The organism is Oceanisphaera marina (assembly GCF_014643915.1).
GTDB classification, from domain to species: domain Bacteria; phylum Pseudomonadota; class Gammaproteobacteria; order Enterobacterales; family Aeromonadaceae; genus Oceanimonas; species Oceanimonas marina.
Genome location: NZ_BMKE01000019.1, coordinates 1 through 57,671 on the forward strand (window position 1 = coordinate 1; position 57,671 = coordinate 57,671).

At 56.9% G+C, this 57,671-nt stretch carries 49 protein-coding genes and 2 tRNA genes; 18 read left to right on the forward strand and 33 right to left on the reverse strand.

Translation table 11 applies throughout. The features are described from left to right. Positions 1 to 575 precede the first annotated feature (575 nt). The 8 genes from etfB to IEW52_RS11570 form a co-directional block, all read right to left on the reverse strand. Entirely contained in the window at positions 576 to 1,364 is a 789-nt protein-coding gene (gene etfB / locus IEW52_RS11535; protein ID WP_188630229.1) for an electron transfer flavoprotein subunit beta, read from the reverse strand. Beyond that, complete coding sequence (etfA, locus tag IEW52_RS11540) at positions 1,354 to 2,604, reverse strand: electron transfer flavoprotein subunit alpha (RefSeq protein WP_188630230.1); 1,251 nt, start codon at positions 2,602 to 2,604, stop codon at positions 1,354 to 1,356. Before etfA ends, etfB begins: the two co-directional genes overlap by 11 nt. After that, positions 2,597 to 4,591 carry a (Fe-S)-binding protein gene (locus IEW52_RS11545; RefSeq protein WP_188630231.1) on the reverse strand — a complete coding sequence of 665 codons (1,995 nt, stop codon included), beginning with the start codon at positions 4,589 to 4,591 and terminating at the stop codon, positions 2,597 to 2,599. The genes etfA and IEW52_RS11545 overlap by 8 nt, the downstream gene beginning before the upstream one ends. Positions 4,592 to 4,637: 46 nt before the next feature. Continuing rightward, the gene (dgcA, locus tag IEW52_RS11550) at positions 4,638 to 6,698 is read right to left on the reverse strand and encodes a dimethylglycine demethylation protein DgcA (RefSeq protein WP_188630232.1); all 2,061 of its coding nucleotides are present in this window, start codon (positions 6,696 to 6,698) and stop codon (positions 4,638 to 4,640) included. 90 nt (positions 6,699 to 6,788) lie between these two features. Continuing rightward, positions 6,789 to 7,319 carry a DUF5943 domain-containing protein gene (locus IEW52_RS11555; protein ID WP_188630233.1) on the reverse strand — a complete coding sequence of 177 codons (531 nt, stop codon included), beginning with the start codon at positions 7,317 to 7,319 and terminating at the stop codon, positions 6,789 to 6,791. Between the two features lie 30 nt (positions 7,320 to 7,349). After that, the gene (locus IEW52_RS11560) at positions 7,350 to 8,330 is read right to left on the reverse strand and encodes a dipeptidase (protein WP_188630234.1); all 981 of its coding nucleotides are present in this window, start codon (positions 8,328 to 8,330) and stop codon (positions 7,350 to 7,352) included. 201 nt (positions 8,331 to 8,531) lie between these two features. Then, on the reverse strand, positions 8,532 to 9,578 hold the full coding sequence (gene gbdR, locus IEW52_RS11565; protein WP_188630235.1) for a choline metabolism transcriptional regulator GbdR: 1,047 nt from the start codon (positions 9,576 to 9,578) through the stop codon (positions 8,532 to 8,534). Positions 9,579 to 10,091: 513 nt separating this feature from the next. Further along, positions 10,092 to 11,714: a BCCT family transporter gene (locus tag IEW52_RS11570; protein WP_188630236.1), complete on the reverse strand. Its 1,623-nt coding sequence runs from the start codon at positions 11,712 to 11,714 to the stop codon at positions 10,092 to 10,094. 275 nt (positions 11,715 to 11,989) lie between these two features. On the opposite strand from IEW52_RS11570, the gene IEW52_RS11575 reads away from it, so the two are divergent. After that, positions 11,990 to 12,250, forward strand: coding sequence for a hypothetical protein (locus IEW52_RS11575; protein ID WP_188630237.1), 261 nt, complete (start codon positions 11,990 to 11,992; stop codon positions 12,248 to 12,250). Positions 12,251 to 12,375: 125 nt separating this feature from the next. On the opposite strand, the gene gbca is transcribed toward IEW52_RS11575, so the two are convergent. After that, positions 12,376 to 13,650, reverse strand: coding sequence for a glycine betaine monooxygenase oxygenase subunit (gene gbca, locus IEW52_RS11580; protein ID WP_188630238.1), 1,275 nt, complete (start codon positions 13,648 to 13,650; stop codon positions 12,376 to 12,378). Between the two features lie 287 nt (positions 13,651 to 13,937). On the opposite strand from gbca, the gene gbcB reads away from it, so the two are divergent. Beyond that, on the forward strand, positions 13,938 to 15,044 hold the full coding sequence (gene gbcB / locus IEW52_RS11585; protein WP_188630239.1) for a glycine betaine monooxygenase reductase subunit: 1,107 nt from the start codon (positions 13,938 to 13,940) through the stop codon (positions 15,042 to 15,044). A gap of 63 nt (positions 15,045 to 15,107) precedes the next feature. Here the strand turns inward: gbcB and IEW52_RS11590 are convergent, their stop codons facing one another. The 5 genes from IEW52_RS11590 to fdhA form a co-directional block, all read right to left on the reverse strand. Next, positions 15,108 to 16,313: an MFS transporter gene (locus IEW52_RS11590; protein ID WP_188630240.1), complete on the reverse strand. Its 1,206-nt coding sequence runs from the start codon at positions 16,311 to 16,313 to the stop codon at positions 15,108 to 15,110. A 291-nt stretch (positions 16,314 to 16,604) separates the two neighbouring features. Continuing rightward, on the reverse strand, positions 16,605 to 19,457 hold the full coding sequence (gene fdhF / locus IEW52_RS11595; RefSeq protein ID WP_188630241.1) for a formate dehydrogenase subunit alpha: 2,853 nt from the start codon (positions 19,455 to 19,457) through the stop codon (positions 16,605 to 16,607). Between the two features lie 3 nt (positions 19,458 to 19,460). After that, positions 19,461 to 20,948: a formate dehydrogenase beta subunit gene (locus IEW52_RS11600; RefSeq protein ID WP_229667918.1), complete on the reverse strand. Its 1,488-nt coding sequence runs from the start codon at positions 20,946 to 20,948 to the stop codon at positions 19,461 to 19,463. Positions 20,949 to 21,007: 59 nt separating this feature from the next. Next, a complete protein-coding gene (locus IEW52_RS11605; RefSeq protein ID WP_188630243.1) occupies positions 21,008 to 21,499 on the reverse strand; it encodes a formate dehydrogenase subunit gamma in 492 nt (163 codons plus the stop codon). A 150-nt stretch (positions 21,500 to 21,649) separates the two neighbouring features. After that, the gene (fdhA, locus tag IEW52_RS11610; RefSeq protein WP_188630244.1) at positions 21,650 to 22,849 is read right to left on the reverse strand and encodes a formaldehyde dehydrogenase, glutathione-independent; all 1,200 of its coding nucleotides are present in this window, start codon (positions 22,847 to 22,849) and stop codon (positions 21,650 to 21,652) included. A 432-nt stretch (positions 22,850 to 23,281) separates the two neighbouring features. Between fdhA and IEW52_RS11615 the strand changes: the two genes are divergently transcribed. From IEW52_RS11615 to IEW52_RS11635, 5 genes are all read left to right on the forward strand, one after another. Further along, on the forward strand, positions 23,282 to 24,001 hold the full coding sequence (locus IEW52_RS11615) for a response regulator (RefSeq protein ID WP_188630245.1): 720 nt from the start codon (positions 23,282 to 23,284) through the stop codon (positions 23,999 to 24,001). After that, positions 23,992 to 24,780, forward strand: a complete 789-nt coding sequence (locus IEW52_RS11620) for a substrate-binding periplasmic protein (protein ID WP_188630246.1) — start codon at positions 23,992 to 23,994, stop codon at positions 24,778 to 24,780. The genes IEW52_RS11615 and IEW52_RS11620 overlap by 10 nt, the downstream gene beginning before the upstream one ends. After that, positions 24,781 to 27,048 (forward strand): ATP-binding protein, encoded by a 2,268-nt coding sequence (locus IEW52_RS11625; protein ID WP_188630247.1) that lies wholly within the window; start codon positions 24,781 to 24,783, stop codon positions 27,046 to 27,048. 131 nt (positions 27,049 to 27,179) lie between these two features. Beyond that, positions 27,180 to 28,649 carry a Na+/H+ antiporter NhaC gene (nhaC, locus tag IEW52_RS11630; protein ID WP_188630248.1) on the forward strand — a complete coding sequence of 490 codons (1,470 nt, stop codon included), beginning with the start codon at positions 27,180 to 27,182 and terminating at the stop codon, positions 28,647 to 28,649. A 202-nt stretch (positions 28,650 to 28,851) separates the two neighbouring features. After that, a complete protein-coding gene (locus IEW52_RS11635; protein ID WP_229667919.1) occupies positions 28,852 to 29,496 on the forward strand; it encodes an ankyrin repeat domain-containing protein in 645 nt (214 codons plus the stop codon). A gap of 140 nt (positions 29,497 to 29,636) precedes the next feature. Here the strand turns inward: IEW52_RS11635 and IEW52_RS11640 are convergent, their stop codons facing one another. The 5 genes from IEW52_RS11640 to IEW52_RS11660 all read right to left on the reverse strand — a co-directional run bounded on the left by IEW52_RS11640 (position 29,637) and on the right by IEW52_RS11660 (position 35,349). After that, the gene (locus IEW52_RS11640; protein WP_188630250.1) at positions 29,637 to 30,416 is read right to left on the reverse strand and encodes a 3-hydroxybutyrate dehydrogenase; all 780 of its coding nucleotides are present in this window, start codon (positions 30,414 to 30,416) and stop codon (positions 29,637 to 29,639) included. A 28-nt stretch (positions 30,417 to 30,444) separates the two neighbouring features. Continuing rightward, positions 30,445 to 31,815, reverse strand: coding sequence for a TRAP transporter large permease (locus tag IEW52_RS11645; protein ID WP_188630251.1), 1,371 nt, complete (start codon positions 31,813 to 31,815; stop codon positions 30,445 to 30,447). Between the two features lie 10 nt (positions 31,816 to 31,825). Further along, entirely contained in the window at positions 31,826 to 32,449 is a 624-nt protein-coding gene (locus tag IEW52_RS11650; RefSeq protein WP_188630252.1) for a TRAP transporter small permease subunit, read from the reverse strand. Between the two features lie 73 nt (positions 32,450 to 32,522). After that, positions 32,523 to 33,605 carry a TRAP transporter substrate-binding protein gene (locus tag IEW52_RS11655; protein ID WP_188630253.1) on the reverse strand — a complete coding sequence of 361 codons (1,083 nt, stop codon included), beginning with the start codon at positions 33,603 to 33,605 and terminating at the stop codon, positions 32,523 to 32,525. A 256-nt stretch (positions 33,606 to 33,861) separates the two neighbouring features. Next, complete coding sequence (locus tag IEW52_RS11660) at positions 33,862 to 35,349, reverse strand: sigma-54 interaction domain-containing protein (protein WP_188630254.1); 1,488 nt, start codon at positions 35,347 to 35,349, stop codon at positions 33,862 to 33,864. A 195-nt stretch (positions 35,350 to 35,544) separates the two neighbouring features. Between IEW52_RS11660 and IEW52_RS11665 the strand changes: the two genes are divergently transcribed. The 5 genes from IEW52_RS11665 (at position 35,545) to IEW52_RS11685 (ending at position 39,982) form a co-directional block, all read left to right on the forward strand. Then, entirely contained in the window at positions 35,545 to 36,690 is a 1,146-nt protein-coding gene (locus IEW52_RS11665) for an AI-2E family transporter (protein ID WP_188630255.1), read from the forward strand. 81 nt (positions 36,691 to 36,771) lie between these two features. Then, complete coding sequence (locus IEW52_RS11670; protein ID WP_188630256.1) at positions 36,772 to 37,038, forward strand: DksA/TraR family C4-type zinc finger protein; 267 nt, start codon at positions 36,772 to 36,774, stop codon at positions 37,036 to 37,038. A gap of 145 nt (positions 37,039 to 37,183) precedes the next feature. Then, on the forward strand, positions 37,184 to 38,569 hold the full coding sequence (locus IEW52_RS11675; RefSeq protein ID WP_229667920.1) for a DEAD/DEAH box helicase: 1,386 nt from the start codon (positions 37,184 to 37,186) through the stop codon (positions 38,567 to 38,569). Positions 38,570 to 38,672: 103 nt separating this feature from the next. After that, positions 38,673 to 39,035, forward strand: a complete 363-nt coding sequence (locus IEW52_RS11680) for a hypothetical protein (protein ID WP_188630257.1) — start codon at positions 38,673 to 38,675, stop codon at positions 39,033 to 39,035. Positions 39,036 to 39,124: 89 nt separating this feature from the next. After that, positions 39,125 to 39,982: a LysR substrate-binding domain-containing protein gene (locus IEW52_RS11685; RefSeq protein ID WP_188630258.1), complete on the forward strand. Its 858-nt coding sequence runs from the start codon at positions 39,125 to 39,127 to the stop codon at positions 39,980 to 39,982. 22 nt (positions 39,983 to 40,004) lie between these two features. Here IEW52_RS11685 and IEW52_RS11690 read toward each other — a convergent pair whose 3' ends face one another. From IEW52_RS11690 to IEW52_RS11705, 4 genes are all read right to left on the reverse strand, one after another. Next, on the reverse strand, positions 40,005 to 41,585 hold the full coding sequence (locus tag IEW52_RS11690) for a methyl-accepting chemotaxis protein (RefSeq protein WP_188630259.1): 1,581 nt from the start codon (positions 41,583 to 41,585) through the stop codon (positions 40,005 to 40,007). A gap of 275 nt (positions 41,586 to 41,860) precedes the next feature. Continuing rightward, positions 41,861 to 43,324, reverse strand: coding sequence for a sodium:solute symporter family protein (locus IEW52_RS11695; protein WP_188630260.1), 1,464 nt, complete (start codon positions 43,322 to 43,324; stop codon positions 41,861 to 41,863). A 378-nt stretch (positions 43,325 to 43,702) separates the two neighbouring features. Continuing rightward, positions 43,703 to 44,914: a M24 family metallopeptidase gene (locus tag IEW52_RS11700; protein ID WP_188630261.1), complete on the reverse strand. Its 1,212-nt coding sequence runs from the start codon at positions 44,912 to 44,914 to the stop codon at positions 43,703 to 43,705. A 170-nt stretch (positions 44,915 to 45,084) separates the two neighbouring features. After that, positions 45,085 to 45,462: a diacylglycerol kinase gene (locus IEW52_RS11705; protein ID WP_188630262.1), complete on the reverse strand. Its 378-nt coding sequence runs from the start codon at positions 45,460 to 45,462 to the stop codon at positions 45,085 to 45,087. 205 nt (positions 45,463 to 45,667) lie between these two features. Between IEW52_RS11705 and IEW52_RS11710 the strand changes: the two genes are divergently transcribed. Then, positions 45,668 to 47,389, forward strand: a complete 1,722-nt coding sequence (locus IEW52_RS11710) for a phosphoethanolamine transferase (protein ID WP_229667922.1) — start codon at positions 45,668 to 45,670, stop codon at positions 47,387 to 47,389. Here IEW52_RS11710 and IEW52_RS11715 read toward each other — a convergent pair. From IEW52_RS11715 to IEW52_RS11730, 4 genes are all read right to left on the reverse strand, one after another. Then, a complete protein-coding gene (locus tag IEW52_RS11715) occupies positions 47,371 to 48,624 on the reverse strand; it encodes a sensor histidine kinase (RefSeq protein WP_188630263.1) in 1,254 nt (417 codons plus the stop codon). The genes IEW52_RS11710 and IEW52_RS11715 overlap by 19 nt on opposite strands. Before the next feature lies 1 nt (position 48,625). After that, positions 48,626 to 49,300, reverse strand: coding sequence for a response regulator transcription factor (locus IEW52_RS11720; protein ID WP_188630264.1), 675 nt, complete (start codon positions 49,298 to 49,300; stop codon positions 48,626 to 48,628). A 9-nt stretch (positions 49,301 to 49,309) separates the two neighbouring features. Next, positions 49,310 to 50,047: a UDP-2,3-diacylglucosamine diphosphatase gene (lpxH, locus tag IEW52_RS11725; RefSeq protein WP_188630265.1), complete on the reverse strand. Its 738-nt coding sequence runs from the start codon at positions 50,045 to 50,047 to the stop codon at positions 49,310 to 49,312. An 87-nt stretch (positions 50,048 to 50,134) separates the two neighbouring features. Further along, the gene (locus IEW52_RS11730) at positions 50,135 to 50,632 is read right to left on the reverse strand and encodes a peptidylprolyl isomerase (protein ID WP_188630266.1); all 498 of its coding nucleotides are present in this window, start codon (positions 50,630 to 50,632) and stop codon (positions 50,135 to 50,137) included. A gap of 161 nt (positions 50,633 to 50,793) precedes the next feature. Between IEW52_RS11730 and cysS the strand changes: the two genes are divergently transcribed. From cysS to IEW52_RS11745, 3 genes are all read left to right on the forward strand, one after another. After that, complete coding sequence (gene cysS / locus IEW52_RS11735; RefSeq protein ID WP_188630267.1) at positions 50,794 to 52,173, forward strand: cysteine--tRNA ligase; 1,380 nt, start codon at positions 50,794 to 50,796, stop codon at positions 52,171 to 52,173. Between the two features lie 112 nt (positions 52,174 to 52,285). Continuing rightward, entirely contained in the window at positions 52,286 to 52,588 is a 303-nt protein-coding gene (locus tag IEW52_RS11740; RefSeq protein WP_188630268.1) for a hypothetical protein, read from the forward strand. A 455-nt stretch (positions 52,589 to 53,043) separates the two neighbouring features. Further along, positions 53,044 to 53,388, forward strand: a complete 345-nt coding sequence (locus IEW52_RS11745; protein WP_188630269.1) for a hypothetical protein — start codon at positions 53,044 to 53,046, stop codon at positions 53,386 to 53,388. A 127-nt stretch (positions 53,389 to 53,515) separates the two neighbouring features. Here the strand turns inward: IEW52_RS11745 and IEW52_RS11750 are convergent, their stop codons facing one another. Beyond that, positions 53,516 to 54,340 carry an ion transporter gene (locus tag IEW52_RS11750; RefSeq protein ID WP_188630270.1) on the reverse strand — a complete coding sequence of 275 codons (825 nt, stop codon included), beginning with the start codon at positions 54,338 to 54,340 and terminating at the stop codon, positions 53,516 to 53,518. A 28-nt stretch (positions 54,341 to 54,368) separates the two neighbouring features. Then, positions 54,369 to 55,226, reverse strand: coding sequence for a bifunctional methylenetetrahydrofolate dehydrogenase/methenyltetrahydrofolate cyclohydrolase FolD (gene folD / locus IEW52_RS11755; RefSeq protein ID WP_188630271.1), 858 nt, complete (start codon positions 55,224 to 55,226; stop codon positions 54,369 to 54,371). Between the two features lie 252 nt (positions 55,227 to 55,478). Between folD and IEW52_RS11760 the strand changes: the two genes are divergently transcribed. Then, positions 55,479 to 55,555: transfer RNA gene (locus IEW52_RS11760), tRNA-Arg, on the forward strand. A 6-nt stretch (positions 55,556 to 55,561) separates the two neighbouring features. Further along, a tRNA-His gene (locus IEW52_RS11765) sits at positions 55,562 to 55,637 on the forward strand. A 16-nt stretch (positions 55,638 to 55,653) separates the two neighbouring features. Here the strand turns inward: IEW52_RS11765 and IEW52_RS11770 are convergent. The 4 genes from IEW52_RS11770 to pspA are packed head-to-tail and all read right to left on the reverse strand — an operon-like array spanning position 55,654 to position 57,637. Next, positions 55,654 to 56,334, reverse strand: a complete 681-nt coding sequence (locus IEW52_RS11770) for a tellurite resistance TerB family protein (RefSeq protein WP_188630272.1) — start codon at positions 56,332 to 56,334, stop codon at positions 55,654 to 55,656. Between the two features lie 30 nt (positions 56,335 to 56,364). Further along, positions 56,365 to 56,754, reverse strand: a complete 390-nt coding sequence (gene pspC / locus IEW52_RS11775) for an envelope stress response membrane protein PspC (protein WP_188630273.1) — start codon at positions 56,752 to 56,754, stop codon at positions 56,365 to 56,367. Then, positions 56,739 to 56,972, reverse strand: coding sequence for an envelope stress response membrane protein PspB (gene pspB / locus IEW52_RS11780; protein ID WP_188630274.1), 234 nt, complete (start codon positions 56,970 to 56,972; stop codon positions 56,739 to 56,741). Before pspB ends, pspC begins: the two co-directional genes overlap by 16 nt. Then, on the reverse strand, positions 56,972 to 57,637 hold the full coding sequence (gene pspA, locus IEW52_RS11785; RefSeq protein WP_188630275.1) for a phage shock protein PspA: 666 nt from the start codon (positions 57,635 to 57,637) through the stop codon (positions 56,972 to 56,974). Before pspA ends, pspB begins: the two co-directional genes overlap by 1 nt. Between the last annotated feature and the right edge of the window lie 34 nt (positions 57,638 to 57,671).

The window sequence follows — 57,671 nt, forward strand, 5'->3', positions numbered from 1 at the left end:
CCTCAGGAATGGTTACGCGCCGTGGTCCGCGCCTGCATCGAAAAAACGAATTACCCCATTCCTGAAGAATTGTGTGCGTCAAGCCACTCTGGGTGAACTGTTACGGGTTTGGTGCTGTCTGCTCTGGATTCCCGCCTTCGCGAGAATGACGAGGGTGGTTCGCGAGAATGACGATGGGCAGTCCGCAGGTATAAGCGACGCCAACAGGCCACTCCCTGGCATCAGGGAGGGCAAAGGGATCTGCTCAGCCGACCATCCGCGCCACGGATGGCGCGGCTGAGCCCCCAGGGATGGGTTTACGGCGTGTCGGGGGAGCGGGCCCTTTGTCCGACCTTTGCAGAGATACCAAATTGGCTGTGTGAAAGTCGAGGTTTGGTGGTGGTTTTGGGTCGGCTTTTTTGGGATGACGGTGCACGGGGCCAAGTTCGGTGCCATATGCCCTGGATTCCCGTCCCCGCCTACGCGAGGATGACGTTCCTTCGCGGGAATGACGATGGGGGGTTCACAAGAATAATGACAAAAAAACGCCGGCTTTTGCCGGCGTTTTGCTGTCTTCCCCAAGACAAACTTTAACCCTACTTTCTCAATACCCCCTCCTCTACCAGCAGATCAAAGATGGCCTTGGCGGCGGCCTGGGGATCATCGCGGATGATCTGGCCCTTGCCGCCCTGAGCCTTGGCGGTGGCCTGCTTGAAGCGGTCGGCGGCGGTTTTGGCGGTCGATACCTTGAGCCGTTTGGGCCGGGACTTGGCTGCCGACAGGGTCCACTCGGCCCGGGCCAGATCCGCTTCGGTGGCCGGCGTCAGCCGGGCAATGTTGCCACGTCGGGCCCTGGCAAAGGCAATCTGCCGGGGCTCGGCGGCGGCGCTTTCCACACTGGCGACGAAGGGCAGCTTGACCCTGATGCGCCGGCGCTGACCTCTGGGTAGCGCCTGCAACAGGCTGACTTCGTCGTTCTCGATACTCTCGATGGCCGCTATGCCGGTCACCAGCGGCCAGCCCAGGCGCTCGGCCAGCAGATAGGGCAACAGGCCGGAGCCTTCGCCACACTCGGCCCGTACCCCGGTCAGCAGGATATCCGGCTGCTGCTCGCTCAGGTAGGGGTAAAGCACCGCCAGGGCATCGTCTTCCGCCGTCTGCTTCAGCACCGTCAGGCCGTCGATACCCATACCCAGATAATCGCGCAGGGCATCCTGCTCGGGATCACCGGCGTGAATGGCGCTCACCTTGCCGTTCAGAGACTCACTCAGAGACAAGGCCAGCTCCAGGGCGCAGGCATCCTGATGGGCACGCCGTGCGCGCCCGGATACCGGATGTTGGCCCTCGGAGACCAGCACGGCAATGTTCAGGGTATCAGGCTGCATCACTCACCTCCTGGTTGGATTTGGCTTCGACCAGTTTCATCAGCTCGGCCAGAATTTCGCTGCTGTCACCGATGGTGGTCAGGCTGGCCCGTTTGACCATGTCACAGTCGGCATCCCGGTTGATGGCGACCACCTTTTCACACTTGCCGATGCCCTGCAGATGCTGCACGGCGCCGGAAATGCCGATGGCGATATAGACACGGGCGCTGATCCAAGTACCGGTCGCCCCCACCTGACGGTTGCGGGGCATGAAGCCGTCGTCCACCGCCACCCGGCTGGCCCCTTCCGAGGCGCCGAGCAGGGTGGCGGCCTGATGGAACTGGGGCCAGTCGTGCACACCGTTACCGGCCGAGAGAATAAACTCGGCTTCGGCCAGGGGAATTTCGGCGGGATCCACCGCCACCTGACCCAGGTCTTCGAGCCGGGAGCTGATGGGCGCCGACAGCTCCAGCTTCTGCTCCAGTTCGAGCGGGCCGGCTTCATAGCGGTACTCGCCGCACGGCAGGGCGCATTCTTCCAGCAGCAGCATGACCCGCGACCAGGGCCGGCTGATATCCCGGTTACCGGCGCCGTTTCTGGCCAGCAGATAGTCTGCTTCCAGCTTCCATACGCCGGTGGCCGGGCGCTCGCCCAGGGCCACGCCCAGCCGGCGGCCCAGCTCGGCGGACTCGCCGCTGTCGGGCAGCAGCCAGTACAACGGTTTCAGGGTATTTTCTACCCGAGTACACAGCTGACTCCAGGCCTCGGGCTGATAACCGTCGTACTGGGGCCCCTTTACCTGCAGCAGCCGATCGATACCGGCACCTTCCACGCTTTCCTTCAGTTCGCCACAAAGCACCCCCAGCACCGCCGTCGGCACTTCCCGGGCTACCGCCAGCTGCTGGGCCTGGCCCAGCACGTCTTTGCTGTGACTGTTAAGGCGACCGCCGCTGGTCTGCAGCCAGACGGCGATATAGGCCTGGGGCTCCACCACCTGGTGCAGCGGCAATACCGGCTGCTCGCTGCGTTTCCTGGATGACAGCTGGGTCACTCCGGCAACGCCATTCATGTTCAGGCGGTCCAGCCGGCGCAGGCCGCTGGGGCCGTATTGCCACTGGGGTCTGGGGTTCTTGCGCAGCAAGCCGGTCGGGCCTCGGCTTGGCTGACCATTCAGCTCTGCATTCAGATCATCATGACGAGGATGAAGCCGGTTGCGCAGTATCCAGGTCAGGCGCGGATCACGACGAGTCAATTCAGACATGGGCAGCTTCCTCCTTTGGCTGTTGCTGCACCGCTTGCGGCACTTTTTGCTGCACTATTTGTTGCGGCACTGTTTGCTTCGAGCCGGGCACGATCAGCGCCTCCAGCAGCAGCTCGGCAATCTCCTTCACCTCGGGCCGCGGCTCCACCACCCCTTCCAGCATCTGGGTACATTGCGGGCAGGCCACCGCCATCAGCTCGGCGTTCACCGCTCTGGCGTCGTCCATGCGCATGTCGGCGATACGGCGCTCGCCCGGTATATCGGTGATCGGGGCACCGCCACCGCCGCCACAACAGCGGGAACGAAAACCGCTGCGTTCCATCTCGGTGCGCTCGTACCCAAGCTGATCGATCAGGTAACGGGGCGCGTCATAGACGCCGTTGTACCGGCCCAGATAGCAGGGATCATGATAGGTCATGCGCGCATTGCCGTTGGCAGTGAACTGCAGCAGCCCCTGCTGATGCAGTTCGGCCAGCAACTCGGTGTGGTGCACCACCCGGTAGTCTCCGCCCAGCTCGGCATATTCGGTGCCCAGGCACTGCAAAGCATGGGGATCGGCGGTAACGATGCGGTTGAACTGATACTTGCCCAGGGTACGAATGTTGGCCTTGGCCAGGCGCTGGAAGGTGGCTTCATCGCCCAGACGACGGGCCAGATCACCGGAGTCCAGCTCCTCGTCACCGAGAAAGGCAAAGTTCACGTTGGCGGCCTTGAGCAGCTTGACCAGGGCACGCAGGGTACGCTGGTTGCGCATGTCGAAGGCGCCGTCACCCACCCAGAACAGAATATCGGTCTCTCTGGTCTGCTTGAGCAGGGGAATCGACAGGTCCGCCGCCCAGTGGCTGCGGCTGGCCGGAGACAGACCACCCGGGTTGTCGGTGGCAATCAGGTTTTCCAGCACTTCCTGGCCTTTGCCCGGGGTGTCGCCCCGCTCCATGGTCAGGTAACGGCGCATGTCCACCACCGCATCCACGTGCTCGATCATCATGGGGCACTCTTCCACACAGGCCCGGCAGGTGGTACAGGACCACAGGGTCTGACTGTCCAGCATGCTTTCCACTATCGGCTTGTCGGGGCAACCGGTGCGGGCGGCGCTTTCCTGACCCGGGTGGGCGCTGCCGTGATAGATCACTTCCTCCTGAGCGGCCATGGAGATCACCATGTCCTGGATAAGCTTCTTGGGATTCAACGGCTGCCCGGCGGCAAAGGCGGGACACTTGCTTTCGCAACGACCGCACTGCACACAGGCATCGAAACTCAGCAGCTGGTTCCACTTGAAGTCGGTCACCTTCTCCACGCCCAGCTTGTCGGCGTTCAGATCCAGCGCCTTGAGGCCGGTATCCCGACCGCCGCCGAAACGGGCAGGACGACGATGGAAGGCCAGGTGCAGGGCGCCGGCAAAGGCGTGCTTCATGGGGCCGCCCCAGGTCATGCCGAACACCATTTCACCCAGGCCCCAAATACAGGCGGCCAGCAACAGCAAGGCCAGCAGACCGCTGCCGAATCCTTCGGGCAGTATGCCGGTAGCCGGCAGAGTCGCCAGGAAGAAGCCGACCGAAAAAGCCATCAGGCTCTTGGGCAGGCGCTGCCAGGGCCCTCTGGAAAGACGTGAATTGGGCAGTTCGGCAGCCGGTTTGCGACGGCGCAGCCACACAAAAATCGCGCCTGTCATCATAAGCAGACTCGCCGCCAGCAGCGGCCAGGTCAGCCAGGCAGTCTTCAGACCAAAACCATGTACCAGCACCACCAGCACCAGCGCCAGCACAAAGCCGCCGCCGGTGGCCACATGGGTGTTGGACATGTACTTGTCGCGCGCCACCACATGGTGCAGGTCAACCAGATAGCGCCTCGGCATGGCGGCCAGACCCTGCCAGAACGAAACCGGACTGGGCTGTCCCTGGCGCCACAGGAGTACTCGCCGTACCGCCCCAGCGAGGCCTAAGGCAAAGACGAGCAATAACAGATAGGGGATCACAGGCTCAAACATAGGGGCTTACCTCATGGCGCCGGAGCAGGCTCCGGCGCCTTTCAAATCAGAAGTCCTTGCACAAGCGCAGGGCGTCATAGATGGCGGCATAAGTGTTGCGCTGGGATACGCAGTCACCAAGACGGAACAACAGGTATCCCTGGCCGTCGTGAGACAGGCTCGGCTGGGGCTGGGCCGCATACAGGGCTTCCAGATCGATCTGGCCCTTGTTGACGGAGTCGGCCTTCAGCTCGTAGTAGAGCCGCTCGTCGGGGCGGATACCGTTCTCCAGCACCACCTGATCCACCACCCGCTCTTCTTTCTGGCCGGTGTACTCGTTTTCGAGCACCGCTACCACTTTGTCCCCTTCCCGGTACACCTGCTGCAACGTCAGATCGGAGGTCATGATCACCTCCCGCTCGTACAGTGAACGATAATAGGTGGGGAAGGTGGTACCACCGATGCCCACTCCCGGCTTGATGTCGTCGGTGACCATCTCCACCTGGCTGCCCTTGGACGCCAGATAGTCAGCCGCCGACATGCCGCTGAATTCACAGATGGTGTCATACACCAGCACGTTCTTGCCCGGCTCCACCTTGCCCGACAGAATATCCCAGCTGCTGACCACCAGTCCTTCTTCTGCGCCCCACTCCGAGTTCTGCTCGAGGAAAGGGGTACCGCCTACGGCCAGGATCACCACGTCCGGATTTTCCGCCATCATGGCCGGCATGTCGGCCGCGATATTCAGGCGCAAATCCACCTTCAGACGTGCCAGTTCCAGGGCAAACCAGCGGGTGATACCGGCAATCTGATCGCGCTGCGGCGCCTTGGCCGCCAGGGTGATCTGACCACCCAGCTCGGGCGCCTTCTCGAACAGCACCACCTCATGACCGCGCTCGGCACAAACCCGGGCCGCCTCCATGCCCGCGGGGCCACCGCCAACCACCACTACCTTGCGTTTACGGCCACTGGTGGGCTCTATGATATGTGGCATGGTGGATTCACGGGCGGTGGCCGCGTTCTGGATACAGAGCACGTCCAGCCCCTGGTACTGACGGTCGATACAGTAGTTGGCGCCCACGCACTGGCGAATTTGATCGACCTGGCCCAGCTTGATCTTGGCGATCAGGTGCGGGTCGGCCATGTGTGCCCGGGTCATGCCCACGAAGTCGACATAGCCGCCTTCGATAATACGCTGGGCCTGGGTCGGGTCCTTGATGTTCTGGGCATGGATCACCGGTACCGTCACCACTTCCTTGATGCCTGCCGCCAGGTGCAAGAAGGGCTCGGGCGGGTAGCTCATGTTGGGGATGACGTTGGCCAGGGTGTTGTGGGTGTCACAACCGGAGCCGATCACGCCGAAGAAGTCGAGCAGGCCGGTGTCGTCGTAATACTTGGCAATCTGCTTCATGTCGTCGTGGCTGAGGCCGTCAGGGTGGAATTCGTCACCACAGATGCGGATGCCCACGGCGAAGTCGCGACCAACCTCGGCGCGAATCGCCTTGATCACTTCCAGGCCAAAGCGCATGCGGTTTTCGAAGCTGCCGCCCCACTCGTCGGTGCGCCGGTTGACCCGCGGACTCCAGAACTGATCGATCAGGTGCTGGTGCACGGCGGAAATCTCAACGCCATCCAGTCCGCCTTCTTTCGCACGCCGGGCCGCCTGGGCGTAATCGCCGATGATGCGCTGGATATCTTCCGGCTCTATGGTCTTGCAGGTGGCGCGGTGCACCGGCTCGCGGATGCCGGAAGGCGACAGCAGAGTGCTCCAGTTATAACCGTCCCAGCGGGAGCGACGCCCCATGTGGGTGATCTGAATCATGATCTTGGCGCCATGCTTATGCATGGCTTCAGACAAATCCTGAAAATAGGGAATGATGCGGTCGGTACTCAGGTTGACCGAACTCCACCACTCTTGGGGGCTGTCGATGGACACCACGCTGGAGCCGCCACAGATGGCCAGGCCGAGACCGCCCTTGGCCTTTTCTTCGTAATATTTGACGTAACGTTCTGTGGTCATGCCGCCGTCGGTAGCATGCACCTCGGCATGGGCCGTGCTCACCACCCGGTTACGAATGGTGAGCTTGTTGATATTCATGGGTTGAAACAAGGCGTCGAACTGTCCCATCCTGGATCCCTCTGCTGACTTGTCTGGCGGCCGGTAACCGGCCCGACGATAACTACTATCCTGTCGCGATGACCACGCAGGCGGCGCGCCTTAAATCGGGCTGACCTCGAACAGGCCATAATCACAGCCACTCTGGGCGCCACTCTGGGTCTGGTGGGCCACGGTACGCACCGACAGCCCCTGGCTTTCGGCAATCTGGTCTATTGCGCCGGCAAACCAGCCGGTAAACATGTAATCCACCATGCGATCCACCTTGCCGTACTGATAGACGAAGGCGGAATGATCCAGCCGTATCCGGGCGGTGCCGGCGGCGATGTCCAGATTTTCGATGGAAAACAAACCCCAACCACGCTGAGACAGCCGCTTCATGTAATGCTCAAACACTGCATCACCGCTGAGTCCGTGGCACTCGGCTTCTTTCTCGCACCAGTGCCAGGCAGACTTGTAGCCGGCGGGGTACAGAATTTCGGCATAACGCTCGGGGCCCAGTTCTTCTTCAATCGCCATGTGGTTGTTGACGAAAAAGTGCCGCGGCACATAGAGCATGGGCAGTGCGTCTGTGGTCCAGATGCCGGTCTCGGCGTTCACTTCAATTGGCATTTCCGGTGCATGTACTGACATTGTGATTCTCCTTACTTCCTTGTGTATTGCTTATGCGCCCCAGACGTCTTTCAGCACGCGCATCCAGTTGCCGCCCATGACTTTCTCTACCTGACGCGGCGAAAAACCATGTCGCAGCAGGGCCTCGGTCAGGTTGGGGAATTCACCGATGGTACGGATACCCTCGGGGTTGATGATGTCACCGAAGCGGGTAAGACGACGGGCATAGCCCTTGTCGTGGGTCAGCCATTCGAAGAAGTTCTGGTCATGGCCCTGGGTAAAGTCGGTACCAATGCCGATGGCATCTTCACCGACCCGTTCCATCACGTAGGCGATGGCCTCAACGTAATCGTCGATGGTGGAATTGATGCCGTTCTTCAGGAAGGGTGCAAACATGGTGACGCCGACAAAACCGCCGTGATCGGCGATGAAGCGCAGCTCTTCGTCGGACTTGTTGCGCGGGTGATCTTTCAAACCAGCCGGCAGACAGTGGGAGTAGCACACCGGCTTTTTCGACTCCAGAATCACTTCCTGGGAAGTCTGGGCACCCACGTGGGACAGATCACACATGATGCCGACCCGGTTCATTTCAGCCACCACCTCGCGGCCAAAGCCGGACAGGCCGCCGTCGCGCTCGTAACAGCCGGTGCCCACCAGGTTCTGGGTGTTGTAGGCCATCTGTACTATGCCCACGCCCAGCTGCTTGAAGATTTCCACATAACCCAGCTGGTCTTCGAAGGCATGGGCATTCTGGAAACCGAGGATCACGCCGGTGCGGCCCTCTTCTTTGGCTTTGAGAATATCGGCGGTGGTGCGCACCGGACGGATCAGATCGGCATGCTCCTGGAAGTGGCGGTTGAAGGCGGCGATGTTGTTAACGGTGCCCTGAAAGCCTTCCCATACCGACACGGTACAGTTGGCCGCGGTAAGCCCGCCACGACGCATGTCTTCAAACAGTTCCCGCCCCCAGTTGGCGATGATCAGGCCGTCAATCACGACCGCCTGGTTATGTAGTTCAGCTGCATTTTGCATGGCCAGACCTTCCTTGAATGAATGTGGCTGGTGGCATTGAAGCCACCGGATTCAAGGGCAGTCTAGCCCGAGGCACCCTGGGCACACTGGCTGAAAACGACGAGCACATAGCCAAAAACGTCACGCCTGGCGACAAACTCCAAAAAGTAAAAAGCCCCGCGTCGCGGGGCTTGTCGGATAAGGGGCAATGCAGTCCTGAGGTTACAAGGTCACCGAAGCAAAGGTGGGCTCACCCTTCGCCGAATCCAGCTGAATGTGCATAACCAGACCCGGTAAGACCGGGGTATCTGCTCTGTGAGTGGCACGACTACAACGATCATCTCGCGGTGGTAACCCGAAGTTTTCCCGGTAGCACTTGCTGAAATGGGGCGTCGACACAAAGCCGCAGGCGGTGGCGATATCGATAATCGACAGCGACGTCTGGCGCAACAGTTGACGGGCCCGCTTTAGTCGCAGATTGAGGTAATAACGGGAGGGGGAGCATTTAACATGACGCTGAAACAGCCGTTCAACCTGCCGACGGGACAAATCGACATAACAAGCCAGCTCGTCCAGGGTAATCGGCTCTTCCAGATTGGCTTCCATCAGCGCCACCACTTCGGCCAGTTTGGGCTGGGCCGTGCCCACCATATGACGCAGCGGCACCCGCTGCTCTTCCTGTCCCTCGCGAATACGTTCACACAGAAACATGTCGCAGATGGCGATGCTCAAAGCACTGGAATGTTCTTTCTCGATCAGGTGCAGCATCATGTCCATAGGGACAGTTCCACCGCTGCTGGTCAGACGGTTACGGTCGATACAATAGAGGGCATTGCTGGTTTCCAGCAGAGGAAATGCTTCCTTGAATGAAGCCATATACTCCCAGTGTAAAGTACAGCGATAACCGGTCAGCACACCGGCATCGGCCAGCAAGTAGCTACCTGTACAGACGGCACCGAGTTTGATCCGGCGTTTGGCCAACTGCTGTAACCAAACTCGCAAATTACGACTGCGGGCATTAATTACTCCGACACCGCCGCAGAGGATCATCATGTCCAGATGACCACAGTCCTGAATACTGTGATCCGGGGTCACCAGCATGTGATCGCTGGCCCGCACCGGTGCACCGGTTTCGCTCAGCATCACCCATTCATAGAGAGGTTTCCCCGACAATTGATTGGCCATACGCAGAGGCTCGATGGCCGAGGCCAGAGAAATCATGGTGAAATTATCTATCAGTAGGAAACCGACCCGTTGTGTTTGGCTCATCACTCTTGCTCCTGAATCCGACAGTTGCTGCCGGCTCCCTGTTGATACGATGTCGACTCAACAACCTAGGAAGAACATTTACATTACAAATGTTCACATATGTGAAACATATACCAATGGTGAAATTTAAGAAACCCGAGAACTGCTTATTTTTTGGTATACAGAGCTTATTTGAGATTAACCTGTTTTACTGTCGTGCTTAGCCGTCTCTTCCTTGTATCATTACCAGATAAAATTAAGTATAAATTTCATATGATACAAATACTTGGTGTTATCAACTTGCCCTGCGCGCACTATTTTATTGACCTTGAAAATATAAAGTCATTGCCAAACGAGTGCTTGTTGACGAGCTTGATGAAAATAACTATCTACTGGCATACCCTACTGGCATACCGGCGAGCTAACCAGGCACAGAGAGACCAAAGAAAAAATCGTTGAAAGCACAGAAAAGGAGGCTTTCGCCTCCCTATATTGCCGTCACACTGTATTCAATAATAACGCCATATATGCTTCTCAGGATGTCGGCGGTATCTTCACCGGCGTTTCGATGGTAACAGGTACATCGACCGTTACCGGCTGAGTGACCGGCACTTCTTCATGCAAAGCACGATACAACCCCCACATCATGATCAAGATAACGAACGAAAAGGGAAAGGCCGCAATAATCGCCGCCGTCTGCAGCGCCTTGAGGCCACCGGCCAACATCAGTATGCCAGCCACAGCGGCCACCGCCATACTCCACAATACTCGTTGACTGCGCGGCGGATGCTCGTTGCCCAGCGATAATATAGTGGTCACCACCAGAGTGCCTGAGTCGGCAGAGGTGATAAAATACAACGCGACCAGCAGGGTCGACAATATCGCTGCCAGGGTGCCCATGACGCCCCCATCCAGCTGGGACAAGGTTTCATACAGAGCAGAAGTGACGTTTTCTCCCACCGCCGTCACGATACCGGCCTCCCCTACGGCCGAGACGACTTCACCGGCCGCATTGGTCACCGTATGTGTCAGCTCAAGATACAGAGCAGTACCACCAAACATGGTCAGCCAGAGCATGCCCAGCAGGGTCGGCACCAGCAGCACGCCACAAATGAATTCGCGCACGGTGCGCCCCTTGGAGATGCGGGCAATAAACATACCGACAAAAGGTGACCAGGACATCCACCAGGCCCAGTAGAACACCGTCCACCAGGACTGCCACTGGCTGTCCTTGCTGGCATCGGTCCAGGTGCTGAGTGCAACCACATGGGTCAGATAATCACCTAGCCCCTGCACATAGCTCAGCAACAGATAACGGGTGGGACCGTAGCACAGCAAAAACAGCAGAATAGCGGCGGTAAACCACATATTGATGACCGACAGCCATTTTACCCCCCGCCCCAGGCCGGACAACACCGACAAGGTAGCTATCAGCGAGATTACCACGATCAGGATCAACTGATTGCTGGTGTTGATTTCCAGACCAAAGAGATCGTTCAACCCGGTGTTAATCTGGGCAACTCCCAGCCCAAGCGACGTTGCCACCCCGAAGATGGTGCCGAACACCGCCAGGACATCCACTGTGTGCCCCATCCAGCCGTAGATACGCTGACCAATCAGTGGATAGAGCGCAGAACGAATAGTCAGTGGCAATCCCTTGCGGTAGGAGAAATAGGCCAATGTCAGCCCCACAACCACGTAGATGGCCCAGGGATGCAGCCCCCAGTGAAAGAAGGTCAGCCGCATGGCCACTTCGGCCGCTTCAGGCGTCATGCCCTCACTGATAAAGGGGTTGCTCTGAAAATGATAGATGGGCTCGGCAATAGACCAGAACACCAATCCGATGCCCATACCAGCGCTGAACAACATGGCAAACCAGGAAAACAGGCTGTATTCCGGCCGGGAGTCGTCGGATCCCAGGCGCAGACTGCCAAACCGGCTGAAGGCCAATACCACACAAAACACCAGCATCAACGACAGAATGGCAATGTAATACCATTTGAAATTGTTGATGAGATATCCCGATACACTATCGAACAATCTGGCAGCCGCATCAGGATAGAAGGCGCCTCCCACTACAAACAAGGTAACGATAATCATGGAACTGATCGTCGCCGCCGGGCTCATTCCTTTCAAAAGTCCATTTTTGGCTAACATAGGACAAGGTCTCCGTCGGGTTGATAAATATCTAGCGGCGGCGAGGGCCAGGGGTCCTGAAGGCCGAACGCTTTCCGATTCAGTCTGTGCTCATAACAAGAGCTGGCTGTCGTTATGAGCAAAAACTGACCTCTATAACAACAGGTAAGCTCTGAATGAAGTGTGCCCAATACGACACCGGTTTATGTCTGGGCGTCTTGTTTCAGCGCTGACCATTCTGAAAGCGACGCTAGTGTCGAAGCGCTATTGCAGTAGAAAAAACGACGGAATAGCCTGTGACGATATGCATAGTTAAGGAAGAAAACACCATGATGATTACCGAACTTGTCGATCAGGATGACTTTCGTATCCAGCTGTACGCCTGGGGGCTTGAGGAAGCAAAGCAGCTTTCGCTGGTAGAGTGCACTAACAGACTGGGCGAGGCGTTGGCAGGCCCGGATCAGGCGTTATGGCAAGCGCGACTGGCATCGCTACTGGTCAGGAAAGAATTGCTGCATCCCGAGGTGCAGACGGTGCTGAACGACTGCACCAAGTGAACATCACCTCGGCGAAGGTGGTGTACCACGACCCACAGACTTCCCGCCAGCACGAGAATGACGATAGAAAATCAGCAGGAACAAAGAGGGGGGAGACGATGGCTCCCCCCTCTTTTGAGTCGGCCTTACTCGGGTAACGTGACGGCCAGACTCTGACCGGTAGCATGCCCGATAAAGGTATCCGAATACCAGTCGATGAAATTCACCACACCAAACTCGTAAGTCGGGGAATACGGACCCGGTTCGTAAGCGATGGAATTGATGCCACGCTGATTATTTTCGGCCAGGGTTCTGTCCTGGGCATTGGTGGCATCCCATACCCGGCGCAGTTTTTCCACGTCGTAGTCGATTCCTTCCACCACGTCCTTGTGTACCACCCACTTGGTGATCACTTTGGTTTTCTGCGGGCCGATGGGCACTACCTGAAAGGTAACCAGGTGATCACTCTGGCCATGGTTCCAGGAGTTGGGCAGATGCAGGATACGCAGCGAGCCAAGCTCGCGATTTTTAACCCGGCCCAGAGTCTTCTCGCAGGCATGGCTGCCGTCTATGGTCATGGCCACTTTGCCCTCGGCCAACGGCATGCGCACCATGCGGTTGCGCAGCCCAAACGACACATGGTGATGGGGGATGTTCTCCGCATCCCATTGCTCGCCCATGCGTGCTACGTGCGCCTTGAAGGCATCGGTGGCACGAGGATCCGTGGTGTCATCAAATTCCAGCAGAGTGTTGAGCAACTCGGGATGAGAGCCGTTGCAGTGATAACACTCGCGATTGTTTTCGATAACCAGTTTCCAGTTGGCATCCTCGATAATTTCCGACTGCACCGCCACCTTGGCGTTCTCCAGATCATAAGGTTCGAGGTAACGCTCCAGCTCCGCCAAAAAGTCATCGATGACGGGCGGGTTCTCGGCCAGGCTGATGAAGATGTAACCACCGGCGGTCTTGGTATGTACCTGCTTCAACGGGAAGTCGGCTTTGTTGAAGCTGTCCCCCATATCATTACCGGCATAGAGCAGCTTGCCGTCCAGCTCATACGTCCACTGATGATAAGGGCAGACCAGCTTGGCCACCTTGCCCTGCTTCTCGGTGCAAATTCGCGAACCCCGGTGTCGACAGACATTGTGAAAAGCCTGAATGCCCTGCTTGTTGCGTACTATGGTTACAGGGTTATCACCCACCTCCAGAGTCATGAAGTTGCCCACAGCAGGGATCTCGCAGGTCAGGCCAACAAACAGCCACTCCTTGCAATAAATCTGCTCCATGTCGGCGGCAAACACCTCGGGGCTGTTATAGAACGCCTGGGGAAGTGAATACCCTGAACGACGCTGATGCAGCATCTGTACGGCATCATCCAGACTGAGGGTCGTGCCTAACCATACGCTATTGATCTGCTCCATGTTTGCTGCTTCCTTTGCTGTTGATATTGCGCTATGCCCCTGCCACCAGAGCCGGACATCGGTAACGCTATTCTCACCAAGAGCATGAGATAGAGGTTATCTGAAAACGACCCGGTTACCGTTGTTTTCCGACCTGCCCACCTTAGTTCTACCCAATCAATCTCTGCCTGACAGACAAAAAGGGGCTGGCAGATAACTGCATGTCGTTTTTAAGCATTCAACAACCACCAAAGTACACAAAAATGCTGGCATGAGAATTATCAGGCGATGCCAGACGGAGAACAGCGATGAATCAGGATTTTATCTCACCCATCAATACCCAGACGTGGAGTAACGGACGTCACCCTGTGCGTTGTGTAAGGGTTATCCAGGAAACCTGGGACGTAAGAACCTTCTGTTTTACTGCAGAAAGTCCCCTGCTGTTCTTCTTCAAACCCGGTCAGTTCGTTACCCTGGAGCTGGAAATAGCAGGACAAACGGTGATGCGCAGCTACACCATAGCTTCTGCGCCTTCCGTACCCTACAGCTTCTCCATCACAGTCAAACGGGTACCGGGTGGCGAAGTATCCAACTGGCTGCACGACAACCTGAATGAAGGCGATGCGCTGGCAGTCCATGGTCCGGTCGGCAACTTCAACTGTATCGACTTCCCCAATGACAAGGTGCTGCTGCTCTCCGGCGGTGTTGGCATTACTCCTGTGATGTCCATGGCGCGCTGGTGGTTCGACACCAATGCCGACGTCGACATCCACTTCGTGCACAGTGCCCGCACGCCCAAGGATCTGGTGTTCTACCGGGAGCTGCAGCATATGGATTCCCGACTGAAAAACATCCACCTCAGCCTCATTTGTGAACGTACCGATATCGGGGAGACCTGGAGTGGCTTCAAGGGATATCTGAACGGTTCCATACTCGCGCTGATAGCACCGGACTTCATGGAGCGGGAAGTGTTCTGTTGTGGCCCCAACCCTTACATGCGGGCGGTGCGCACCTTGCTGGAAAACAGTGGTTTTCCAATGGAGCACTATCATGAGGAAAGCTTCGGCGCCACGCCGGTCGAAGTAGCCGAAGATGTCGAAGAACATGCCCGCGAGGCCGTCGAGCTGGCCGAAGAGCTGGAACGTACCGAAGACAGATTGACCGTATCCTTCCAGAACAGCGATCTGCAGGTTGAGATATTACCGGGCGAAACCCTGCACAGCGCCGCAGCCCAGGTAGGACTGCACATACCCAAGGCCTGTGGCATGGGCATCTGCGGTACCTGCAAGGTGCAGCTGGTAAGAGGCGACGTCACCATGGATCATAACGGCGGTATTACGGACGAAGATATCGCCGAGGGTTATGTGCTGAGCTGCTGCAGCGTGCCTCAGGGAAATGTAGAAGTGGCGTTCTAGGTCGAGGGGATAGACGACCGCTCCTCTCGTTTTGCCTGAGCCAGTAACCCGGCTCGGGCTTTTTTAGCCGACAGAGATGCCGACCCGCATCCGCTGGCGCCGTTCCTGATATAGCACGATGAGGGTCGTGAACACCATAAACCCGACGGCCGACCACAGCACACCGCTGGCCAGGCCCCGATCGAGCAGAAAACCGAACAGCACCGGGCCGATGACACCACCAAAGTTGAAGCCGGTAGACACGATGCCGAAGGTGCGCCCTTCCGCTCCCTCGGGAGAGGCCGCACGCACCAGCATGTCACGCGAGGGGGCCACCATGCCGGTCAGGAAACCGGTTAACCCCAGTACCATGGCCAACACCAGTGGCGGCAGCGGCATCATGATGACTATTACTACGAGCATCGCCGCCAAGGCAAATGCCACCGCCGCCACATCGCCGTGCCGCTCCGTTCTGTCGGCCAGCACACCGCCTGCCAGCACACCGAAGGCACTGGCAAACAGAAAGCAGGTTAACGCCAGGTTCGCCACGGGTAATGCAACATCGAAGCCCTGAACCAATGCCGAAACGGAAAATCGTTCTATTGCACCGGTACTCAGACTGAGCAGGGTAAACAGCAGCGTCAACAACGCTAAAGTGGTCATGGCCGTGGAGCTGGGCCGGCCCGTAGCACCGGTTAGCCTGGGGCTGTCGGCGGACATCGTTTTTTCAGGAGCCAACAAGGCGGAACCGGAGGCGACAAACCCCAGGGCCAGTAGCCCGGCCAGAGCGGCAATCGCAAAGGACCAGCGCGGATCGAAGGCCAGCGCGATCCCTACCATCAGGGGTGGCGCCAGTGCCCCCCCGAAAAACCCCGCAAAGGTATGCACCGAAAAAGCCCGCCCCATCCTGCCGGACGGCATGCCACGCGACAGCAATGAATAGTCGGCGGGATGATAGACGCCGTTGGCCAGCCCCGCCAGCCCCATGGCAAGCAACAACCAGGAATAGGTGGGCAGCAGTGCGACCAGTCCGAAGCTGGCAGAGCCCAGCGTCAACGCCGCCATCAGCATTCGCCGGGCACCCAGCCGGTCGACCAGAAAACCCAGTGGCACCTGTACCAGCGCCGATACGATGTTGAATATGCCAATAGCCAGTCCCAGCTCGAAAAAACTGACCTGCATGGTGTCGGGCAGCAATGGCAGCATGGCGGGAACCGTCATGATATGCAGATGGCTGATCAGATGGGCGACGGAAACCCGGGCCAGTAACTTGTTGGGTGATGCTGTCATACACGCCTCCAGAACGATGCCAACCGGGTATCATCGCAAGCGACGGCCCCCCTCAGAACATTGCACCATGAAACACGCCGGCGGCCAGACGAAATGGCACAGGAAGCGAAAAGTCGGGACCACCGCCACGAGAGGCTGACGGTGGTAGCCGGGACGCACGCCGGGCAACGTCGACGTGCAAAGGGGATAATGTAAAGGGTTCTTGCCTGCGGGTCGAGCGCGATGCGCTGGTACCGCATGTCGTAACTGGTCCGACGGCTCATGCTTGCCTTGCTGAGCCATTACCTCTCCTCAGCCGGAATCCTGCCCGGCATGCTCCAGCTGTTCACGGGTGAAATCATGAAACTTCCGCTGCCAGTCAGACAAAGCATGCTCATCCGTACCCGACACCTGCACCGCCGTTACCTTGTATTCCGGACAGTTGGTCGCCCAGTCGGAATTGTCGGTGGTGATGACGTTGGCACCACTATGCGGAAAGTGGAAGGTGGTATACACCACCCCCGGCTGCATGCGCTTGCTCAACCGGGCCTTCAGCACCGTCGCACCGGTACGGCTGGCAATGGCAACCGGCTGGCCGTCCGCAATGTTGCGCAGCTGGGCGTCATGGGGATGGATTTCCAACACGTCCTCGCTGTGCCAGACGTTGTTGTCGGTGCGCCGGGTCTGGGCACCCACGTTGTACTGGCTGAGAATACGTCCGGTGGTCAGCAGCAACGGATAGCGTTCCGACACCCTCTCGGTGGTGGGAATGAACTCGGTCACCACCATGCGCCCCAGACCGATGGGGAAACTGTCGCCGTGCATGATGGGCATGCCCTGCGGATACTCGTCGTTACACGGCCACTGTATGCTGCCCAGTTCTTCCAGCAGCGCATAACCGACCCTGGCAAACGACGGCGTCACCGCGGCAATTTCATCCATGATCTCGGAAGGATGCTCATAATGCATCGGATAGCCGAGCGCGTTGGACAATGCCATGGTGACTTCCCAGTCCTCCTTGCCCGCCAGCGGCGGCATCACCTTGCGCACCCGGTTGATCCGGCGCTCCGCATTGGTGAAGGTGCCGTTCTTCTCCAGGAAGGTGGAGCCGGGCAGGATCACATGGGCAAACTTGGCGGTCTCGTTGAGGAAGATATCCTGCACGATCAGCAGGTCCAGCGCGCGCAGCGCCGCTTCCACATGCTGGGTATTGGGGTCCGACTGGGCGATGTCTTCGCCCTGCACATACATGGCCTTGAACTGGCCGGCGATGGCCGCATCGAACATGTGTGGAATACGCAAGCCCGGCTCGCCGTCGAGGCTGACGCCCCAGGCCGCTTCAAACCGGCTGCGCACCTGTTCATTGTTGACCGGCTGATAGCCCGGCAACTCATGAGGGAAAGACCCCATGTCGCAGGAACCCTGCACGTTGTTCTGGCCACGCAGCGGGTTGACCCCGACCCCGGGTCGGCCGATGTTACCGGTGGCCATCGCCAGGTTGGCAATGCCCATCACCATGGTCGAGCCCTGGCTGTGCTCGGTGACGCCCAGGCCGTAATAGATGGCGCCATTAGCGGCGCTGGCATACTGGCGGGCAGCCCGGCGAAGGGTGTCGGCCGGCACGCCGAGCACCGCCGCCATTTGCTCGGGAGCATGACGCTGTTCGGCCACAAAGGCCCGCCAGGCGCGGTAATCTTCCGGATCGCAGCGCTCGGCAATAAAGGCCTGCTCTTCCAGCCCTTCGGTCACCACCACATGCGCCAGCGCATTGATTAAGGCCACGTTGGTACCGGGGCGTATCGGCAGATGGATGCCCTCGCCCGCGTGGGGCGTTGCCAGCAGATCGATTTGGCGCGGATCGGCCACAATCAGGCTGGCCCCCTCGCGCAGGCGCTTGCGCATCATGGAGCCGAACACCGGGTGGGCATCGGTCGGGTTAGCGCCGATCACCAGAATGCAGTCGGCCTGCATCACCGAATCGAAATCCTGGGTGCCCGCCGACTCGCCCAGGGTCATCTTCAGGCCATAGCCGGTGGGGCTGTGGCAGACCCGGGCACAGGTATCGGTGTTATTGTTGCCCAGTGCCGCCCGCACCAGTTTCTGCACCAGATAGGTTTCTTCGTTGGTACAGCGGGACGAAGTAATGCCGCCCACGCTTTTCTGGCCATATTGTTGCTGCACTTCGCGCAACCGGCGGGCGGCAAAATCGATGGCCTCTTCCCAGCTGACCTCGTTCCAGTCATCGTCAATCGACTCCCGGATCATCGGCTTGGTCAGCCGGTCCTTGTGGGTGGCGTAGCCGAAGGCGAAACGTCCCTTGACGCAGGAGTGACCATGATTGGCACTGCCGTTCTTCCAGGGCGTCATGCGGATCAACTGATCGCCTTTCATTTCCGCCTTGAACGCGCAACCAACGCCGCAATAGGCACAGGTGGTCACCACGCTGTGCTCGGGCTGGCCCTGATCGATCACCGATTTTTCCATCAGCGTCGAGGTCGGACAGGCCTGAACACAGGCTCCGCAAGATACGCAGGCCGAGTCGACAAAATTGCTGTCCTTGCCGGTCGACACCTTGGAGTCGAAGCCCCGACCTGCAATGGTCAGCGCAAAGGTGCCCTGCACCTCGCCGCAGGCCCGCACACAACGGGAGCAGACGATGCACTTGCTGGGATCGAAGCTGAAATAGGGGTTGGATTCGTCCTTGACCGCCGCCAGATGGTTGTCGCCGTCAAAGCCGTAGCGCACTTCGCGCAGACCCACCGCGCCCGCCATGTCCTGCAGCTCGCAGTCGCCGTTGGCCGGACAGGTCAGGCAGTCGAGCGGGTGATCGGAGATATACAGCTCCATCACGTTGCGGCGCAGTTTGGCCAGCGCCCGGGTCTGGCTGAGTACCACCATGCCCGGCTCGGCTGGCGTGGTGCAGGACGCGGGATAGCCACGCCGCCCTTCAATTTCTACCGTGCACAAACGGCAGGAGCCGAAGGCTTCCATGCTGTCGGTGGCACACAGTTTGGGAATATTGATGTCGATCCGGGCCGCAGCATGCATCACAGAGGTGCCTTCGGGTACGGTCACCTCGACGCCATCGATGGTCAGGGTGATCAGGTTTTCCGACAGCCGGGCCGGCGTCCCGTAATCCTTCTCGGGATAAAAATGTTCAACCATCTTTCACGCCCCCTTCGAGTCGTTGAAATCTTCGGGAAAATACTGGAGTGCGCTCTTCACCGGGAACGGCGTCATGCCGCCCATGGCGCACAGGGAGCCCTGAATCATGGTGTCGCACAGGTCTTCCAGCAATTCGATGTTGGCGGCTCTGTCGTCGCCAGCAATGATTTTGTCGATCACTTCCACTCCGCGCACCGAGCCGATTCGGCACGGCGTGCACTTGCCGCAGGACTCTTCGACGCAGAATTCCATCGAAAAGCGGGCCTGCTGGGCCATGTTGACCGACTCGTCGAACACCACCACGCCGCCGTGCCCCAGCACGGCGCCGATGTGGCCGAAAGACTCGTAGTCGAGCAGCACATCGAACTGCTCCGGCGAAAGATAGGCCCCCAGCGGCCCGCCCACCTGCACGGCGCGCACCGGGCGTCCGCTGTGAGTACCACCACCGAATTCGTGGATCAGTTCCCGCAAGCGTCGGCCGAAGGCCAGCTCCACCAGCCCCCCCTGCCTGAGGTTACCGGCCAGCTGGAATGGCAGCGTGCCCTTCGAACGCTCAAAGCCATAATCGGCGTAATGTGCGCCCCCCTCGGCAAGAATGGCGGGAATGGCGGCAAAGGTAAGCACGTTGTTGACCACGGTCGGCTGACCGAACAGGCCGACGATGGCCGGCAGCGGCGGCTTGGCGCGCACCATGCCGCGCTTGCCTTCCAGGCTTTCCAGCAACGAGGTTTCTTCACCGCAGATATAGGCACCGGCACCGAGTCGCACTTCCAGCTCGAAGGTACGGCCGCTGTCGGCGGCATTGGCGCCCAAATAACCGGCGGCAGTGGCGCGATCAATGGCTTCGTTCAATACCTTGTGGGCCAGCGGATATTCTTCCCGCAGGTAGATGTACCCCTGGGTGGCGCCCACCGCCAGGCCGCTGATAATCATGCCCTCGATCAGCATGTAGGGATCGCACTCCATCACCATGCGGTCGGCAAAGGTGCCCGAGTCCCCTTCATCGGCATTGCAGACGATATACTTCTGCTCGGCTGGCGTATCCAGCACCGTTTGCCACTTGATGCCGGTAGGAAAGGCCGCCCCGCCCCGGCCGCGCAGGCCGGAGACCTTGACCTCGTCCACCAGATGCTGACTGGAACGGCTGACCGCCCGGGTAAGACCCTTGAAACCGTCCAGCGCCCGGTAATCGTCCAGCGACAGCGGATCCGTGATGCCGACGCGGGCAAAGGTGACCCGCTGCTGCTGCTTGAGATAGGAAATGTCTTCGGTGAGGCCCAGGGCCAGTGGATGTTCAACCGCACCGCGCTCGAAGCAGGCGTCGAACAGCGAAGCCACATCGTCCAGTTCGACCGGACCGAAGCCATAACGGCCTTCGGCGGTGTCCACTTCAATCAGCGGCTCCAGCCAGAACAGGCCCCGCGAGCCGTTGCGAACCAGATCGATATCCATGCCGCGCCGTTTGGCTTCACGCCGAATAAGGGTGGCCACATCCTCCGCTCCCAGCGACAGGGCGGTAGTTTCATGGGGAACATAGACGCGCAGGGTCATTATTTCAGCTCCAGTTTGAAGGTGGTCAGCTCATCCACCAGCCGATCGAATTTGGCCGGGCTCATCCGTCCCTTGATCTGATCCCCGACACGAATGGAAGGGCCGGTGGCGCAGTTGCCCAGGCAATACACCGCCTTCAGGCTGATGTCCTGATTCGGGGTGGTCTGGTCGAGACCGATGTTCAGCTTTTCCCGCACATGGCGTTCAAACTCCCGCCCGCCCTGCGCCTGACAGGCTTCGGCGCGGCAAATTTCGATCACATGCCGACCCGGTCGCTCACTGCGGAAATAATGATAAAAACTGATCACACCGTGCACGTCGGCGGCGGTGTAACGTAAATGAGAGGCAATGATCTCGATGGCGGGATCGGGAATGTACCCGAAATGATCCTGAATACCATGCAGAATAGGTAACAACGCGCCGGGTTTGTGTTTCATCGACGCCACCAGCTCTTCGATAGTATTGAGCACGCCCGCTTGAGTATCATCCATAGCATCAACCTTTATGAAAACGGTCATGGCGGCACAGGGAAATACGCCGCCGTGAATTGTTCTGTTCGACCGGCCGCTCCTGGCCAGACGTATTTCATCGCGCAAGATGCCCTCCATCGACAGAGGGCATCGGGTTATCCAACCTATCCTTTACGCTGGCACCATACCATGGGGGTCTATCACAAATTTCTTCGCTACCCCGCCGTCGAACTCGGCATAGCCCTGTGCCGCCTTATCCAGGCTTATCACCTGCACGTTGACCGCGTCGGCGATTTTCACCTTGTCGAACAGAATCGCCTGCATCAGGGGTCTGTGGTATTTCATCACCGGACACTGGCCGGTATGGAAAGAGTGAGACTTGGCCCAGCCCAGGCCAAAGCGCATGCTCAGCGCACCCTGTCTGGCGGCTTCATCGACCGCGCCCGGATCTTCGGTCACATACAGGCCGGGAATACCAATCTGGCCGCCGGCTCGGGTCAGGGCCATCGCCGAGTTCAGCACGGTCGCCGGCTGCTCCTTGCCATGATCGCAGCCGCAACCATGGGCTTCGAAGCCGACACAGTCGACGAAGGCATCCACTTCGCGTTCGCCCAGAATCTGTTCAATCTTGTCTTCCATCGACCCTTCTTCGCGCAGATCGATGGTTTCGCAACCAAAGCTGCGCGCCTGGGCCAGACGATCCGGAATCATGTCGCCGACGATAACGCAGGCGGCCCCCAGCAACTGGGCCGAGGCGGCGGCGGCCAGACCAACAGGGCCGGCACCGGCAATATAAACGGTAGAGCCGGGGCCGACGCCGGCGGTCACACAACCGTGGAAACCGGTGGGAAAGATGTCGGACAGCAACGTCAGGTCGCGGATTTTCTCCATCGCCTGGTTGGGATCCGGAAACTTGAGCAGGTTGAAGTCCGCATAGGGCACCATCACATACTCGGACTGGCCGCCGACCCAGCCGCCCATGTCCACATAACCGTAGGCGGCGCCGGGGCGAGCCGGGTTCACGTTCAGGCAGATGCCGGTTTTGCCTTCCTTGCAGTTGCGGCAACGGCCACAGGCGATGTTGAACGGCACGGAAACAATGTCGCCCACCTTCAAAAACTCGACATCACGGCCGCATTCGATGATCTGGCCGGTGATTTCATGGCCCAGTACCAGGCCTGCCTGGGCTGTAGTTCGCCCACGCACCATGTGCTGGTCACTGCCGCAGATATTGGTCGCCACCACCTTGAGGAGCACCCCGTGGTGACAGGCGCGCTTGCCGATGGACAGCTCGGGAAAAGCGATGGATTGCACCTCGACCTTGCCCGGACCGGTATAGACAACGCCTCTGTTTCCGTGAATTGCGCACATAATCAACGTCCTTTTGCTTAACGGGAGTCAACGCCGGCATCAGCCCGCGCGTCACAAACCGCAACAGGCAGTCTCTTCGCCTGTCAACGTAGCCGACAGTAAACCGCCGAACCCCGTTCATCACATTGCTGATTAAGACACCGACATGCCAAAACGAGACATAACGGGCTACCGTATTCGCATACCTCATCCGGCAAGAGCACTGTTATCCTGGTACTGCGCTCTATCCCCATGAACATGTACCTTCCGACTGAAGGCCGTTAAACTAACAAGCCACAAGCAGGTTTTTATCAGAAGTCGACGAACACAGCCCTGGCGAAGCGGGTGATAACATTGACAACTTTACGATGGTGGTGTTAGAAGTTGCCCCGCGAACCCCGACGTTCGCTACTTTATTTATTGCTTCTTCCCGAACAGATGAGAACACACGATATGGATATCCGCATCTTGATTGTGGAAGACGACGACACCACGCGAGAGTGCCTGGTGGAGTACTTCAAGGTTGAGCAGCATCAGGTATTTTCCGCACAAAGCGCCGAAGCGGCAGAGCAGATATTGAGCGAGCAGAACATTGACCTCGTGCTGCTCGACATCAGATTACCGGGCAAAGATGGCCTGACGCTCACCCGGGAACTGCGCGCCAACTCGGAACTAGGCATCATACTGGTGACCGGACGTCAGGACGAAATAGAGCGTATTGTTGGCCTGGAATGCGGCGCCGATGATTATGTGTGCAAACCCTTTAATCCCCGAGAACTACTGGCCCGAGCCAAAAATCTGACCCGCAGGGTGCGCGCCACCACCCCCAGGGTGGCCACGACAACCACGACCAACATTCATCAATTTGACGATTGGCGGGTAGATCTGGACCGCCGGATATTGCTTGATGCACACGACCAGCAAACTCCGCTGACTCACGGTGAATATCAGTTGCTGGGCGCCTTCTTGCGCCATTCAGGGCAGACCCTGTCGCGAGATCAGCTGCTGGATCAGATAAAAAACCGCGAATGGGCTCCCAACGACAGAACCATAGACGTGCTGGTGGGCCGGTTACGCCGCAAGCTGCAAGACGATCCAGCCAACCCCAGGATCATCCTTACCGTACATGGTGCCGGTTACGTGTTTACCCCCAGGTCGGTGCCATGCCATTGATTGTTGCCTTGCTACTGACTCTGCTATCGGCGGCGCTGTCGGCTCACGCTCAAGCGCCAGCCTCTGCTCCCGCTGCAAACCCGAGCAGCATTTTGACCGCCTGCGGACACCCCATGTATCCGCCGCTGTCGTGGGAGCAGGATGGGGAGCTGACCGGCATTGCCCCGCACTTGGTGCGCAAGCTGCTGGCCGAGCACGGTTATACCGTCAATATGCAGGTATTCGGCAACTGGGAGCGCTGCCAGCTGGCGGCGCGTCAGGGCAAGGTAGACTTGATTGTGGCCGCCTACAAGACCCGCCAGCGTGAACAGAACTTTCTGTTCAGCGACACTCCCATTATCGCGGATCCCGTGGTGCTGTTTACCCACTTCGGCAATGCCAGCCAATCGCCCTGGAGCCTGACCGATCACACCCTGGGGCTGTTGTTTGGCGACAGCTTCGGTGATAAATTCGACCGCGCCGCCGCGCAGCGGCTTGATGTGGAACGAGTCTCTAGTGGCAAGCAGAATTTTCAAAAGCTGGCACTGGGGCGCATCGACTATATGCCCATCGGCCTGACCACCGGCAAGCTGCAGGCACAAAAGCTCGGACTGACCGAGCAGGTATTTCCCCTGCCCGACTTGCTCACCCTGGAATATTACCACCTGGCCGTGCCCAAGGGTTCTCGACTGGCGCCGCTGTTACCGACCTTGTCGGCTCGGTTGCAAGCCCTTGCCGACGACCATTATATTCGACGTATCACCTTCTTTTTTGAACGCCATTATCTGGACGCCCCCTGAATGAATTCCCTGTTAACCCTGCTGCCTCGCTACCGGCGGCGGCATCCTTTGAGTTTTCGCCTATTCTGGCTGGTGCTGGCCGTTAGCCTGACTCTGTCGCTGTTGTCTACCGCGCTTCAGCTCTGGCTGGACCATCGCCAGATAAAGCAGAACCTGAACGATCGTCTTACCCTTATCGAACAGAGTTATCTCGACAGCCTGACTCAAAGCCTGTGGGATCTGAATCTGCCCCAGGCCCGCTTGCAGCTGGAAAGCATGCTCGATATGCCGCACATGGCTCGCCTCACGTTAACCGGCGATGCCCTTGGCGAACCCTTGCTGCTGACTCACACCCCCGATGACCAGGGCGTGCATGAGCACGGCTTCAATTTAATCTACCCCAGCTCGGCACTGGGGCCCCAGCAAGTAGGCCGACTGGAGGTTGCCTTTAGTCAGCAGAGCATCAACCGGCAACTAATTGAACGGGCCAAAACCATACTGCTGGGCCAGACCCTGACCATACTGGCCATTGCCCTCTGCCTGATGCTGGTGTTTCAGCGCCGGGTTACCCGACATCTGGAACGCATGGCCGGCCATGTGGCACAGATTGGTGAAGGACAACCCGGCAGCCCGCCGCTGACTCTGGCCCGCGCCCCCGGGCACCTGCCCGACGAACTGGATACCCTGGTGGGCGCCATCAATACCATGCGCCGCTCGGTCGAGCGCCGCCAAAGCGAGTTGCAACACGACAAGGACCGACTGGAGGCGCTGGTCGACAGACGCACCCGTCACCTGCGCCAGGCCAAGGAATCGGCGGAAGCCGCCGATATGGCAAAAAGCCGCTTTATCGCCAATATGACCCACGAGCTGCGTACCCCCATGAACGGTATTATGGGGACCCTGACGCTGCTCAAACCCGCCCTGAAAGACAGCCCCGAACAAGGCAAGCTCGACATACTGCAACACTCGGCCGAGCACCTGCTGATGCTGCTCAACGACGTGCTCGATTATGCGGCGCTGGAGCAAGGCCCGCTGCCCGAAGAGCCCGCCCCCTTCGCCTTGAATGAGTTACTGGAAAACAGCGTCGCCATGATGCAGGGCTACGCCGATGCCAAGCAGATCCAGCTGCAGCTTAACGCCCCGGGCTCCGGGCTCTGGCTGCTGGGCCACGCCGGACGCGTGCGACAAGTGCTGATCAATCTGTTGTCTAACGCCACCAAGTTCACCGATACCGGCGGCCAGGTGACGCTGGAAGCCTGCGCGATCAACGGCGGCTGGCAGTTCACCATTGAAGATAACGGCATCGGCATTGCACCCGAACAGCAGGATCGCATTTTTCAGCGCTTTACCCAGGCGGATGAAAGTATAGGTCGCCGTTATGGCGGCACCGGACTGGGGCTGGCCATCTCCAAGCGGCTGATTGAAGCCATGGGCGGCAGCATGACGCTGCAAAGTACCCCGGGACAGGGCAGTCGTTTTGGGTTTTTTCTGCCATTGACGGCCGTCAATACGCCGGCTCAGGAGCAAGAAACCGAGCTTGCCGCCCTGCCCACTCTCAGTCTACTGCTGGTAGAGGACGTCGGCATCAACCGGGCCATTCTTGCCGCCATGCTGGAACAGCACGGCCACTTGGTCAGCCAGGCAGAAAGCGGCGAGCAAGCGCTTGAAATGGCGCGGCATCAGGCCTTTGATCTTGTGTTGATGGACATGCATCTGCCTGGCATAGACGGTCTGGAAACCAGCCGCAGCATTCGCCACCAAACCCAGGGACTGAATCGGGATACCCCGGTCATTGCCCTCACTGCCAGCGTGGCCCCCGACGATATTCGCCGCTATCTGGCCGCCGGGCTCATGGCCGTGGTGGCCAAACCGGTGCAATGGCCCAGGCTGACTCTGGCACTGAGTCAAGCATTGGGCATTCGCATACAGCCGGAGCTGGAACTGGAGCAACCTTTACTGCAGGAGCATCTGCGGGTGCTGGGTCGCCCTCGGCTGCAGGCCATGCTGAGTCGTTTTACCGACGAGCTGCCGGCCGGACAGGCCGCCATTGAACAGGCGCTGGCAGATGAAGATCATATCGAGCTGGGCCAATTGGCACACAAGCTGGGCGGTACCGCTCGCATGCTGGCTCAAACCCGGCTGGCCGGCGTGCTGGAAAAACTGGAGCAGGCGGCCAATGCCCAGTCTTTGCTCACTCACAGCCTGGCCCTGGAACTGACTCAGGCGGTAATAGAAACGCAAGAAGGGATATTGGCGCTGACGGCACGCCTCGAAAACAACACACCATAAGTTGTTACATCTTTTTACATTTAACACGTAATTAACATACATGATTCCCTTAGTCTGACAATGTCCCCCGGGATATATGGCACAGACCGGTTGTACTAACCGGTCCGCCTCACAGGCTCAAGGAGAGAACCATGGTTACAGTACCTCGCAAGCCCGGCTTCTGGCTGGCCTGCCTGCCCATCGCACTGACCTTTGTGGTGCTGGGCGTGCAGCTGTTTTACTTCGGCAACTTCACCCCCCATATTCCGCTCGCCATCGGCGTAGCCATCACCGCCCTTATCGGTTGGTTGCGTGGTTACCGCTGGCCCGAGATGGAAGACGGCATCATGCATGTGGTGCGACTGGGTCTGCAGTCGGTGGGCATTCTGATTATCGTGGGCATGATTGTTGGCATCTGGATTGCCAGCGGTACCGTGCCTTATTTGATAAAGCTGGGTTTAAGCCTGATCTCTCCCGAGCTGTTTCTGGCCGCCAGTGTACTGATTTGCGCCGTGGTCTCGGTGTCACTGGGTACCTCGTGGGGCACCACCGGCACCGTCGGCCTGGCGCTGATGGGCATCGGCAACGGGTTCGACATTCCCATGTACTGGACCGCCGGCGCCGTAGTGTCGGGCGCCTTCTTCGGTGACAAGATGTCGCCGCTGTCAGATACCACCAACCTGGCCCCGGCGGTGACCGGCGTGAATCTGTTCGACCATATCCGCAATATGCTGCCCACCACGGTTCCGGCCATGTTGATTGCGCTGGTTATCTACCTGTTCGCCGGCTTCAGCCTGATTGGCGATCAACAAGTGGATTTCACTCGTATCGAGAACATCATCAGCGGTCTGGATCAGCACTTTGCGCTGTCGTGGCCGCTGCTGCTGCCCCTCGGCGTGACCGTGCTGCTGGCGCTGAAAAAAATGCCCGCCCTGCCTACCCTGTTTGCCGGTGCCATGCTGGGTCTGGCCACCGCTATGCTGACCCAGGATGTGGGCCTGCAGCAGGCTTTTAATTTCATGTTCAGTGGATATCAGATTGATACCGGCGTCAGCGAAATCGATGCCCTGCTCAACCGTGGTGGCATACAGAGCATGACCTGGGTGATCACCCTGATGCTGGTCGCCCTGGCCTTTGGCGGCGTGCTGGAGCGTACCGGTTGCCTGGAAGTGATCATGGAAAAAATTCTGACCCGCGCCAACAGCTTCGGCGCTATCCAGTCTTCTGCCATCGCGACCTCGGCCATGACCAACGTGATTGGCGGCGACCCCTACCTGTCCATCGCTCTGCCCGGGCGCATGTTCGCCCCCGCCTACCGTGCCAAGGGCTATTCGGCACTGAACCTCTCGCGGGCCGTTGAAGAAGGCGGCACCTTGATATCGCCGCTTATTCCCTGGAACGCCGGTGGCGCCGTGGTCATCACGGCCCTTGGGTTAGGCATTGCCGAAGGACAGACCGAGAACCTGCTGTATATTCCGCTGGCCTTCGCCTGCTGGCTGTCGCCACTGATCGGCATGGCTTATGCCCATCTAGGCTGGTTCTCACCCAGACTTAGCGCCGAAGAAGCCGCCCGGCATCAGGCCGAGCAGGCGCCAGCCGTCACACCGGTTATGGCCAAATAATCACCAACAGTCCGAAAAAATTCTGACTGACAACATCAATACCAGGGGCCCCTAGCGGGGCCCTTTTTTGTTCGCGGCACTCGTCACCCTCGCAAAGGCGCGGGCATGATTTATGGCCGAGCTCTGCTATTCTGTTCATTCTGTGGTTTATCACCAAATAGGAGACAAGTGCATGTACATCAAAAGAATTTCTACAGGATTCATGGCCATATGGGCTCTGCTCACGTCTCTTACCCTCTGCGCTGCGGGGAATGATATCGAACAAAAATTACAGTCCGCCGCGAAGCAAGGTGACGCTCAGCAGATCCGACAGTTACTCGAACAAGGGACGGATATGGAAGCGCGCAACAAGATGGGGCGCACCCCGCTGCTGATCGCCACCCGTCATAATCAGGTAGCCGCCGCCAAGGTGCTGATCGAGGCCGGCGCCGATGTGAATGCCAAGGATAACATTCAAGACAGCCCCTACCTTTATGCTGGCGCTAGTGGCCACAACGAGATTCTGGCCATGACCCTCGATCACGGAGCCGATTTAAACAGCACCAACCGCTATGGCGGCACCGCGCTGATCCCTGCCGCCGAGCGCGGCCACGTAGAAACGGTGCGCATGCTGATTGCGGCCGGCGTCGATGTGGATCATGTGAATCGCCTGCACTGGACCGCCCTGCTGGAAGCCATCATGCTGGGTAACGGCGGCCCACAACACACAGACATCGTGCGGCTACTGGTGAATGCCGGCGCCGATGTGAATATCAAAGATGGCCAGGGTGTGTCCCCTCTGCAACATGCACAACAGCGTGGTTACACCGAAATAGAGCAGATATTGATCGCAGCGGACGCCCGTTAATGGGGGAGAAAGGTAGCTTTTAGCTAGCAAACAAAACAGCACCAAACTAAAAGACAAATACCGTTTTTTAGCTTGGTGCTGGCCGTTGTTCTTTATTTACCGCTGACAGCTTAAAGCTGACAGCTGAAGGCTTTGCTTTCTTATTGCATGTGCCAGCCGTGGCTGACCACCACCGCCTGTCCGGTGAGCGCCGCCGAGGGAAACGCCGCCAGGTGAACGGCCACCTCGGATACATCGGCCAGAGTGGTGAACTCGCCATCCACGGTATGCTTGAGCATCACATTGCGAATCACCTCTTCTTCACTGATGCCCAGCTCTTTGGCCTGCTCGGGAATCTGCTTGTCGACCAGTGGCGTGCGCACAAAGCCCGGACAGATAATATTGCTGCGCACCCCGTGCTCCGCTCCTTCGCGGGCCACCGAACGGCATAAGCCCAGCATGCCGTGCTTGGCGGTCACATAAGGTGCCTTGAGCGGAGAAGCCTCCATGGAATGCACCGAGCCCATAAACAACATGCTGCCGCCGCCATTTTTATACATTTGCTGCAGGGCGGCGCGAGTCAGCAAAAACGCCCCGCCCAGATGCACATTGAGCACCCGGTTCCAGTCGGCAAAAGCCAGCTTGTGCAAAGGCGCTATGTGCTGAATACCGGCATTGGCCAGCGCAATATCCAGTCTGCCCCAATGGCGAACCAGCTGCGCCATGCCCTGCTCTACCGCCGCTTCGTCGGTCACGTCCATTTCCAGGGCAATGGCACTGCCCCCCGCCGCCACTATGGCCAGCGCCACTTGTTCGGCGCGGCCCAGATCCAGATCGGCCACCGCCACCCTGGCACCTTCTTTGGCATAATGTTCGGCAATGGCCCGGCCTATTCCCTGGCCGGCCCCGGTGATCAAAGCCACTTTGTCTGTTAGGCGCATCTGTGATTCTCCTTTAATAAATGCATCATTACTGGCCGCCATAGAGTCGATTGGGCAGCCAGGTGGCCAGAGGCTCAAAATAGAACACCAGTACCAGCCCCAGTAATTGCAGGGCAATAAAGGGCAATACGCCCAGATAGATATGGCGGGTGGTAATGCCCGGCGGACACACGCCTTTAATGTAAAACAGCGCAAATCCGACCGGTGGCGTTAAAAACGAGGTTTGCAGGCACAAAGCAAACAGCACCGCAAACCACACCGGCTCTACCCCCAGCGAAAACACCACTGGGGCCACCAGCGGCAGGATGATCAGGGTGATCTCCACCCAGTCGAGAAAAAAGCCCAGCAAGAAGGTAATGAACAGGATGGTGATCATGATGCCGGTAGTACCGAACGGCAGCCCGGTAATGGCATCGCGGATCACATCGTCTCCCCCCAGCCCGCGCAACACGGCGGCGAACACGGTAGCACCGATGAAAATGCCAAAGATAAAGGCCGTGGTGCGACTGGTTTGATACAGCGAGTCTTTAAGTACCTCGGTATTCAGCCGTTTGCTCAGCAGCGCCATTAACAGCGCCCCAGCCGCCCCTACCGCCGAGGCTTCGGTGGTGGTCGCAATGCCCATGAAGATGGAGCCCAGTACCGCTACTATCAGCACCATGGGCGGCACTACCGAGCAAAACACGTCCAGCCAGGCCTTGGCATCCATGCGCTCGCTGTAGGTGGGCGCAGGTGCCGCGTCCTTCTTCCACCAGGCCAGCAACACGATATACAACACATACATCAGCCCCAGCATCACCCCGGGGATCAGTGCGCCCATAAACAGCTTGCCCACCGAGGCCGCCGGCGTACCCAAACGATCGGCCATCAACACCAGCATAATGCTCGGCGGCACCAGAATGCCCAAAGTACCCACAGAACAGGCCGTGCCCACCGCCAGGCTCTTGCTGTAGTTGGCCTGCATCATGGGGCCCAGCGACAACATGCCCAACAACACCACGGACGCCCCCACAATGCCGGTGGACGCCGCCAGCAACATGCCGACGATAACCACGGTAATGGCATACCCGCCGCGCAACGGACCCAGTAATCGCACCAGGCTGTGCATCAGTTTCTCGGCAATGCCGGAGCGGTCGAGCATAATGCCCATGAAGATAAACAGCGGCAGCGCTACCATCAGCTCGTTGGCCACAATGCCAAAGATGCGGGCATCCAGTACCCCTATGGTGCCGTTCCAGGTAAACCAGAGGTTAGCGTCAAACTGCTCTACCAGTACCTGCCCCACCATGGCGAACAACAAGCCGGTGCCGGCCAGTACCCAGGCCACGGGAAAACCCAGTAACAAGAGCCCCATAAAAGAGGCGAACATGGCGATCACCAATACGGTTTCCAGCTCCATAGCAACCCCTTTATGTTATGTCGGAAGACGAGTTCGCCCCGGGCGTCAACGCCCTGGGAAAGGCAAACAACAAGGTCATGCAGCGCAAGCCGCGCGAGAACAGCGCCGTGGCTACCAGCAGCAGGCCGATGGGCAGCACACTCTTGAAAATAAATCGATAAGGCAGCCCACTGGGAGCCTGAGAGCGCTCGTTATACACATAGGCCTTCCAGGCATAAGGCAAGAGCGCATCTATCATCAGAATGATGATCGGCAGCGCCAGCAGCACTATGCCCAGCAATTCGATAATGGCCCGGGTACGCAGCGAGAACGTTTCGCGCAGCACATCCACCCGCACGTGATCGTCTTTTACCACCGCAAACCCCAGGGTCAGCATCATGGCGATGCCAAACAAGTGCCAGGATAATTCTTCCAGGGCGATGGAGCCCGCCGACAACACGAAGCGGCTGAATACATTACTCAGCACCACCACCAATACCGCCAGCCACAACCAGGAACTCAGCCGCCCCACTGCCAGCACAAAGGCGTCCAGCCGTTGTGACAGCCTGTTACTGGGCAATTCTGCCGTTTGCGCGTGCAGCGCGGGCGGGGGTGGCGTGTTGGACGAACCCGGTTGAGTAGAGCTTTGAGACATACGACCTCCTGATGAAACGGTTACCAAGATGGCGGGCGCTCGGCCCGCCGCCATTAGTTACATTCAGTTACATTCAGTCGTATTGGTAGAAGTCGCGCGGCAGGTAACCCTTGCCGTGCCAGATGGAGTGATGCTTCATGAAATCACGCTGGCTGGTGAGTACCCGCTTGAACATCTCGTCTTCCGCGGCCATGTCATCCATCACCTTGTTGGTCACCTTTTCCAGCTCACGCAATACCGGCTCGGGCAGTACCTGAGCGGTGACGCCTTCTTTTTCATAGTCGCGCAACGCCGTGGGTTGCGCCCATTCGCTTTGGGCAAAGCCCTTCAGCGTGGCCGACTCGCAGCCCATTTCGATTAAGGCGCGGGTTTGCGGCTGCAGCTTCTGCCACACGTCCTGGTTCACCAGCAGGTGCGAGGTGGTCAGGGTTTGGTGCCAGCCGGGCATGATGTAGTTTTTTACTATCTGATCCAGGCCCAGCATCTTGTCGATGGCCGGTTGAGAGAACTCGGTGGCATCTATGGTGTTACGTTCCAGCGCCTGAAAGATTTCGGCACCGGGTACCATGGTGACCGAGGCGCCGAGGTTTTCCAGCACCTTGCCGCCAATACCGGCGAAACGAATGCGCAACCCTTCAAAATCATCCAGGCTGGTGATCTGCTTTTTAAACCAGCCGGCGCCTTCCGGGCCGATAATGCTGCACAGCATGGGGTGAATATTGCGCTCGGCATAAATTTCTTCCAGCAGTGCCTTGCCATCCCCTTCGTAATACCAGGCCAGATAGGCCGGTGGCTCCATGTTGAAGGGCGCGCCCGAATACAGCGGCAGTGCGGGAATGGTGCCCTGATCGTATCCTACCCAGGTATACCCGGCCGGATACTTGCCGGAACTGACCGCATCCATGATTTCAAAGGGCGGCACCAGCTCGCCGGGCTCGTAATAACGCAGCTTGACGTCACCACCCGACACCGCCGACAAGGATTCAGACAAGTGCTTGACTGGCGTGGTCAGTCCGACTAAATGCGATGGAAACGCCAGCGGAACCTGCCAGCGTACTTTTTCACTGGCCGCCACGGGGGCACTGACAACGGTGGCACACAGGGCCACACCGGCCATGGCGCGGGTTAACACGGACAACTGATGCTTGATGGTCATAGAGGTTTCCTTTTGCTTGATGCAGTCCTTTGGCATCGCCAATGATGGCAATGCACGCTATTCATCTTCACTCGTTGTTACCAAGTGCTTGCCTGTCTAACCAAGCACTAAATGTGCCAACTATGTAAACACCATGTTGCGCGTGAGTTTACCGAACAACTCAGATGAGACTGCATTGCGAATTGTCCGGATTTTCGGACAACAAAAGGAGATGGAGTAAAAAGGACATCCTGAATACCGGACACCTGTATGGTATTCAGGACAGGCAGCTCAGCTTGGCCAATTTCTCGTAAAACACCGAACGGGAAACACCTAACAGCCGCGCCGCCTGGCTGCGATTATTGTTACATTGCGCCAAGGCCGCTGTAATCGCCTCGGCTTCAGCCTCGGCCAACACCACAGCCAAGGGGCGAACCGTGCCCAGCTCTGTTGGGGGCTCATGGCCGGGCAAGATTACCGCTGGGGCATTGGCTGCAACGCTATCCGGCTTATCGGCTTGTGCTATCGGCACGGCCGCGTCAGGCAAGACGCGCTGCAAGGTAGCCACATCCAGCACCTCGGCACCTTCGCTCAGGGTAAAAGCCCGCTCCAGCACATTGCGCAGCTCTCGTACGTTACCGGGCCAGTGATGTTGCGCAAGCAGTGCCACCGCCTGGTCGGTAATTTCGGTGCGCGCCTGTCCGCTGCAAATATCCTCCAGCAAGAACTCGCACAGAATACCGATATCGGCGGGGCGCTCGCGCAGCGGCGGTATCTGAATTTCCAGCACGTTAAGGCGATAATACAAATCCGAGCGAAAACGCCCGTCCGCCACCATGGCCGTTAAATCGCGACTGGTGGCGGCAATCACCCGCACATCTATGGGGATTATCTGGTTAGAGCCCAGCGGCTCTATTTCCCGCTCCTGCAAGGCACGCAGCAACTTGGCCTGCAGGCCCAGCGGCATGTCTCCCACTTCATCCAGAAACAGGGTACCGCCCTGGGCGCGCTGAAACTTGCCTTCGCGCATGCGCTTGTCGGCACCGGTAAAGGCACCAGGGGCCACGCCAAAAAACTCCGCCTCCAGCAGGTTTTCGGGAATGGCCGCCACATTCACTCCGACGAAGGGACCTTCCATGCGCGCCGATAACGCATGCAGCGACTGGGCCAGCACCTCTTTGCCGGTGCCGGTTTCGCCTAACATTAATACCGGAATATCTCGTCCTGCCGCCAAACGGGTGCGACGTTTAACCTCCAGCACGGCAGGGCTGGCGCCAATAAAGTCACCCAGTTGATAGCGGGTACTGCGTCCGGTTTTGGCCAGGGCACGCCGGGCGGCCAGCAAGTCTTTATGCAGGCTGCGATACTTGCTGACCAGAGGCGTGAGGGGCTGTAAGTCATCAAACAACACGAACGCCACCGCGCCGCTGATCTGCCCGTCATCATTAAAAAAGGGCAAGCGGGTCACCACCAACTGCTGGGTGTGATATTCCATGATATCCAGCAACAAGGGCCGACCGCTGTCGACCACCTCGGGCATGCGGCTATTGGGGATCACGCTCAATACCGAGCGCCCGATCACGCCATGGGTATCCGCCAACCCCAGCAACCTGGCATAACGGCTGTTAATCCAGGTAATACGACTGTTTTTGTCCACCGCAATCGCGCCGGCACTCGCCTGCTCGAACATGGGGAATACAATTTCAATCAGCTCTCGAGTCAGGCCGCGAGCCGAGCCGGAGTGAGATTCAAACGGTGTAGTCATTTAATGCCTCCCTGGCACGCCATGCTAGGATGTTAGCGAAATGCCGTTTTAGATTCGAGCGAATACTACCTTCACCCCAGTGACGGTTTTGTTCGCCGTTCGTGTTTGGGTTATGGTCGGCCATTATTAGCTTGTTGGGCGCACCGACCATAATCAGATTACACTGAATGAACCCATACTCTGGACCAGACATTAATGACAGAAGAACAACAGGACGTCGCATTTAACCGCAGAAAAACGGACCAACAGCCGCCTTTGATCGACGCCTTTAACGCTCGCAATGCTTCACTCATCATATTGGCGTCACTGGCCGGTATTTTCTTTATCGACTGGGCACAGTCGGTACTGTTACCGCTGATAGTGGCGGTGTTTATCAGCTATGCGCTGGATCCCCTGCTCTCGCCATTCGACAAGATACACATACCCCGCCCCATCAGTGCCGCGGTTATGGTCACTGTGTTACTGGCCATCATGGTCAGCGCCAGCATTCCGCTGCAGCGAGAAGCCATTGCCATGCTCGACAAGGTGCCGGTGGCCATCAGCAAGTTTCAGCGCACCGCCGCGCGAGCCCCTGCCACGGAAGCCGGAATAATTGAAAAAGCACAAGAAGCCGCCAAACAGATTGAAGACAGCACCAGCGAGAAAAAAGTCCGCACGCCGGGCGTAACTTTGGTACGTGTGGTAGAAAAGCCCTTTAACGTACAGGAGTTTTTAATGGGTGGTGCCTCTGCCGTCCTGGTAATGGTGTCGCAAAGTCTCTCGGCTCTGTTGCTGGTGTATTTTTTATTGGCGGTGGGAAAATTGTATCGTCGCAAGGTGATCCGTATTTCGGGCCCGTCCTTTGAGCGCATGCGCAAGGCCGCCCAGATCATGGATGACTTTCACCATCAGGTACGGCGTTTTTTATTCGTGATGCTGTTAAGTGCAATATTTGTAGGGGGATTTACCTGGTTGGCCTTCTGGTTTATGGGAGTGGAGCAAGCCGGTCTGTGGGGCGTGTTGGCCGGAGTGGCCAGCGCCATCCCCTATCTGGGCCCGATACTGATTTTTATCGGCACCGGTGTGACGGCGTTTATACAGTTTGGCACCCTGGACATGGCCTTTCTGGTGGCGGGGGTGTCTTTGGTCATCACCAGTATTCAGGGTAACGTACTGACTCCCTGGCTCACCAGCCACTTATCCAGCCTTAATCCGGTCGCCATCTTCGTCGGCCTGCTGTTCTGGGGCTGGATCTGGGGCCCGGTAGGGCTGATTATCGCCACGCCCTTACTGATGGTCATCAAGTCGCTCTGTGATCATGTGACCAACCTGCGGCCTTTGGGTGAACTATTGGGTAAGTAAGTGCGCGTCAAGGGTGAGAGGGGAAGCGCAAAGAGTGAAGAGGACAAGATAAAAGCAGCTAACAGCACAGGAGGAAAGATCATGGCCGGAGGTTGGTCACGAGACGGAGCCGTACAGGATCAGATTGATGCCAGTGTGGAAGATGCGGTGAAAGATGCCCGCAGCCATCTAAATACCGGCGACAGCCTGACCCACTGCGAAGAATGCGATGCCCCCATTCCCGACGCTCGCCGCAAGGCCATTGCAGGTGTTCGGCTATGTATCGAATGTCAGGCCGAGCAGGAAAAACAGCGCAAGGGAGCCGAAGGCATCAATCGACGCGCCAGTAAAGACAGCCAGTTAAGATAATTCGAAGCTGCAAGCTTTTAGCTTGTTTACCTGCTCCTTACGCTTCACATGCTCTTTTCAATACATACGGGCAAAAGTCTTATACAATAGCGGCTGTTTCTTCTTCATTTTTACCTTACGTTTTATCTTCAATCGGAGCAGTACTTTGGCGCAACAACCCGAACAGTTTAAAGATCTTGGTCTGGATACCCGTCTGATGGCCGCCCTGGATCATCTGGGATTACACACCCCTACCGAGATCCAGGAAAAAGCCATTCCCGTCATCTTGACTGGCTACGATCTCATAGCATCATCCAAAACCGGATCGGGCAAAACCCTGGCTTTCTTGCTGCCGTCACTGCAACGATTGATTAAAACCAAGGCGCTGAGCAAGCGCGATCCGCGAGCGCTGATCCTGGCGCCCACCCGCGAGCTGGCCAAACAGGTATATGAACAACTGCGCTCGCTCACCAGTGGCAGCTCGTTCAATATTGCGCTATTGCTGGGCGGTGAAAACTTCAACGACCAAATCAAACTGCTGCGCAGACAACCCCATGTGATTGTCGCCACCCCGGGGCGCCTGGCCAACCACCTCAATGAGCGCTCGCTCATGCTTAACGGCCTTGAGCTGCTGATCATGGATGAAGCGGATCGCATGCTGGACCTGGGCTTTGCCAAAGAGCTTAATCAGATTAATGACGCCGCCGATCATCGCCGTCGCCAGACCCTGATGTTTTCGGCCACCCTGGACCATGCCGAAGTCAACGAGATGGCCGACAAGCTGCTGAAAGCGCCCAAACGCATTGCCGTGGGTGCCGCCAATGCCGAGCATACCGATATTGAAAAGCGCTTTTATCTGTGTGATCACCTGGATCATAAACAGGCGTTGCTGCAGCATATTCTGACTACCGAGAGCTACCAGCAGGCGATTATTTTTACCGCCACTCGTCCCGATACCGATCGCCTGGCCGCCTTGCTGAAGGAACAGGGGCTTACCACGGCGGCGCTGAGTGGTGACATGAGCCAATCGGAACGTAACCGCATCATGGACAGCTTCAGTCGCGGCCAGCAAAAGGTACTGATTACCACGGATGTGGCCTCCCGCGGCCTGGATTTGCTGCAGGTGTCTCTGGTCGTGAACTTCGATATGCCAAAGCAGGCCGAAGAATATGTACACCGCATAGGCCGTACCGGTCGTGCCGGTGCCAAAGGCGTGGCCATGTCGCTGGTGGGCCCCAAAGACTGGGATGCCTTCAAGCGGGTTGAACGCTTCTTGCAGCAAGACATAGGCTTTGCGACTTTTGAAGGGCTGGAAGGCAAATTCAAAGGCATACGCCCCGCCGCCAACAAGACTCATGCCAAGGGCAGACCGGCCCCCAAAGGCAACGGTTATAAAGGCAAAGGTGGGCCAAATGCCTACAAGCCGGCGAAGAAGCCGGAGAAAGCCTTTAAAGACCGCAGTGATCGACTGGTGACGGGAACCGGCCTGGGCTCGAATGACGGCCGAGCGCCGCTCAAGCGTAAAAAGCCGACCGATAATACATCTGAATAACAGACGCTGAAGACAGCGGTACGCCGTGCGTAAAGATAAGCGCCGTATTGTCACTTACAGCGTATGGCGTAAAGCGTATGACGTCGTTAACCAGGAGCACCCAATGCACAAGAAGCACGCCTTTGTAGTCTATGCCGGTGAACAGGAGCAGGGCCGCGTCTTTCATGCGCTGACCCATGCGTTGCAAGCCCATGAACGCGGCAATACCAGTGAGCTGTATTTTGCCGCAGAAGGTGCCGCCTGGCCGGGATTACTGGCCAGCAGCAAGCATCAACTAAACCCCTTGTTCAGCAAACTGCTGGACCTGGGCGTAATACAGGGTGCCTGCGAAAGCTGTGTGATTGCCTTTGGCCATGAACAGAGTACCGGGCAGATAGTGCCCATGATCAAAGGGCCGGAATGCAGTTATGGCCAGATTGATATTCTGGGGCTGGAAGACGACGGTTATCGGGTTTGGCTGTTCTAACCGCCATTCCTGACCATCATTGATGTCTTCCCCATTTATTAAATTAATGTTAATACTGAAGCCATAAGCTTAACCGGTATTAATAGACGATGAAAAACCTGCCTACGGATCTACTCCGCACCTTTGTTACCATCAACCAGCTGGGGGGCTTTACCCCGGCGGGTGAACGCTTGGGACGCTCACAACCCGCTGTCAGCCTGCAAGTGAAGCGACTGGAAGAGCTGCTGGGTATTCAGCTGTTTCATCGCAGCAGTGGCCTGCAACTAACCGAAGAAGGCCAGTTGCTGTTGAGCTATGCGCAAAAGATGCTGGATTTGAACGATACCGTGGTGTCGCGACTCGGCACTCCCAGGGTCACCGGCTCGGTGCGCCTGGGAATTCCCAACGATTTTGAAGTGTCTTTTTTAGCCACCACCCTGGGGCGTTTTTCTCAGGCCTACCCTAATGTGACCCTGGATGTCAGCAGCGACATCAGCAGCACCCTGTTGCAGGATTACCACAAGGGCCAGTACGATTTGGTGATGGCCATTGAAGAAAGCAACCTGCTCCAGCCCCGCCTTGTCGACTATATACTGGAGCCACTGGTATGGGTACGCAGCAATACGCTGACGCTGGATCCCGGCGAACCGTTACCGCTGATTCTGTATCCCAAAGGATGCTTGTATCGCAAATCGATTCTTGATGCCCTGACCAAAGCCAATTTACCCTGGCGCATCGTATACAGCAGCGCCAGTCTGCTGGGCATACAGTCGGCCATCAAGGCCGGTTTGGGTATCAGCGTGTTGGCCAAAAGCACGGTGCCAGAAGGGCTGCTGGCCTCTGTTACCTATGAGCCCTGCCCCACTCTTGGCAGCGTATCGGTCGGCTTTTGTTATAACAACAACGACCTTTCCTCTGCCGCACGCATGCTGCTCGATTACCTGAAAAGCGGGCTCAACACACTGTAAGCCCAATAACAGCACTGAATATTCAGGCGTTCAGTCGCTGAGTCCAGAACTGGCGGAACAGCTCTCTCAGGCCCCCCGTCAGCTTGACCACCTCATTGCAGCGTTCGCGGTTGTCCCGTCCGCTGTCGACATGGCTGTTGGCCGCTACCCGTATATTGCTGATACTGCTGTTGATTTCTTCGCTGACGCTTCTTTGCTGATCTGCCGCCGTGGCAATCTGATGATTCATCTCGGTGATGTCTTTTACCCGCAGACCTATTCCCTCCAGTGCTCCGGCCGCCTGCTGGGCATGTAATACACTGTTCTGGGCCTGTTCACGACTTGTTGCCATCGCGGCCACCGCATCCTGAGTGCCCTGCTGCAGCGCCGAAATCATTTGCTGAATATTGGCGGTAGACTGCTGGGTTCGTCCGGCCAGATTGCGCACCTCGTCGGCCACCACCGCAAAACCGCGGCCTTGCTCGCCGGCTCGGGCCGCTTCAATAGCTGCATTAAGTGCCAGCAAGTTGGTTTGTTCGGCTATTTCACCGATCACATCCAACACCACGGAAATATCACGGCCATGATCTTCCAACTGATGAATCACCCCGGCTGCCTGCTCGATTTTCTGCTCCAGTACATGAATAGAAGCACTGGTTTCTGCCACCAGTTGCCGCCCGGTCTCGGTGTCCTGGTCGGCCTGTGCAGCGGCGGCTGCCGCCTGTTGGGCACTATCGGCCACGTTTTGAATGCTGTGCACCATCTCGTTGATGGCGGTGGCAATCTGTTCGGTATCGGCCTGCTGGTTCAGCGTCAGGCCATCACTGCTGATCAATTCATCCTGCAAGTCACGAGTGTGGCTACCCAGTCGTTCGGCCGCGTCTGACAAACGGCCCAGTACGGCGCCGGCTTCGGCCTGGGCCATTTGCAAGGCAAAGTCAATCTGGCCCAGCTCATCCTGACGACCGGTATAAGCCTGCTGACTCAGCGGGTTATTGGCATAGTGTCGGGCACGGTCAGCCAGACGACGCAACGGCCTCAATAATGCCATATTCAGCAGCATTGACGCCGCGCCACCCACCGATGCCATCGCCAGCCCCACCTCCAGGGTGCCCCCCGTCAAGACTGTTAGCGCCAGCACCACCCCGGCGAGCAAAGCACCATTGGCCATTGCCAACCAGCCACTCAACCCCGGCCGTGAAGAAAAACGCATTTTTCCTGTGCGCAGCCGACCATATAGCTGTTCGGCGGCCTGTATCTGCTCTGGCTCGGCACGGGTGCGCACCGATTGAAATTCCACTATTTTTCCATCACGCTGAATGGGCGTGACGTACGCATTTACCCAATAGTGATCACCGTTCTTGCAACGGTTCTTGACCAGCCCCATCCAGGAGCTTCCTCCCTTCAAGGTGGCCCACATATGTTCGAAAGTAGCCGCTGGCATATCCGGGTGGCGAATAATATTGTGGGGGTGGTTTTGCAATTCGTGCGCTTCATAGCCACTGAAATCAATAAATGACTGATTCATATAAGTAATATGACTACTTGGAGAGGTGGTAGACAATATGTTTACTCCCTCGGGTAACTCAACATTCCTACCGCTCACAGACCTTTTACTGCGCATTATTTATCTTCCTTGTGGTTTTATTCCCGTACTTGGTCTGTCACGCTTTAATATCGGCCCAAGCAAGGGCTGACGCTGACTTAAAACGTAAACATTATCCATTTTAAAATGACGTTTTTATGACCAAGCAAAATGATATCCATCCAGAGCTCACCAGTATACAAAACAAACAAGAAACGGCAGTTTATTCACCAAAACAATGATACATATCAATTGTTTTCACCCATAAAAAAACCCAGCCAGGCTGGGTTTTTACTTACAACGTAATTAACAGATTAATAACTGCGAGCCATGGCGGTATTGCCCACGTTTTGCGTTATTTTGCTGACAGCAACATAGATCACACTGGATGCCAGACACCCATAGAGCGGCCCTTCTACCCAGCCCACGTCGGTAAACAACAGGAAGCTGCCACTGGTCACCAGGCCGGTAAACATGGCTGCCAGGGCGCCGTAGGCATTTCCCTGCCAAAAAGAAGAAATAAACACAGGACCAATCATCACCGCCAGCAAGGTACCCGAGCCAAGAATACCCAGCCAGGACAACATGAAGGGCGGTGCAAACAGCATCATCAGGAAGCCGACGAAACCGAGAATCGCCACCCAGCTGCGGTTGATCCACAGGATACGTTCGTTGCTAGCCTTGCTATCGGGAAACAGTGCGGTGCGCAAATCGTGGGACGCAGCACTAGAGACCGTATGCAACAACGAGTTGGCGGTCGACTTCATGGCAAACAGAATGAACAGCGTGATGATCCCCGCCAATGCCGGGTGCAGGAAGTTGGCCAGATAGACCGGCATTGCCTGATCAGAGTCCGCCAGTTCGGGATGCGCGATGCGTACATACATACCGATAATGGGCACCAGACTCAGCAAACAGCCCATGGGGGCAACCCAAATCGCCACCTGATGCATCTTGACCGTGGGCTTGAATGCCAGAAAACGCACCGCCATATAGGGCAGAACGGCGGTAAACAAGAAGGCATAAGGCAATACCAGAAATACCGAGCTCTTGCTTTCACCGTAAGGCGCAGCGGTGGACGGATTGAGCAACTCGGGATCCACCGCATTCAGGCGCTCTATAAACTCCATCAGATTCACATCGCTGAACACCTGCACCATCATCACAATGGCTCCCAGCCCCATCCCCATCACCATCAGGGTATCGGTCCAGGCTACGGCGGCCAGCCCGCCCAGCATGGTGTAAAGAATAATCACCGATATCATCAGCAGTGCACTTTCACTCAGGCTGATCCCCAGCCAGGAGGCACCCAGCAGCCCCACCGCCTTGATCTGGCTGGTTAAAAACACCAGCAGCAGCACTATGGTGATCACGGCGGCCACGCCTTTTACCCAGCGCTCCATTCCCGAACCGCCGCCATGCACCTGAGAGACATACTCGGGTATGGTACAGCTGCCCAGCTCTTCGGCGCGACGACGCAAAAAATGCGCAAAATACAACACCGCGATCACCATGGCCGGCGCAAAAAAGAAATTACCCAGCACTTCTACCGAGCCAAACTCGTAGGCTACGCCAGGAGAGCCCATGAACCCCCAACCACTAAAGCCGGTGGCCACTATGGTACCGGCCCCCACAAACGGGCCCAGACTGCGCCCGGCCACCAGAAAGCCGGAAGCATCACTGTCTTTGATAGCTCGGCTGGACAGATAGCCGATCAAGATCAGGACGGCAAAAGATCCCAGTAACAGACCCCAGTTCAACCATTGATAATTATCCATCATACATTCCCTTTAACTCAGATTATTGAGTGGCAAACCCTGCTGTTCAGTCATCATGACCGGGCTTGCGGATGAACTGTCGATAGCCATAAGCCAATACGGCCCATACCAGAATGGCGGCATTCAAATAAACAAAGCTGCCCATAGTCCAGGAGTGAGACAACATAATTTCTACCTCTTTGAGCGACGTGTATTCACGCTGGTTGCACAATCCCTGATTCCACCGGTAGTCACCGGCCTCACCAGAAGTAGTTCGGCAATAACGAGTCTCGGTTATTGCCGATGACTGCAGATAATGATTAACAAGCCGACGTCATCAATCGTGCGGATTGATCCTTGCAGGCAAAAAAGGCCCGCCTGATTGGCGAGCCTTTTTCATTAACCCTTGATGATGTTGTATTCTGGTCCGAATGGGAAACGGGTGATGTTTTCAACTCCGCTGTCGCTGATCACCAGAATATCGTGTTCACGATAACCACCGGCACCCGGCATGCCTTCCGGCAGCATGATCATCGGCTCCATCGATACCACCATGCCCGGCTCCAGTACCGTTTCAATATCTTCGCGCAGCTCCAGTCCGGCTTCACGACCGTAATAGTGGCTCAGGGTACCGAAAGAGTGACCATAACCGAAGGTGCGATACTGCAACGCATCCTGCTCGGCGAAAATCTCGTTCAGCTCATGGGCGATGTCACAGCAGCGTGTACCGGCTTTAATCAATTCCAGACCACGGCGATGTACTTTACAGTTCAGCTCCCACAGCTCCAGGTGACGGTCGGACACATGCTCGCTGAACAGGGTCCGTTCCAGGGCGGTGTAGTAACCGCCAATCATCGGGAAGGTGTTCAGGCTGAGAATATCACCGGCTTCAATCTTGCGGCTGGTTACCGGGTTGTGGGCACCGTCGGTATTGATACCGGACTGGAACCACACCCAGGTGTCCATCAGCTCGCCATGGGGGAAGGTTTTGGCAATTTCGCGCACCATGGCCTGAGTACCCGCCAGTGCCACTTCGTATTCCGGCACGCCCACGCCAATGGCGTCACGAATGGCGGCGCCGCCCACATCGGCCACCCGCGCACCCTGCTTGATCAGGGCGATTTCTTCTGCCGACTTGATCATGCGCATCTTCATGGTGGGGACACCGATATCGACGAATTCGGCTTCCGGCAGCGCCGCCTTGAGCTTGTCCAGATTTTGCAGATTGATGTGGTCAAATTCCACACCCACACGACGCGCGCCGCCAATCAGCGACTTGACCGCATAAAAGAAGTTGTCTTTCTGCCAGTCGGTGTACACCAGGTTGTCACCCAGGGCGTTGCGACGGTAAGGCTGGCCGCCGTCTATGTTGGCGGTAATGGTAGTATGAATATCCTGGGTCACGGCCAGACCATAGTCACGGCCAAAGCGGCAGTACACGAAGTCACTGAAATAGTTGATGTTGTGATAAGAGGTAAACAGCACGGCGTCTACGTCGTTGCTGGCCATGTAGCCGCGCAGTTTAGCCTGGCGTGACGCCATTTCCTGCTTGGAAAACATACCCTGGACTTTTTCGCCGTTGGGAATATTCAAGGTGTTTGGCATTTTCATGTTAAGGCATCCTTCCTGTATGACAGTAACTAAGGGTTAGTTGCGCCGCTCTTCTAACCGGACCAAGCGCATACCCAGATACTAGATTCGCTCTTGTCATAACAGAAATGAATACTTTAAATCAGATCATAAAAATTGTTAATACAGTGTTAATTTTATTAACTCTTCAGTCAGGATGCTGGCTCTAGCGAATCCCACAAAATCAAACCCCAGGTGATGGCGGCCAGCAACAGCGTCAGCAACACCGCCGCCGAGCCGATGTCTTTGGCCCGGCCCGACAGTTCATGGTATTCAGGACCGATTCGATCCACCACAGATTCTATCGCCGAGTTGAGCAGCTCCACTATCGGCACCAGCATCAGGCTGCCGATCAGCAACACTTTTTCTACCGGCCCCACATTCCAGACCAGGGCGACGGGCAACAATATTGCCAGCAACCAGCATTCCTGACGAAAGGCCGCCTCGTGCCGATAGGCCGCCTTCAGACCCTGCATTGAGTAGCCACCGGCAGCCACAATGCGCGCCACTCCTGTTTTTCCTGGTTTCATAACAAGCGATTCCATTTTTACTGTGTGAGTTTACCAGGCTGCAAGCCGGTAATGATGTTCGACGCAAGGCGCACGATTATATCCAGTTTGCACAACGGCAAGTGAAAAAAAGGTCGAAGCAGACCGCTCTCTTTGACCTTTTTTTTACCTCTTGGGCCTTAGCATGAAATACGTACCCTCATTTACCTCTGACTGGAGTTTGCTCATGGCCCTATTATCTTCCGCGTCGGCGCCGACATCGCCACCAGGTTCAACCCCCGATAACACGCCCACCAGGCCCATGTTTTCGCTAACACCGGCGCGACTGGTATTAGTCAGCGCCTGTTATTTTTTTCTGGTGCTCAATGTGGCCCTGCTGGCCAAGCTGCTCGGCATCATCAACGGGCTGGAGCAGGTCAGTGTTGGCTTTGTATTGACCATACCGCTGTTTTTTATCGCCTGCTTCAACGCTATCTTCAGTCTGTTTACCGCTTTTCGCTGCGAAAAACCGGTGTTGATATTTTTTATTCTGCTCTCGTCACTGCTCAGCTATGCCATGTACAACTACGGCACCATAGTCGATAGAGACATGATAGTGAACGTACTGGAAACCAACTCCGGTGAGGCCAAATCTTACCTGAACCTGCCCGCCGTGCTCTGGTTTGTATTTACCGGCGTACTGCCCGCGGCGCTGATTATGAAACTGCACATCAAACGCAGCACCGTACTGCGCGAACTGTTGATGAAGCTGACCTCCATTATCGCCTCGGCGCTGGTGATTGTGCTCATCGCCACCTTTTACTACAAAGACTACGCCTCGGTGGGCAGAAACAACGCCTACCTCAACAAGATGATCATTCCCACCCACTTCACCCACAGCCTGTATGGCTATGTGCGCGATACCTATTTCAAGGAAGAGATTCCCTATCGTCCACTGGGTGAAGATGCTGCGCTCACGCAGCAGGCACCCGCCGACCGCAAGCAGCTACTGGTGTTGATGGTGGGTGAAACCGCCCGGGCCGACAACTTCCAGTACGGTGGCTATGAACGAGACACCAATGCCTTTACCCAGCCGCTGGGGGTGACCTATTTTCAGCAGGTATCGTCCTGTGGCACCGCCACCGCAGTGTCGGTACCCTGCATGTTTTCGCGTCTGTCCAAGCCGGACTTTTCCGATAGTCAGGCCAGCAATCAAGACAACCTGATGGACATAGTACAAAGAGCCGGCATTAATACCGTGTGGCTGGAGAACGACGGCGGCTGCAAAGGCGTGTGCGAGCGCATCAAGACCATTGAATTCAAGCCCGATGCCAACAATCCGGTGTGTGACGGGGACTATTGCCAGGATCAGGTGCTGCTGGATGGCTTAACTGCCCAGCTCGACCAGCTTGATGCGCAACACAACATCATAGTGCTGCACATGGTGGGCAGCCACGGGCCGACCTATTACAAGCGTTATCCGAAGGAATTCTCTCACTTTCAGCCCGATTGTCAGCGCAGCGATATCCAGAATTGCGACGCTCGCCAGCTGAACAATACCTATGACAATACCTTGTATTATTCCGATTACATTATGAGCGAAGTAATCAAGCGGTTGCAGCAACGCCAGGATCTGAGCACCGGCATGTTGTATGTCTCGGATCACGGGGAATCACTGGGTGAATCCGGGCTGTATCTGCACGGTATGCCCTATTCGCTGGCGCCCACAGAGCAGACCCATGTGCCTATGCTGACCTGGTTCTCCGACGCCTTTGTGGCCGACAAGCAACTGGATACCCGCTGTTTGCAGCAAGCCGCCACCAGCAACGCCTATTCACACGACAACCTGTTTGACTCTATTCTGGGCTTGATGGATGTGTCGACCGGGCTTTATCAGGCCAAACTGGATGTATTCAATCGCTGTCGTGGCCAGGGCAAGCTGGCGCTGAATCAGGCCTCGTCAAAGTAAACCGTTACCTGAGTGCCTCTGCCATCAGGGCTGGATAATGCCAACCGCCAGCCCTGATGCTCGCAAATACGCTCCACAATCGCCAACCCCAGCCCAAAGCCGGCGGGATTGGCGGCACTCACTCCCCGCTTACGCACTTGCTGTTGTGCATCCATGGCAATACCACTACCGGTATCCCTGACCCGCAGCGTATGCGCATCCAATTGCACCCGAATTTCTCCCTGCAGAGTGTGCTGCACAGCATTGCGTAACAGGTTATTCAGCACCGCAACCATCATGGTGGCGGGTCGCTGCCCTGCCTCACCCTTCACTTCCAGCTTCAGCGTAAGTCCTCGGGCATCGGCCAGCGGCTGCCAGTGTGCCAATTGCCGAGCGACAATATCCGCCAGCGGTTGCTCGTCGTTTTTGCCCGACAGGGAGTCGGGAGTACGGGAAAGCTGTAAAAACAGCTCGGTCTGTTGCTGCATTTGCAGCAAGGCGCCGTCGATTCGCTGTAACTGACGCAGTTCGGCGGCACTGGGGTCTCCTTCCTTGAGCATATCCACCGCGCCACGAATCACCATCATGGGCGTGCGCAGTTCATGACTGGCGTTGGCAGAAAACTGCTGCTCCCTTAACAGCAACTCGTTGACCCGCAACACATAGTGATCGAAGCTGCGCGCCAACTGCCCGGTTTCATCACTGGGATAATTCATTTCCAACCGGCTGCCGGGCTGTTGCGGCAAACGGCCCACTTCTGCAGCCAGTCGCGATACCGGCTGCAATATCTGCCGGCTCAAACGCCGAGACAGCACAAAGCCCAGCCCCCACACCAGCAAGACACCAAACCCGACCCCGATAAACACCAGCAATTCGTAGCGTTCAAACTCGCTCTGATCCTGTACCAGCACATGTACCCAGGCCCCGTCGTGGCGCACCAGCAGGTTATAGGCCTTGTTGGCAGACAGCACTTCGTGCCCGCCCTGAGGGTAGCCACGAAACATCTCTGGCAACAGTTGCTGATCGGAGCGAGGTAACTTGTAGTAGGTGGTATCCGTCATCGGCAGCACCAGCGGCGTGGTCACGTCTTGATGGTTATGGATTTGATCAGTCAAATCACTTTGCAGGTGGTTGTAAAACAAGGTGTCTTCAAACCAGAAGATCAGCAACACCATGCCTAGCGCCGCCAGCGAGCTGATGGCCACTATTACCAGATTCAACGCCAGTTGCAGCCGTGATTTAATGGTCATCGACATGTTATTTATCCTCGACGGCCAGCCGATATCCCTGGCCGTGCACCGTGTGCAGCAAGGCGCGCTCGAAGGGCTTGTCGAGCTGGCTGCGCAGTAAATAAATATGCGACTTGAGGCCGTCGCTGTCCGGTGGGTCATCGGCCCACAGCTGATCGATCAGGGTTTCCCGGCTCACCACATGGGGCGAATGGCGCATCAGGATCTCCAGCAACTTCAAACATTTGGGATTCAGGCTAACGGCCTGCCCGTCACGACAGGCCTGGCGCAGATCGAGATCCAGGGTGACATCGGCCACCTTGAGCTGCCTGACTTGCTGTTTTTGGCTGCGTTTAAGCACCGCCTGAATACGCGACCACAACTCGGGCAGGGCAAAAGGTTTGACCAGATAATCATCGGCGCCCACCTCAAAGCCACCCAGCTTGTCGTCCAGGGTATCGCGGGCGGTCAGCATCACCACCGGCAGCGGGTTTTGCTCGGCGCGCAGCTGCGCGCACAGCGCCAGGCCATCCAGCCCCGGCAAAGACAAATCCAGCACCAGCAAATCATACTCCTGTTGCCGGATCTGGTTCAGGGCCGCGGTGCCGTTATACAGGGCATCCACCACGCAGTGTTTCAAGGTAAGGTAATCAACGATATTCACCAGAATATCCGGATTGTCTTCCACAACCAGTATCCGCATGGGGGCTCCTCAGCTTGCGGGCAAATCTCGATTTTGCAACTCAACCCCTTGAGGGCTGACCACCAGCACGCTGCCCTGGGTATACCAGTCGCCGAGTACGATGCGCCGCGCCGGTTGCTGTTTTATATATAGTTGATGAATGGCGGGCCTGTGGGTGTGGCCATGGATCAGCGAATGTACCTGGTAGCGCTGCATTTGCCGCTCTACTTCGGCCTGATTCACATCCATCACCTGCATCACCTTTACTTCTTTTGACTGGGCGCTTTTACTGCGAATACCGTCGGCAATGTTCATGCGAAAGGTCAGCGGCAGCCGTAAAAACAACCATTGCAGCCAGCCCCAGCGAGTAATGCGCCGGTAACGCTGATAACCCGCATCATCAATACACAGAGTATCACCGTGCATAATCAGGGTGCGCTCACCATACAGGTCAATCACCTTGTGTTCCGGCAACAGGGTCACACCGGCTTGTCGGGCAAAGCGCCGCCCCACCATGAAGTCGCGGTTGCCATGAATAAAATACACAGGCGTACCCTGCTCGACACAGGCTTTAAAGGCGGCCGCCACTTCGTCGTTCAAGGGGCTGGGCTCATCATCGCCAATAGAGAATTCGAACAAGTCCCCCAGCACATAGAGCGCATCGGCGTGCACCGCTTCCTGTTGCATAAAGCGTAAAAACGCCGCGGTAATATCCGGGCGCCCGGCGCTCAGATGCAAGTCGGCAATAAACAGAGTGGTCTGATTCAAGGGCTGGCTCGTGGTTGAAAAAGGGTTAAAAAAGCCCGCTCGAGGCGGGCATGTTTTATGGGTATGCAGCGTATTCGGCAAGCTGCCTTATTCGCTAACGGTCACATTGGTGATCACGACATCTTCTACCGGTACGTCCTGGTGTACATAGCCGCGAGTGCCGGTGGCCACGTCTTTGATCTTGTTGACCACGTCCATGCCTTCAACCACTTCACCGAATACGCAGTAGCCGTAGCCCTGGCTGGTAGCAGATTTGAAGTTCAGAAAATCGTTGTCGTTGACGTTGATAAAGAACTGGGCAGTGGCGGAGTGCGGTTCCATGGTACGGGCCATCGCCACCGTGCCTACCTTGTTGGACAAGCCGTTGTCGGCTTCGTTTTTAACGGGCTTGCGTGTTTCTTTTTCTTCGAAGCCCGGGCCAAAGCCGCCGCCCTGAACCATGAAACCGTCGATAACGCGGTGAAACAGGGTGTTGTCGTAATGACCATCGCGGCAATATTGCAGGAAGTTGGCTACCGTTTCCGGAGCCTTGTCGGCAAACAGGTTCAAAGTGATGTCGCCGTGATTAGTATGCAGTGTGACCATAATAGTTATCCAGTATCCAGATTAAGTCGATTCAGAGCTCGATTTTAACGCAAGCAGTCCCGTTAGCGAACCCCCAAGAGTCGCAAGGCTTGCACCAAATTGCCATTAAAGGTTCAATAGTGGCGTAATTACCCCTCACAACCTGACCAAGATGCGGAATCATGCTGAAAATCTATAACTCCCTGACCCGACAAAAAGAAGAATTTATCCCTTTGGTGCCCGGCAAGGTCGGCATGTACGTCTGTGGTGTCACCATCTACGACCTGTGTCACATTGGTCATGGTCGTACCTTCGTGGCGTTTGATGTGGTTACCCGTTATTTGCGCTATCTGGGTCTGGATTTGACCTTTGTGCGCAATATCACCGACATTGACGACAAAATCATCAAACGAGCCGCCGAAAATGGCGAAAGTTGTGATGCACTGACCGAACGACTCACCGCCGACATGCATCAGGATTTTGATGCCCTGCACATTGCCCGCCCTGATATCGAGCCCAAGGCCACGCAGCATATTCCCGAAATCATTGCCATGGTGCAGCGCCTGATTGCAGACGGCCACGCCTATGTCGCCGGCAATGGCGATGTGTTGTTTGAAGTCAGCAGTTTTGCCGATTACGGCAAGCTGTCGGGCCAGGATCTGGAACAACTGCAGGCCGGATCCCGGGTAGAGGTAGAACAAAGCAAACGCAGCCCCCTGGACTTTGTGTTGTGGAAACAGTCCAAGCCCGGCGAGCCCAGCTGGGAATCCCCCTGGGGTTTGGGTCGCCCTGGCTGGCACATTGAATGCTCCGCCATGAACGGCAAGCATCTGGGCAAGCATTTTGATATTCACGGTGGTGGCTCTGATCTGCAGTTTCCCCATCATGAAAACGAAATTGCCCAAAGCTGCTGCGCCAACCACAGCCCCTATGTAAACACCTGGATGCACTCGGGTATGGTGATGGTGGATCAGGAGAAGATGTCCAAATCTCTGGGCAACTTCTTTACCATTCGCGATGTGCTGCAGCACTTTGACGGTGAAACCGTGCGTTATTTTCTGCTGTCTGGCCACTATCGCAGCCAGCTCAATTACTCGGACGACAACCTGAACAAGGCGCACAGCGCCCTGGAGCGTTTCTACACTGCGCTGCGCGATCTGCCGATAGTAGCAGCCAAGGGTGGCGAAGAATTCGTGACCCGTTTTCAGGCCGCCATGAATGACGACTTCAATACGCCGGAAGCCTATTCGGTGTTGTTTGACCTCACTCGTGAAATCAATCGCCTGAAGGGTAAAGACGACGCGACCGCCGCCGGTCTGGCCGCTCGTCTGCGTGAGCTGGCCGGGGTGCTGGGCTTGCTCAGCCAGGATCCGGAAACCTTTTTGCGCGGCAATGCCGGTGCCGATGACGAGGTAGCGGAAATAGAGCGACTGATCCAGGCGCGTCTGGACGCCCGCCAAAGCAAAGACTGGGCAGCCGCCGATGCCGCTCGCGACCAGCTGACCGCCATGGGGATAGTGCTGGAAGACGGTGCCGAGGGCACTCGCTGGCGCCGCAAGTAAGTCTGATACGCACCCAGACCTCGTTTGCAGCCGTATTGAAAAAAAACCTCAGGGCACCATAATTGGTGCCCTGTTTTTTTAAATCGTTTATCCATTAACAAGGAGACCTGCCATGCGCACTTTATTGTCTACCGTTTTGCTGACCGCCCTACTGGGTCTGACCGCCTGCGAGCCTAAAGGCCCTGCCGCCGATATTGGCGATAATATCGATCAGGTATTGGAAAATCAGGCCGCAGCAGATAGCCAGCTCAGAGATGAAGCCGCTGCGGCAACCCAATCCGAAACGGTCAGTGCTCCCGAGCCTGAAGTGATAGAGCAACAAAAAGAAGAGATCGCCATCGTCACCGAGGAAGCTTCTCAGGAGGCAGAGCAGCGTCTCAATGAAATTCTGGAAAACACCATAGAGCAGCCTTGATCGCCGCCATCAGCTTTATGCAATAAGCCGTAAGTCAAAGCAGGACGATGTTCGGCTTGGCGTACGGCGTATAACCTAAGGCTTTAACTGACGTTTACCGCTCGCCGAAAGGGGGCTTAATTTTTCCGTGCGTTCCGTGTTCTTCCGTTGCAAAAAATCGTTAGCCCTTTGTTTGGTCGGGGTTGGCTTGTTCGCTTCCCCCTTCACTTATCACTGTATTTACCTGTGGCAAATGACAGAGTTCGTCATATCCCGAGGCTGTTTTTAAGCATCCATCACGACAGCAGGCTTCGCAACTTAATATTACCCTTTGATTAATATGAATATTTATAGAAACACAAGACATTTAAATCAATTAAAACACTTGTTGTTGTGCTCATTTGTGCGCTATTAATAACAGGGTACAAAGCACATACGGCCCTGGGTCGTAATAACTATTCAGCGAGGAGCAGAAAATGAAGAAGACATGGATTAATGTATTGCTATTGGCCTCTGTGACCGCTTTTGGTCTTGCTGCCTGTGATAATAAAGGCCCTGCAGAACAAGCCGGCGAAAACCTGGACGAGTCTATTGAGCAGGTACAGGAACAAAGCCGGGAAGCGGCTGACGACACCAAAGAAGCGCTGGGCCTGGAAGAAAAAGGCACCATGGAGAAAATGGGTGAAAGCCTGGATGAAACCGCTCAGGATATTAAAGAAGGCACCAGCGAGCAGGTAGACAAAGCCACCAAGGCAATGGACGACGCAGCCGATGCGGCCGACCGCAAAATTGACGAGCTGATGGCAGAAGATAATCAGTAAACCCAACCCTGTGAAGCGCGAAGGGAACAGGGTGAAGAGAAAAACATAAACTTCATCACGACAAAAGCACCGACCTTGTGGGGTCGGTGCTTTATTTGGTCAGAGCGTATTCCCTTTACTCTTCACTCTACCCCTCTTCACTTTTGGGCTCCATTCCACCACCGCAATATTTGCAGTATTTGGCATCCTGATCGTGCCCGGTCTTGTCACATTGCGGGCAATGGCGCATATCGTACTCGCGGCGCATTTCTCGCCCCAGCTCGGCACTTAAAATACCAGTGGGTACCGCAATAATGGCGTAGCCCATCAACATGGTAACCGCAGCAATCCCCTGCCCCAGCGGCGTTTGTGGCGTAATATCACCAAACCCCACCGTGGTAATGGTCACAATGGCCCAGTAAATACTGATGGGAATACTGGTAAAGCCGTTTTCCGGCCCTTCCACCACATACAATAAAGAACCGAACAGCGTCACCAGAATAAAAAGACTGCTGAAAAAAACCATGATCTTGCGCCGGCTCTGGTTCAGCGAGCGCAACAGTACATTGGCTTCGTTGGCATAGCGAAACAGCTTCAGAATGCGAAATACCCGCAACACACGCAGCAAGCGCACCATCAGCAGAAAGTTGGCGCCAGGAATAAAGACCGCCAGATAAGACGGCATGACCGCCAATACATCGATAATGCCGTAAAAACTGCGAATATAGCCCAGTCGATTCTGCGCGCAGTAAATTCGCACCCCGTATTCCAGGGTAAATAACAGGGTAAAGGCCCATTCCAGAGCATACAGGGTATCGCCGATATGAACGCGTACCGAACTCATGGAGTCCAGCAGCAGTACTGCTATCGACAACAGAATAACGACAATCAGCGCCAGATCGAAACGGCGGCCCGCCGGGGTTTCGGTGCCAAAAATTACCGTATAAAGCACATCCTTGCTGGGCCACTGCATCCATTGTCCTTATTGGCGGAGCGCCAAATTACAGGTCGTGATATCGCTCGCAGGCGATCAGGGTATTTTCCATTAACGACGCCACCGTCATGGGGCCAACGCCACCGGGCACTGGGGTAATATAGGCGGCTCGCTCGGCAGCCACCGCATATTCCACATCACCCACCAGGCGGCCATCATCCAGCCGGTTGATGCCCACATCGATCACTACGGCACCGGGCTTGATCCAGTCACCGGGAATAAAACCGGGCTTGCCCACCGCCACAACCAGCAGATCGGCGCCCTCTACCTTGGCCTTGAGATCTTCGGTAAATCGGTGACAGGTAGTGGTGGTACAACCGGCCAGCAGCAGCTCCAGCGTCATGGGGCGCCCGACGATGTTGGACGCGCCCACCACCACGGCATTAAGACCGTGGGTCTTGATGTGGCTGCGTTCAATCAGGGTAATAATGCCCTTGGGAGTACAGGGGCGCAGCGCGGGAATACGCTGGGCCAGACGACCTATGTTGTAAGGATGAAAGCCGTCTACATCTTTGTGGGGGTGAATACGTTCAATGATCGGGGTGCTGTCTATATGATTGGGCAGGGGTAACTGCACCAGAATGCCGTCTATGGTGCTGTCCTGGTTCAGCTCGTCGATCAGCTCCAGCAATTGCTGTTCTGTGGCCTCTTTGGGCAGATCGTAAGACTTGGAAATAAACCCTACTTCTTCACAGGCTCGCCGCTTGCTGCCGACATAGACCTGAGAGGCAGGATTGGCTCCCACCAGAACAACCGCCAGTCCCGGTGCGCGTTTTCCCGCACGGGTTCGTTCGGCCACACGTTCGGCCACCTGGTTACGTACCGCCTGTGCAATCGCTTTTCCATCGATTATTTGAGCTGACATCTGCGTTGATTCTCACCTTTATAAACCTGGGGTGATTGTCGCATTTTTTCACGGCTTTGATAAGCGAGCTCCCACGGCTTTCGTCGTTGAAAATGCCCAATATTTACCCACAATGAGCAATTGGTCGCCTCAGGTGTACGAGGCAGGATAAAGCCGTTGACCCCTGTGGGGCAAATGGGTATTATGCCGCCCCGTTAGCGCAAAGTATTACCTGTCATAAGGTTAGGTTGTGCAACGAGAAAAGTAACAAAAGCGCCCTTAGCTCAGCTGGATAGAGCACCCGCCTTCTAAGCGGGTGGTCGCAGGTTCGAGTCCTGCAGGGCGCGCCATCTTTGGTGACCGTAGCTCAGTTGGTAGAGTCCCGGATTGTGATTCCGGTTGTCGCGGGTTCGAGCCCCGTCGGTCACCCCATTATTGTGCTACTCTCTTATTGCTCCATTCCCTGTACTGCCTGTTGCTCAAGATGTGCCACCAGTTCGCTTGGCAGATTCAACTTGTGCGCCAATGCCTCAAGATATGCCCGCTCTACCGCCTGATCCGGATCTATCACCAGTCGCGATGCCAGATACAGCTCCGCTGCCTGCTCTGTGCCCGACGCCGATGCGGCAATATCGTGCAACGACGATGGCGCCGACAGCATATCGAATACCAGTGCCTTTTCTGCCGCCGATAGCGACATCTCTTCTACCTGTTCAAAAATAGCCGCCTGCTCGGTAGCATCTATGTGTCCATCCGCCTTGGCCGCCCCTATCATGGCGCGCATTAACGCCAGTTGAAACGACTCGCCGTTGGCTCCCGATTGATTCGGTGAAAAACGCGCATCCAGCTCTTGCACATCGGCGGCAGTAGCAGGTTGCGCCTGGGCCGGACTCTGATTTTGTTGCCAGTTCTGGTAGGCTTTCCACGCCATGGCACCCGCGGCGGCCAGCCCGGCATATTTAAGCGTGCCGCCGGCCATCTTGCGCCCTTTCTTGCTGCCCATCAGTAACCCCAGAATGCCGCCGGTGGCCGCTCCCTTGCCAAAACCGGCGCCCTTGGCCAACCCTTTCACTTTATCCAGCCCCTGACCACTGCCCAGAAACTGGCTGATCAATTTATCTACTTGCATGGACACTCCTTGAATTGTTCGTCATTACGTTTATTTATGTTTATCCAGATCCCTGAACTCTCGACGCACCCGAAATTCCTGCGAGGTGAGCAGCCGCTCCATTTTAGCCACCCGTCCGTTCAGCCCCTGCAAACGAGTCTCGAGTTTAGTCAGCGCATCATTGGGCGACAGGCCCGACTGCCAGCCGGTGCTTTTTACATGGGCCGGCCCGGCTTCTTCCGTTTGCGGCCGATCGTCAAGCAACAGCCAGGCGGCAATATAGAGCACCAGAGTCAAAAAACTGGTAAACACCAACCCGGTGACCGCCAGTACCCGCACCAGCCAGGGCTCGACGCCGACCTTGCGCGCAATACCGGCACACACGCCACCCAACTTGCCGTTGCGTTTGTCACGATACAAATTAATCAAGGTTGACGCCATCCGGGAACCTCCTGATCCAATAGCCGCTCAAGGGTGTTCACTCGCTCGGCCAATTGTTCGGTTTGAGTCAGACTTTGCTCCAGTCGCACACGAGCGGTTTCGCCCAGCCCTTCATCCAACCGACGCTTGCTGCGATAATGCAGCACCAGCCAGATGGGCACCACCAGAAACAAAAAGATATTCAATGGGGCCACCAGGGCCCAGGCCAGCTCAGACATTAGCCCTCCTCGCTGTTATTCATCTTAGCCTTTAATTTACTCAGCTCCTGGCTGATGGCATCGTCCACTTCCAGCTCGGCAAATGATTGATCCAGCCCCTTGCTCTGGCTGTAAAGGTCAGCCTTGGCTTCCAACTCGTCTATTTTGCGCTCCATGCGATCAAACTTGTCTACCGATGAGGCAGTTTCGCTGTAGCGCACCCGCTCTTGTACCTTGATGCGGCTTTGAGCACTGCGCTCGCGCAACTGCATGGCCTGCTGCCGAGCTCTGGCATCCACCAGCTTGTCTTCCAGCGCGCTTATCGCCTGGGACAATTTATCGATGCCTTCACCCACTACCTGTTGCTCGTGATCCAGCGCCTTCAGCAGGTCGGCCTGTTTGCTTTTTTCCAGCAAGGCGGCTCGCGCCAGGTCTTCACGATCCCGACTGAGCGCCAGCTCGGCCTTGCCTTGCCATTCACTCACCCGTTCCTGATGACGATCAACCTGGCGCAACAAGTCTTTTTGCTCTGCCAGAAAACGCGCCAGGTTGGAACGCTCACGCACCAGCTCGTCTTCCATTTCCTGAATAATCAGCCGCACCATTTTGGCCGGGTCTTCGGCCTTATCCAGCAGCGAATTCAGATTGGCATTAACGATGTCTGCCAGACGAGAAAAAATACTCATGTTGATACTCCTTGATATAAAGTGACAGATGATG

Excerpts from the sequence above, each read along its gene's own strand:
- IEW52_RS11590 (WP_188630240.1), bottom strand. The coding sequence starts at position 16,313 with ATGACAGCATCACCCAACAAGTTACTGGCCCGGGTTTCCGTCGCCCAT.
- IEW52_RS11545 (WP_188630231.1), bottom strand. The coding sequence starts at position 4,591 with ATGTTTGAGCCTGTGATCCCCTATCTGTTATTGCTCGTCTTTGCCTTA.
- IEW52_RS11645 (WP_188630251.1), bottom strand. The coding sequence starts at position 31,815 with ATGGAGCTGGAAACCGTATTGGTGATCGCCATGTTCGCCTCTTTTATG.
- IEW52_RS11655 (WP_188630253.1), bottom strand. The coding sequence starts at position 33,605 with ATGACCATCAAGCATCAGTTGTCCGTGTTAACCCGCGCCATGGCCGGT.
- fdhF (WP_188630241.1), bottom strand. The coding sequence starts at position 19,457 with ATGGTTGAACATTTTTATCCCGAGAAGGATTACGGGACGCCGGCCCGG.
- nhaC (WP_188630248.1), top strand. The coding sequence starts at position 27,180 with ATGGTTACAGTACCTCGCAAGCCCGGCTTCTGGCTGGCCTGCCTGCCC.
- etfA (WP_188630230.1), bottom strand. The coding sequence starts at position 2,604 with ATGTCTGAATTGACTCGTCGTGATCCGCGCCTGACCTGGATACTGCGC.
- IEW52_RS11640 (WP_188630250.1), bottom strand. The coding sequence starts at position 30,416 with ATGCGCCTAACAGACAAAGTGGCTTTGATCACCGGGGCCGGCCAGGGA.
- pspB (WP_188630274.1), bottom strand. The coding sequence starts at position 56,972 with ATGTCTGAGCTGGCCTGGGCCCTGGTGGCCCCATTGAATATCTTTTTG.
- IEW52_RS11685 (WP_188630258.1), top strand. The coding sequence starts at position 39,125 with ATGAAAAACCTGCCTACGGATCTACTCCGCACCTTTGTTACCATCAAC.
- IEW52_RS11715 (WP_188630263.1), bottom strand. The coding sequence starts at position 48,624 with ATGTCGATGACCATTAAATCACGGCTGCAACTGGCGTTGAATCTGGTA.
- IEW52_RS11720 (WP_188630264.1), bottom strand. The coding sequence starts at position 49,300 with ATGCGGATACTGGTTGTGGAAGACAATCCGGATATTCTGGTGAATATC.
- cysS (WP_188630267.1), top strand. The coding sequence starts at position 50,794 with ATGCTGAAAATCTATAACTCCCTGACCCGACAAAAAGAAGAATTTATC.
- IEW52_RS11730 (WP_188630266.1), bottom strand. The coding sequence starts at position 50,632 with ATGGTCACACTGCATACTAATCACGGCGACATCACTTTGAACCTGTTT.
- IEW52_RS11615 (WP_188630245.1), top strand. The coding sequence starts at position 23,282 with ATGGATATCCGCATCTTGATTGTGGAAGACGACGACACCACGCGAGAG.
- gbdR (WP_188630235.1), bottom strand. The coding sequence starts at position 9,578 with ATGAGCCAAACACAACGGGTCGGTTTCCTACTGATAGATAATTTCACC.
- IEW52_RS11670 (WP_188630256.1), top strand. The coding sequence starts at position 36,772 with ATGGCCGGAGGTTGGTCACGAGACGGAGCCGTACAGGATCAGATTGAT.
- IEW52_RS11555 (WP_188630233.1), bottom strand. The coding sequence starts at position 7,319 with ATGTCAGTACATGCACCGGAAATGCCAATTGAAGTGAACGCCGAGACC.
- IEW52_RS11625 (WP_188630247.1), top strand. The coding sequence starts at position 24,781 with ATGAATTCCCTGTTAACCCTGCTGCCTCGCTACCGGCGGCGGCATCCT.
- IEW52_RS11665 (WP_188630255.1), top strand. The coding sequence starts at position 35,545 with ATGACAGAAGAACAACAGGACGTCGCATTTAACCGCAGAAAAACGGAC.
- gbca (WP_188630238.1), bottom strand. The coding sequence starts at position 13,650 with ATGGAGCAGATCAATAGCGTATGGTTAGGCACGACCCTCAGTCTGGAT.
- IEW52_RS11740 (WP_188630268.1), top strand. The coding sequence starts at position 52,286 with ATGCGCACTTTATTGTCTACCGTTTTGCTGACCGCCCTACTGGGTCTG.
- etfB (WP_188630229.1), bottom strand. The coding sequence starts at position 1,364 with ATGCAGCCTGATACCCTGAACATTGCCGTGCTGGTCTCCGAGGGCCAA.
- IEW52_RS11770 (WP_188630272.1), bottom strand. The coding sequence starts at position 56,334 with ATGCAAGTAGATAAATTGATCAGCCAGTTTCTGGGCAGTGGTCAGGGG.
- fdhA (WP_188630244.1), bottom strand. The coding sequence starts at position 22,849 with ATGTGCGCAATTCACGGAAACAGAGGCGTTGTCTATACCGGTCCGGGC.
- dgcA (WP_188630232.1), bottom strand. The coding sequence starts at position 6,698 with ATGGGACAGTTCGACGCCTTGTTTCAACCCATGAATATCAACAAGCTC.
- IEW52_RS11750 (WP_188630270.1), bottom strand. The coding sequence starts at position 54,340 with ATGCAGTGGCCCAGCAAGGATGTGCTTTATACGGTAATTTTTGGCACC.
- IEW52_RS11745 (WP_188630269.1), top strand. The coding sequence starts at position 53,044 with ATGAAGAAGACATGGATTAATGTATTGCTATTGGCCTCTGTGACCGCT.
- IEW52_RS11635 (WP_229667919.1), top strand. The coding sequence starts at position 28,852 with ATGGCCATATGGGCTCTGCTCACGTCTCTTACCCTCTGCGCTGCGGGG.
- IEW52_RS11705 (WP_188630262.1), bottom strand. The coding sequence starts at position 45,462 with ATGAAACCAGGAAAAACAGGAGTGGCGCGCATTGTGGCTGCCGGTGGC.
- IEW52_RS11695 (WP_188630260.1), bottom strand. The coding sequence starts at position 43,324 with ATGGATAATTATCAATGGTTGAACTGGGGTCTGTTACTGGGATCTTTT.
- gbcB (WP_188630239.1), top strand. The coding sequence starts at position 13,938 with ATGAATCAGGATTTTATCTCACCCATCAATACCCAGACGTGGAGTAAC.
- IEW52_RS11560 (WP_188630234.1), bottom strand. The coding sequence starts at position 8,330 with ATGCAAAATGCAGCTGAACTACATAACCAGGCGGTCGTGATTGACGGC.
- IEW52_RS11650 (WP_188630252.1), bottom strand. The coding sequence starts at position 32,449 with ATGTCTCAAAGCTCTACTCAACCGGGTTCGTCCAACACGCCACCCCCG.
- folD (WP_188630271.1), bottom strand. The coding sequence starts at position 55,226 with ATGTCAGCTCAAATAATCGATGGAAAAGCGATTGCACAGGCGGTACGT.
- IEW52_RS11570 (WP_188630236.1), bottom strand. The coding sequence starts at position 11,714 with ATGTTAGCCAAAAATGGACTTTTGAAAGGAATGAGCCCGGCGGCGACG.
- IEW52_RS11660 (WP_188630254.1), bottom strand. The coding sequence starts at position 35,349 with ATGACTACACCGTTTGAATCTCACTCCGGCTCGGCTCGCGGCCTGACT.
- IEW52_RS11700 (WP_188630261.1), bottom strand. The coding sequence starts at position 44,914 with ATGAAAATGCCAAACACCTTGAATATTCCCAACGGCGAAAAAGTCCAG.
- IEW52_RS11710 (WP_229667922.1), top strand. The coding sequence starts at position 45,668 with ATGGCCCTATTATCTTCCGCGTCGGCGCCGACATCGCCACCAGGTTCA.
- IEW52_RS11605 (WP_188630243.1), bottom strand. The coding sequence starts at position 21,499 with ATGGATGATACTCAAGCGGGCGTGCTCAATACTATCGAAGAGCTGGTG.
- pspA (WP_188630275.1), bottom strand. The coding sequence starts at position 57,637 with ATGAGTATTTTTTCTCGTCTGGCAGACATCGTTAATGCCAATCTGAAT.
- IEW52_RS11620 (WP_188630246.1), top strand. The coding sequence starts at position 23,992 with ATGCCATTGATTGTTGCCTTGCTACTGACTCTGCTATCGGCGGCGCTG.
- IEW52_RS11680 (WP_188630257.1), top strand. The coding sequence starts at position 38,673 with ATGCACAAGAAGCACGCCTTTGTAGTCTATGCCGGTGAACAGGAGCAG.
- IEW52_RS11690 (WP_188630259.1), bottom strand. The coding sequence starts at position 41,585 with ATGCGCAGTAAAAGGTCTGTGAGCGGTAGGAATGTTGAGTTACCCGAG.
- pspC (WP_188630273.1), bottom strand. The coding sequence starts at position 56,754 with ATGGCGTCAACCTTGATTAATTTGTATCGTGACAAACGCAACGGCAAG.